Genomic DNA, 57671 nt, shown 5'->3' on the forward strand with positions numbered 1-57671 from the left:
ATATACTTCATGAGGTACCCAGTGGGTGATAATTTCTACTGCCTTTGCTTCTTTCAGCATGAGACTGGATGCAGCTCCCATCGCCCCGCAACCTATTAATGCTGACATTAATGTTACTTTTAAAAAGTTATACATAATGCTCTCCTTTTTTACCTTTTTATACCGTGATTAACATTACGCAACAATAAAACAAAGTTTTCTATAGATATAACAAACACTCCTTTTTCAGCATAAATACTTTTTTATAAACATCTTCAAAAATAACAAAAAAGTATTTCAGGCCTTATACAAAGATCTGATTTACACCTCCTTTCTATTGTCAGGGTTGAAGAAATAAACCTTTCTCGTTTAATATGTAAGGTACTAATTGCTCTCCAGCTATAATTAAGAAAGGCTTTAAGGTTACACTAAAATTGCACAATATTATACTATATCGGCAGGTTATTACTACGATAATATATATGTTAAAATACGCTATTATATAGACATAAATATTACTAATAATTATAACAATTTAAATAATAAGTATTTACATACATAATATTTTATGATAAATTATTATTAAATAATATTTGTGATAATTACTTATGTAAATACTTACCATCTATACTATTGGTATTATTAATATTCCAGACTTCATTTGATCTCGTTTGGTACTATACTTCTGCTTATAGGAATTAATGCCTGCCGGTCGTTTCTTAAGGAATTATTATGGCAATAAAAAAAAATATGAAACGTAAAAACTCCAGGCCCAGGACGATCTCTAGTCAGCTTGAGCTGGACAATAAAATTGCAAAAGTCATTTATAATAAATGGCCCCGGTTTGTAACACAAAAGGAAATTGCCAACGAATTAGATATTTCGCAATCATTAGTTTCTAAACGGTTATCGCGTTGGGAAAAAAAGAAAACTGCCCCGTTAAAGATGTTCTATGATGAGAGAAGCGCAGTACTGGAAGAGAAGCTGAAGAGCACTTACAATCTCGATGATATAGTAATCTTTAAAAATCCTGATTATTTTGTTTCCACCAGGAACTATTTCGATCAAATAGGCAAGTATGCTTCTGACGTTTTAGTAAGAAAGATAAACGATATACTTGAGAAAAAAACTGAAATGGTAAATAGCAGAACTAAAGGAACAGAGGAGATTAATAAGATAGAAGTTAAGATATCCGCATCAGGTGGAAACAGTGTTTTTGCTACCGTAATGAGTTTAGCGGATGAACTAGAGAACACGGATATAAAGGTGCTTTTCTCAGGTTGTGTAGCTTTAAGATCAAGCAGTTTAATAGAATTGACTCCACTTCATATTGTATCTCAATTATTAAACAGAAAATTAAACATTGATATTGCCCACGCATATCAACTTCCAGAAACATCTAATCTATATAGCAGGGAATCACTGTACGAAATTGTCAATCAACGTATCAGGACTCAAAAAATGCTTGGATTTAGCGATCGGATACTTCAAAGCGATATAGTTATTTTTGGCTTAGGTAGTATAAAATGGAATTTCCCTGTAACAGGATTTATGCATCATGTCTATAATCTGCGTTTACAATCATTCATAAAAAATTTTGATATTATGGGCGAGATAGCATTCGCTCCATTTAATAAAAACGGATTCTTGTTTCATCATTTAGTAACACAGGTTTTTGAGCAAGAGAATGGAAAATTTCTCTATAACGAATATGAGCAAATAGAGAGGCTAAAAAAATTTGCTCCTAACAGCATAGCAGTATCCAGACAAGATCTTATTGATGCAGCAAACTTCTTTAGTTCTATATTTACGATAAATTTTTGCGAGATTGAAAACAGTATGCAAAAACAAAGTAAAAAACCTTATATCCTCCTTGTGGTAGGAGGTGAGAGTCAAAAGGCAGTACCTCTTAAGATGATATTAGAGAAGTGGAAATATCTTAATATCGTAGATGGGCTTATTACCGGCGAGAACATAGCTCAGGGTTTATAAGCGAGGTAATTGATTATCCTCCTTTGTTCTGTACTATCAATACTCTATCTGTGTTTTTCCATGGTGAGTTGTTGCCACGGGGCTATCTTTCAGGAGTGGCCAATGCAGTGTCTCACGTAGCCGAACATAGCTCTCTGCACAGCGCCTGGCAAGGTTTCGCACCCTTCCGATATAGCCAGTGCGTTGTGTTACTCCGATAACCCCCCGTGCATCCAGCATGTTAAAGGCATGTGAGCATTTGAGAACGTAATCATACGCCGGCAGTACCAAATCTTCTTTTAAGAGCTTCTGACACTCTTTTTCATACATATCAAAAAGCTGGAAGAGCATCGCTGTATCTGCTACCTTGAAATTATATGTGGAGAACTGAATCTCATCCTGTTTGTGAATGTCTCCGTATGTGTAACCCTTGACCCATTCGAGATCAAAAACAGATTCTTTTTCCTGAATGAACATGGCAATGCGCTCAAGCCCGTATGTAAGTTCAAGCGTGATAGGCTCAAGTTCGATCCCGCCTACCTGTTGAAAATACGTAAACTGCGTAACTTCCATTCCATCCAGCCATACTTCCCAACCAAGACCGGTAGCCCCAAGAGTTGGCGATTCCCAGTCATCTTCAACAAACCGTACATCGTGTTTGATAAGATCGATACCTAAAGATCTTAAACTGTTCAGGTAGATATTCTGCGAGTCATCAGGCGCAGGTTTAACTACCACCTGAAATTGATAATAGTGTTGCAGTCTGTTTGGGTTTTCACCATATCTGCCATCAGTTGGCCGTCGCGAGGGTTCAACATAAGCACATTTCCATGGCTCCGGGCCTAATGCTTTAAGAAACGTCGCAGGATTAAAGGTGCCGGCTCCTTTTTCGATATCATAAGGTTGCCATATCACACAACCGTAATCTGCCCAATAGTTCTGTAGTTTCAGTATAATTTCTTGAAATGTCATAATAATTTGTCCCAATTTAATGTACAGGAGTTTCGTAATTACTCACAATAAGGTGCAACCCTAATCTGGAAGCTGCCGAAAAAAGGTTATTTTTTAATAGCCTCATTGCAAGCAAGTTGAATATCAGAGTAAAACAAAGGAGAAGTAATACCCCTTGATCCCCCTTTAGAAAAGGGGGAAATGTGCTGGAGTTTATCAAGATACGTTTCTTGTGTCAAGCATGAATCAGAGAGGAATTCATGAGGTCTCAACTGAGGAGAGCTGGAATTTCGATTGTATTGACAATTCCCTTTAGATTTGTTACTTTAAAAACTTACCACAGATGTTTCAGATTACTACTATTGTAATAAAAGATTTATTTAGGAGATGTGCATGAGCGAAGAAATTAAACGTGAAGAGAGTTTTGAGTTTCAAGCGGAAATCAAGAAGCTATTGAACATCCTTTCCCACTCCTTGTATACCCATAAAGAGGTATTTCTCAGAGAGCTTATCTCAAACGCATCAGATGCATTAACCAAGATGCGGTTTATTTCTCTCACGAATCAGGAACATGAAGGGAAAGACCTACCTCTTGAGATTACTATAAGTACCGATGAAAAAAAAAGAACCGTAACAATTAGCGATACCGGCGTTGGAATGACCAGGGATGAGATTATTCAAAACATCGGTACCATTGCAAAATCAGGTTCATTGGAGTTTATAGCAAATTTATCCGAGCAGGCGAAGAAGGATTCAAATATCATAGGTCAATTTGGGGTAGGATTCTATTCCGTATTTATGGTGGCAGATGAAGTCAGGGTTAGGACAAAATCCTGTAAGAAGAACGAATCCGCATTTGAATGGCATTCAGATGGCACTGGGAAATATTTCTTACATTCTATTGAAAAGGAAAATCGGGGTACCGATATTATCGTTCATCTTAAAGAGGATGAAAAAGAATATACGGAAAAATCCAGAATAGAATCCATTATTAAAAAATATTCCAATTTTGTAAGCTTTCCTATCATAGTTTGTGGTGAAAAGGCCAACCAAATTACGGCTATCTGGAAAGAACCTAAGAAAGATATTAAAGACGAACAGTACAATGAATTCTACAAGTTTATTTCAAACACTGAAGAGACGCCTCTGTTCCGGCTTCATACCTCTGCCGAAGCACCTATTCAGTTTTACAGTATATTATATTGCCCTGCTACTAATTACGAAGTCTACGGATTTAAAAAACTAGAACATGGGGTTCAACTTTACTCAAATAAGGTCCTGATTCAATCTGATTGCAAAATGCTTTTGCCTGAATATTTGAGGTTTATTCGGGGGGTAGTAGACTCCGCAGACATCCCTCTGAATATCTCAAGGGAAACGTTTCAGGATAATAGGATCATCCATAAAATTAAGGGTATTCTTAGTAAACAAATACTATTGCTTTTACAAGACATGGCGAAAAATGAGAAGGAGAAATACGAAGCCTTCTGGAGGCAATTCGGAAAAATTTTAAAAGAGGGAGTGCATCTCGATTTTGATAATCGGGATCTTTTAGCAAACCTGTTAAGATTTAATTCTTCGGTATGTACAGATTCAGACGGCCTGATTTCTCTGAAAGAATATGTGGACAGAATGAAGCCTGACCAAAAAGAGATTTACTATATAACGGCGGTAAACCGGGAAACGATAGAAAAAAGTCCTTACCTTGAGATATTCCGTAAAAAAGGTGTAGAGGTGTTGTATTTAGTGGATCCTCATGATGAATTTCTCCTTTCCGGCCTTATGGAATTTGAGAAGAAATCCATTCGTTCGGTAGACCAGGCTGATCTTGATTTACTCAAGGATACTGATAGCAAGATTATAGACATCTCGAAAGAGCCTCAAAATTATGAAGAGACATTTAAGCATCTTTTGAAAACAATGAGGGTAGTTTTGGCAGATAAGGTAATTGACGTAAAGGAATCACACAGATTGAGTGATAGTCCGTGTTGCCTGGTAAACCCAGAGGGAGGACCAAGCGTACATGTCCAAAAACTTATACAAATGGTAGATAACAAGTATAAAGCATCCAAGAAGATTATGGAGATCAACAGGAAAAATCAGATGATCCAGAATCTTGCCAGGATGAATGAGAATCCTGGTTATCAGCCGTTAGTTGAAAAAATAGTCCAACAGTTATTTGAAAACGCATTAATGCAGGACGGGGTTATCTTTGATCCTCTTTCTATGGTTCCTCGATTGAATGAGCTTATGGAAGAACTAACAAAAGCAACGCTTGGAGAAGGAAAAAGGATTATTATCTAGCACATTGTGCATTTTGGAAACCAATGAAAACAAAAAAGCCGTGAGACTCAATTTTTCACGGCTTTTTTGTTTTTAGAGAAATGACCCCATGGGGATTTGAACCCCAGTTCACAGATCGAAAATCTGTTGTCCTAGACCAGGCTAGACGATGGGGCCATACATTGGCTAATTATGAGGGCAGATGGACTCGAACCATCGACGCCCGCCTTAAAAGGGCGGTGCTCTACCAACTGAGCTATGCCCCCATTATACATCCTTTATTTTTATTTGTACATATAAAAAATATCTTTACTTAATGAATAGTGCTGCTCTGCAGTTCTATACTTTAAGTATCTCTTCTGTTTTTTTCTTAACGAAATCGTTCGCTTTTCCCTCGAACTCATGGATGATCTTTTGTATATCATCCTTAGTACGTTTGGCATCATCCTCGGTCAGAATTCCCTCTTTTTCTTCTTTCTCGGCATGCTTAATAGCCTCATGTCTTATATTCCGCAAGACTACCTTCGCAGTCTCACCGAAATCCTTTGCGTGCACAGAGAGTTTCTTTCGTCGTTCCTCGTTAAGCGGTGGAATGACGATACGTAACATCTTTCCCTCAACTGCAGGAGTTAGACCGAGATCCGATTTTAATATACCCTTTTCGATGTTTGAAATAACAGAAGGGTCGTAAGGTTTAATCACAATCGATTGGGCGTCGGGTGTTGAGATAGCCGCTAATTGTTTTAATGGCGATATATCTCCATAACATTCTATTTTTATATTTTCTACCAGTCCTGTATTGGCTCTGCCTGTCCTTAAACCCCTTAATTCCTCTTGCAGGTGTGTAATGGCTTTTTCCATTTTAACCCTTGCATCTTTACATATCGATTCTTTACCCATATTTTTTATTCCCCAATATATGTGCCAACCGATTCGCCTATAATTGCCTTTTTGATATTTTCCCGCTCATTCATGTTAAAAACGATAATTGGCAATTTATTTTCCATACTTAAGGAAATTGCTGTCAAATCCATTACGCCCAGCCGATTACTTAAAACATCCATATACGTTAACTTCTCGTATCGTTTTGCAGATGCATTCTTTATGGGATCATCGGTATATACCCCATCAACCTGTGTTGCCTTTAACATCACATCTGCGCTGATTTCAATTGCACGCAAAGCTGCTGCAGTATCTGTTGTAAAATAAGGGTTTCCTGTCCCACCCGCAAAGATAATGATATCTTTTTCTTTTAAATACTGTAAACAAGCTCGGATCTTAAAAGGTTCTGTAATATCTTTAATCTCAACAGCGCTTACGACATGAACCTTTACATTAAAACCCTCCAGAATATCCTGCAAAAATAGCGCATTAACTACGGTAGCAATCATTCCTACTTGATCCGCCTGTACTCTCGATTTTCCTACACTTCCCAACCTTGCACCGCGAAGTATATTACCACCGCCAACAACAACTGCTAGTTCTGCTCCTATCTCAGAGACCTTTTGTATTTCTTTCGCTAAAGTGATAAACCGCCCTGTCTCAATACCTCTCCCATTTTCATTACCAAAACCTTCGCCGCTTACCTTTAATAATGCCCGTTTATATTTAATATTGCTTTGCATTGAAATGGATGTATAAGAACGTCTTTTCGTAAGTTAACCTTCACCTACTTCGAACCGAGCAAAACGATTTATTTTAATATTTTCACCTATTTTTGCGATATTTGCAATCAATAAATCCTTAATAGTTTTCGTAGTGTCTTTTATAAATGTCTGTTCCAAAAGACATTTTTCTTTATAGAAATTTTCTATCTTTCCGAGGGTAATCTTCTCAGCAATATTCGCGGGTTTTTCCTTTGCCTCTTCCATAAATATCTTTTTTTGTTCTTCTATAATATGGGCAGGAATATCTTCCCTTTTGACGGCAATGGGTTTGGTTGCAGCCACCTGCATGCAGAGATCTTTCAGGAATTGCTGGAAGACATCATTCTTTGCCACAAAATCCGTTTCGCAATTCAATTCTACAAGCACACCTAATTTCCCGTTCGTATGGATATATGAGCCAATTCTGCCTTCGGCAGTTGCCCGTTGCTCTTTTTTCGCAGCTTTAGCAAACCCCTTCTTTTTGATAATATCGAGAGCTTTTTCGAAATCTCCTTTTACTTCATCCAGGGCGCCTTTACATTCCAATATGCCGGCGCCAGTCAGCTCCCTTAATTTTGTAATACTCGATATATCCGCCATGAACATCCTCCGTTAATATAATAAAAACTGCTATTGTTTCCCTATACCAAAATACCATTCTCCGGAGAGAAACATTCAAGATTGGAAATCCCTATGAAATGCTCTTTGAAGGCAGTAGTCAGACTTGCTAACTATTTATTATAGGTAAATATACTCTGTCTTTTATAGAAAATGGCAGGGTCTTATTCTGAATATTCGATATCCTTATTAAACTTTCGCTATCGTGGTCGCCATCTCTTTGCCAACCAAGATAGCGTCTGCTGTCTTAGTTAAAAAGAGATTAATAGATCGTATAGCATCATCGTTCCCAGGTACACAAACATCTATCATATCAGGATCGCAATCTGTATCAGCAAGGCATACTGTTGGAATTCCCAATTTTCTTGCTTCGCTCACGGCATTATGCTCGTGTCTTGGATCAACTATTATAAGAGCACTGGGAAGCGAGGTCATTTTGCGAATACCTTCCAGGTTCGATAGTATTTTTTTACGTTCTCTGTTAAGAGAAGAAATTGCCTTTTTGCTAAATTGATTAATAGCTCCCGTTTGTTCCATACTCTCTAATTCATCCAGCCGTTCTAACCGTTTCCGAATGGTATCGAAATTTGTTAGTGTACCACCTAACCAACGTTCGCTTACATAGTGCATTCCGGAGCGTTGGGCTTCGCGTATAACGATGTCACGTGCCTGCCATTTGGTGCCTACAAATAATATATCTTTGTTTGTCTGGGCAAGATTTGTTAAAAACTTCTGTGCTATAACAAGCCCTCTTACTGTTTCACGTAAATTAATAATATGGATCAAATTTCGCTTGCCATAAATATACGGTTTCATTTTTGGATTCCACCTGCTCGTCCGATGACCAAAATGAAATCCTGCATCAATCAATTCCTGAACACTCACAATAGACAAATATCTCCTCTCCTATAAAATTAGGTTAAGATACGAAGGTTTAAAAGATTCAAATTATATTATTTTAGCAAGAAAAGTCAAGTATATTTTATGTATCGCAGGTTAATATAAAAAGTTATATATCTTTTTTGTTTGATCTTTTCCTGAATCGCCCTATATTTAAATAAAAAGAGATGTTCGCCTTAGCATCTATGTACGGGATAATTTTGCCTTCGGCGGATGTAAGTAATGTTGTTACTCCCGGGCCATGCCCTGCAGTTACGCAATTACTGTGTACAATTACCCCTATACTTATTGCTCCGGTTTTATAGATTCTTCCATACGTATGGTCAGCGTCCATGATTGCTACTATATCACCGAAACGCAGTGTTTGAAGATGATACTTTTCTCTATGTTCTTTATCAAAGAGTTGTATATCATAATCTCCACGGCAACAGTGTTGAGATCCCAAACCTGAACCCATAATGGCAGCAGGAATAGCATGTGTTACGGGAATATGGAGTATACCGCTTGTTTTATCCTGACGAATGGGTAACACCTTGAGAAGATTTGGAGATATATTGATCGGTTTAATATGTGGATATTCTATAAAAGATAAACCTAATCCAACGCTGCGAATAAGTATTTTATCCCCAATAGTGAGCTTTTCCAGAATTTTATCTTCAAAATCAACCAATACGTTCTCAATACCACCGTGTTTTCCTGTTACAATACCTATGCTCCCTTTTGCATCACCCGTTATAACTTTGGCAGTATTTCCAATACAGGATAGTAAATTAAGCGCCCCGTTCTCATCCCGGTCCTTATTTTTAACAGATACACAAGGTTCTACATGATCTGCCTCCCACTGAATGGCGCTATCGCCTACCTTCACATTGTAGGTAATTCCACCTACGCTTGGGAGTATAACAGGTTTTCCCTCGGGCGTTACGCTATAAGGTTGCGAGCCGACAATCGGGCTTGTGATTTCGCCTACGACAGATATTTCTACTAAATTCTTTTCGTTCGTTTCCACAGTAACGGTATTCCAAAGTTTTCTCTCTAAAATTAGTCTAAATCGGTGTTTAGTCTATCATAGTAAACCTTCCATTGCCAACAGAAAAAGCGTGTAATATGTTTTTCTTATTTTGTAAAAAGATTTACGGGCACAAAAAGCCTGAGCGGCATATCACTTATAGCTGTTTTACGGTTCTTCAAAGGCATGCGCCCGATGTTTGACAACTTTTGCTTTAACAATATACACCACCTCTTCGGCAATATTGGTAGAGTGATCGGCAATTCTTTCGAGATGACGGGAAATCAGCATTAAGTGAACGGCGCGTGTTATATTTGCAGGATCTTGTATCATGTAGGTTAATAATTCACGGAAAATCTGATCATTCAGGGCATCTACCGTAGAATCCCGCTCGTATACCGATCGCGCTAGTTCTGTATCCCGGTTTACAAAGGCATCGATACTATCCTTAACCATCGTTTGAGTAATAGTAGCCATCCTTGGAATATCGATGAGCGGTTTTAATTGTGGTTCCTGGTTGAGAGGAATTACGCGTTCTGCAATATTGACAGCAAGATCGCCCATACGTTCGAGGTTATTGGTAATCTTAATTGATGAGGTAATAAACCGGAGATCAATAGCCAGAGGCTGCCGCAATGCAAGTAAATCCACACATTGTTTATCAATCTCTAATTCTAAGATATCTACCTGTTCATCGTTCTGCACAACAAGGCTAGCCAGCTCGCTATTCCTTTCAATCAGGGATTTCACGGCGTTGGCAATAGCAGTCTCCACGCAGGATGCCATCTGAATGAGGTTCTTTCTCAATGCCCCTAATTGTTGATCGAAATGTCTTTCCATATAAATATGTGCAAAAATTCACTACAGAGAGCATAGAGAACTCCGAGTTACAGAAAAAATAGTAATTTTTACATTGAATGATATATTATCCGAATCTTCCCGTGATATAGTCTTCAGTGGCCCTCTTGTCAGGGTTGGTAAATATTTCAGTGGTTATATTATACTCTATTAATTGTCCTTGCAATAAAAATCCTGTATAATCAGATATACGTGCGGCCTGTTGCATGCTATGGGTAACGATTACTATGGTATAGAACTTTTTTAAATCCTCAATAAGTTCTTCAATCCTTGCTGTTGCTATTGGATCAAGAGCGGAACACGGTTCATCCATTAACAAGACTTCCGGATCAACTGCCAACGCCCGTGCAATGCATAGTCGTTGCTGTTGTCCTCCGGAAAGTCCAATTGCACTCTGATTGAGCCGGTCTTTAACTTCATTCCAAAGGGCTGCCTTGGTCAAACTATATTCTACAATCTCATGTAACTGTTTCCTATTGCTTATTCCACGAAGCCTCGGACCAAAGGCCACATTATCGTAAATAGATTTAGGAAAAGGATTAGGCCTCTGGAATACCATGCCAACACGCCGCCTCAGATCTACGAGATCAACATCCCTGTCATAAACATTTTTATGGTCTAACAAGACCTTTCCTTCGATTTTTACCTTAGTAGTAATTTCGGAAATACGATTGACCGATTTAATTAAGGTTGATTTTCCACACCCCGAAGGTCCTATAATGGCGGTGACCTTGCGCTCAAAAAAATCCATGGAGATAGCATCTATCACCTGGGATTCCCCATAGTAAAAGGATACGTTTTCCAGCTTTATCTTCGTTTTTTGCTGTCCTTTTATATCTATATCGTATTCCATACTTATGAGAAAATAAACCCCTATGGATGGACTTTTATAAACTTTTGCCTTACATGATTTGTGTAATGTATATCATAGAATTGTTAAGAATATGTTAAGATTGTATTAAGATTTTGTTAAGACTTTAAATAAGATCACGTCAGAAGATTTGGCTCCGATTACAACATTATCTCCTATCATTAAGTTCAAGTGGTGTACTTCTTCCGTATCTACGAGGGCCTTAAAATACTGGTCTCCATGGAGAATAGTAACAGCAGCGATGATAGGGTCGGATTCTATACCAACTACCTTTCCTGCGATCTGGATACGGGTGCTTAGCCTCTTTCCCATAAATATCTCTTCCGGCGTTCCCTGTTTAACCACCCTGCCTGATTCCAGCACGATTACATAGTCGGCTAGTTTATATACCTCCGTTACATCGTGAGTTACAAACAGTGTCGTTGTATGAAATTGTTGAATAATCCGCTTTAAATCTTCCTGCAATCGTAATCGCGTCTCCAGATCCAAAGCAGAAAGTGGTTCATCCAGGAGAAGGATTTTGGGTTTTCTTGCCAAGGCCCTGATCAGGGCAATCCTCTGTTTTTGCCCCCCGGATAGCTGGCCGGGATAATAACGTTCGTAGCCGGATAGACCTACCAGCGATATGAGTTCTTTTACTTCTCTTAGTCTTTCTTTCCCTCTTATTCCATATGCTACGTTCTTTTCCACGGTCATATGAGGAAATAAGGCATAGTCCTGAAATAAAAACCCTATAGAACGCTGCTGCAGGGGTATGTTAATCCTTTTTATTTTATGAAACCATATTTCTTCTCCATATGTGATTGTTCCGTCGTCGGCCATTTCCAAACCTGAAATAAAACGCAAGGTACTTGTCTTACCTGACCCTGAAGGACCAAATAAGGCTGTTACTTTTTCATGAGGGATCTCAAAATCTACCTTGAGTTTGAATTCTCTCCATGTTTTCTCAATACAAATTTTTAGCAAAACAAGACCTCCGCGGTATAAGTATAAAAGCTATTGTAGCTGACAACCAAACGAATACTCTGGTTTCCCTCTGTTTGCTTTTGCTCAAATTAAGATCATTACGTAGTGTGTGGAATACTCTTAGAACATGCGCATAAAAAAACGTCTATTGATAAAATATACTACCGCGAGTATTACAAATGAAAATGCCAGCAAAATGGCTGCATAGATATTTGCAGTTCCGTAATTCAGCGCCTGTACTTCATCGTAGATAGCTACCGATGCAACTCTGGTAATTCCCGGGATGTTTCCTCCGATCATAAGAACAACCCCAAATTCACCCACACAGTGCGCAAAGGAGAGTATGCAGCCTGTTATAACACCTTGCCGGGAGAGTGGAAAGATAATGAAGAGGAAGGTATATAATTTAGACCTGCCCAGACTCCATGAAGCTTCAAGTAATTTTTTATCCACTCCTGTAAAAGCCAATTGAAATGGCCGTATTGCAAAGGGCAGATTATACATGAATGAACCTATAACAAGTCCTTGAAAGGAGAAGGCGAGTGTCTTATTAAAAATACCTTCGTACCAATACCCAATAAAACTATTTCTTCCAATGGCCATAAGGAGATAAAAGCCCAAAACTGTGGGTGGAAGGACAAGAGGTAAAGCTATTACAGATTCCACAATAAACTTTAATCGTAACGTTGAGAAGGCAAGCCAGTAGGCAAGAGGGATACCTATAATAAATAATAAAACCATGGTAACGATGGAAAGCTTTAGAGTCAAAAGGAGTGGTGTTATAAAATTCATTGTTCTTTCCTTCTCAATAATCTGATAGCTGAAAACAACAATATTACTCCAAGAAATACATGCAAAACGGACCCGGGCGCATAGCTTAAAAGACGACTTCCGATCAACGCTCCTGCGATAGAGCCTAGTAATAGGAAGGAAATAAGAGGAAATTGCTGCCGTTCAAAAGTTGTTGATTTTTGTATTTTACAAGTCCCATTATAATTGTTGGAATGCTAATGGCAAGACTTAAGCTGCCGGCAAGCTCAATATCAACAGAAAACAGCAATATGATAGTTGGAATAATTAATTCTCCTCCGGCAACATCAAGCATACTGCTGAACACGCCAACGCCTATTCCCGCCATAAATCCAAGAACAATTTTAAATAGGTATTGTTAATTTACTTCGGAAGTGAATAGCCGTGTTGAGAAAGTATTTTTTCTCCTTTTTTCCCTTGCACAAATTCCAGGAATTTCCTGACACCGGGCTTATCTTTGCCTCTTTGCAGGACAACATAAGCTTGCCCAAGTTTATTATATGATTCAGTGGATATGACCCAATAGTCTCCATCGCTTTCCATTTTTGGTGAAATTGCCTGAGACAGGGCAATAATTCCAGCGTCTGCTGCACCTGACTGGACGAATTGTGCTGTTTGTGAGATACTTTCCCCGAAGACCAGTTTATCCTGAACCTTCTCCCATAATCCATAGTATCGAAGCGCCTCCTCGGCTGCCATGCCATAGGGCGCTAGTCTTTGATTTGCAATGGCCAGCTTTTTCACTTTCTGGTCTAAAACGACAGGTAATCCCTTCCGGGGATTTAATGCAGAATTCTTCGGTATCCAAAGCACGATACTTCCAAAGGCGTAAATTTTTCCCTCCCCCTTTACCGCCAAACCCTCCTCTTCCAGACGCGCCGGATAGGTTGTATCGGCTGAGAAAAATATATCAAAAGGCGCCCCCTGTTTAATTTGAGCAAAAAAATTACCGGAAGAACCATATGATACTTTTACATCGATAGTGGGGTATGCCTTCTCAAATCCTTTACAAATCTCATCCATAACAGGGTTCAGATTGGCTGCTGCCGCAATAAGGATTTTTTCATCTGCGCAAACATTATGGTGGAAAGCTATCAATAAAAACATGAACCAGGTTGTACATACTATCGGGATAAAACTCGTAACCCACTTTTCAGGCCCTCTCAAAACCATTGCGCCCTCCTCTAAAATATTAACTGATATTGTAATCTAAATCTGTTTTCGTTTTTGTCCGTGTCTTTGGTATCTGTTACAAAGCGGGCTATATCCGCCTGTATCTTTGAACGATGGCCACGGAGGTAATAATTGATGCCAGCTGAATACTCCTTTTGAACATCATCTGGCAAATCGTTGTCAGGGTCAAGCATAGAGTAACGGGCTGCCAGTTCCAGTTTTTTGGGCAACACAAAATATCCTGCCTGAGTATAAAAACCGTCCGAAGTTATTGAATCACCATCGTCTTCAGGGTCATTTTCCCTTATGTAATATTCACTATCCCAGGTAAACCCCCGGTACCTCATACCCAGATCAATATTACCAATGATAGAATTGGTATCCGCCAGCTTCCTGTCTCTCTCCTTCCCATTATAGACCACCGATGCGCCAATTACGGCCTTAAAATTCTCTTCGTATTTCAGATCAGTCTCCTCCCAACCCGTTGCTAAATTATAGGAGTTGTACCATCCAAAGGGATAATATCGTGTGGTAAATACATACAGGAGTTCATTGTCGATATTTTCATCCTTTCCCAGCGCCTTTGAGGGATTCTGGCCGGCGCCGCGAAAAACTGCTGCATGGTATTCCAGGTGGCCATCAAACGGTTTTCCGAAAATATCCAGACCATAATCACGATCCTGTTTAAAGGCATCGCTGGCAATGGACCTATCCTGGAGCAAGAGTTTAAAACCTGATGAATTCCATTGTCGGTTGGCGGGTACCTTAAAATAACCCGTCTTTATATTTAATTCCTCGCGGGGCGACCACCAGACATAATAATCCCTCAGATTTACCTCAAAGCTGTCTCCATCGATTTCCACGTAATAATTTACATCCTTGTTATAGATATTGCCGCCAAAACAAAGCCTTGCCCTGCGCACATCAATATCGGTTTTATCAGGTTCTTCAAAATCATCATCGTTGTCCTTATAGGTCAATCGCGTCTGCATTCTGAACCCAACGTTTAAAGAATAGTTTCCGTCTCTTGTTTGAAAACCTATAGAGGCCTTTTCCTTGTCGGGCAGATAATAGCCGTTAACAGGTTCATATTTGCCAGGTAAGCCCAAACCCAATTTCTCCCGCGCCCCGTTCGATGCGAGGTAGTTTTCTACTTCCTGTTTCACTTCTTCTTTTATTTCTTCCTGTGTAGTTGGTGCAGGTTTTTCACTGATATGCTCGATACGATTTTGCATTTCTTTGATTTGCTCTTGTTGGCTTAACGCTAATGCCTCCATCTGCTTCATCATTTTCTGCTGTACTAAAAGCGCTTCTTCCATTTGTTTTAATTGTCTTTCCAAATCACCTACTTCACTTTCGGAAGTCTCACGGGTCTGTACAATATCCTGAGCAAATATACCCCGCGTCATACCGCCAGCATGTATAACGCAAAATACCGCAGCCAGAGATGCGCCACATTGAAACCATTTATTTCGCATGTATTCTCCCTTTTATTGTTATGCCAATAAAGACATAACGAATATAAATAAAAACAGCTCCGTTACCCTTGGTTGTGTATCTCTCTGCATTTTTCTCATAACTAAATTTCCTTCGATAATATTAGTTCCGTTGATTTTACAATAGCTGTTACTTCATCCTCCTTCTGAAGATTCATTTCTCTGAGAGAAGCATTGGTAATAATGGCATGGAGCATATCACCCTGAGACTCTACAAAAACCTTTGATAACACATCCCCCTGAATAATCTGTCTTACAATTCCCCTTGCCTTATTCCTTGCGCTGAGCATTCCTGATAATGCTTTTGCAAGCATAATATCCGTGCCCTTGATAAGCACAGAAATAGTATCACCCACCGAAAGGCGCATATCCTCACAGGAAGCCCTTGTAATGATAACGCTGAGTGGTATGTCCTTCCATAGGATTTGAACGTGGGCATGGATCTGCCCCTGTACTATATTTACAATTGTTCCGTAAAGTCTATTCGCCATGTGCCATTATCACAGAATTTTAAAATCGAATAGTTACGATTTTTTGTTTCCAAAAATACGTTTGAATTCCTTTTCCATCAATGAAGTCATCCTTTCTGTGTACTTTTTATATTTCAGAATCAGTTCCTCTGCCTCTGATGTCAGGATAGCCCCGCCCCCGCCTTTTCCCCCGGTAGTAACCTCCAATAATTTTACACCCAACACCTTCTCTGTGGCCTTGATCTTTCCCCATGCCGCCCGGTACGACATGCCGAGTTCTTTCGCTGCTGCATGTAATGATCCCAGGCGATTTACAGCCTCCAGAAGCATCCTTCGTCCTTCAGCAAAGGCTACTCCGTCCTTCTCTTCTAACCATATCTTGCATTTTACTTTCATAAAATATTTTACCATTATGCCTTATGTGATATAGCGGTGTCAAATAAAAACCCGATGAGGTCAAGATTTATCAATCTTCTTTATGGATCTTTTTTTCTTCAGACTTCCGATAGAAAATTGATTTGATCTTAGTATTGAACAGCAAAACGAGCCAGGTAGATATTACAAAAGGCGAGGTGAGGCTAATAATGCCTGAATTTATTATTCCATAGCTTATTAATAACCCAACAAAAAAAATTTTTAAGGTTCATAAGTTTATGTTTGTATAATAGTTTTAGCAATAAATAATTTTTCCATCTTTGCCATAACCGATACCTGATGGTTCTTTCCTTTATCGTTCACCCTGTTTCCTCTGTCTTGATTTTCGGTTGCTTTCTTGTCTCTTTTTGTGGTATATTCTCCATCGAAAAGGTAAAATTCCTTGAAATTGTTTTCAATTCTCAAATCCTCTGGAAATTCTACCTTTTCTGTCTGGTCCTATAATGAAACTTTAGCTTGTTTGCAGGATTTAGGCAATATTGAATCAAGAGTAATTCTTACTCATTATACTTTCTTGCTTGTACACATGCCTAACAGTTTTGAACAATCTGATATAACACTGGAAATATCCGCCAAAGGGGGGACTATTTCTGAAATCGAGAAAGATTTCATACTGAAAAGTATGTTATCTGAGATAAAGAAGGTAGTTACTGCACAGCAGTTTGATATATGGTTTTCCTGTCTTAAGATACATACTGTTACAGATAACAGTATTACGTTTATTGCGCCGAATGATTTTATCAGGGAGTGGTTATATAGTAATTATACGGATTTATTTTCAGGCGCTATCTATAAAGTGCTGAATTCCCTGAGAGAAGTGATTTTTTCTACAGAAAATGAAATTTATGGGAGGACATTAGCCTTTCCTTATAATGAAAATTCTACTTTGTCAATTGCTGCTGTCTCTGAACAGTATTGCGCTATACCGCTCAATAAGTATTACAGTTTTGAGAATTTTGTTGTAGGATCGTGTAACAGGTTGGCACATGCGGCAGCTATTGCTGTCTCCGAATCCCCGGGGCATGCTTATAATCCCCTTTTTATACATGGGATGTCAGGTCTCGGTAAGACACATCTTTTGCATGCAATAAATAATGTGTTGCTGTCGAAGCGCACGTTAAAGACGCTTTACCTGTCTTGTGAACATTTTGTAAATCATTACATTTCTACGATACGTTCGAATAGCTGGGACTCGTTTAGAAGATTGTACAGGAACGTGGATGTGCTCTTAATTGATGATATACATTTTTTCGAGAATTCCCAGGGATGCAGGGAGGAATTTTTTCATACATTTAATGCGCTTTATAATGCGAGAAAGCAGATTGTTATTACGAGCGATTGTCCCCCGGAGTCTATAAACTCTTTAGAGGACAGACTTGTTTCCCGATTTAAATGGGGGCTTTTGTGCGGCATAGACAATCCGGCTATAGAAACACGAACTGCTATCGTTGAAAAAAAGGCGTTCTTGTGGGGTATCAGTTTATCTCATGAATCCGCCCTGTATCTTGCGGAAAATATACCTGGTAATATCAGAGAACTTGAGGGCGCAATAGCGAGACTTAGCAAGGAATCGAAGATAACAAAGAATTGTATTACGTTAGATCTGGTTAAAAAGATTTCCCGGGAAATATTAGGGGATAAGAAAACAGTTAATATTGAGATTGTTCTTAAGGCCGTTTCGAATAGATTTAATGTAAGTGTATCACAGCTTCAGTCTAAGTGTAGAGCAAGGAATCTTACGTTACCGCGTCAGATAGCAATGTATTTATCGAGAAAACTAACGAGTATGTCGTTAAAGGAGATTGGAGGATATATCGGCGGAAGGGATCATTCAACGGTAATTCATGCAGACGAGAAGATAGTAAAAATGTCGAAAAAGGATAAAAACCTCCTTTTTATCCTGCAAAAGCTGGAAAGTGAATTACAAAAGTGAATGTTTATTTTATGTAAAATATCTTTGTTCATGGACAGGCCTTTTGGGCAGACCGGTAAGATATCCCTTATTTTTTAGAATAGCTATCTACATGTTTTTTACATTGTTTTATCTAACGTATCATGAGTTGTTATAGCCATTTATACTTTTTATTATGGTTTATCTTCATAGAGTAATACGACTGATTAAAAATTTATTTAATATATAAAGATAGGAATGACAAATGAATTTAAATTTTGTTGGTGTTGATTTATACAGGGGTTTTAATCTGGTAACCAGTATAGTTCCGTCTTCAACTGTAAAAAATGTGTTGCAGGGAGTGAGATTAGAGGTTAGGGATGGGAAAGCGGAATTGACATCGACCGATCTGGAGGTGTTGGTCAGATACACATTGCCGGTAAAAGATTATACAGGTGAGGGCGGTATCGTTTTGCCAGCGGTCCGTGTTAATAATATTCTCAGAGAATGGTCTGGTAATGATGAGATATCCATAGTGGTAGAAGGGAGTAACTGTACAATAAAATCAAAGGGTGGATATTTTAAGGTAGTAGGAGAAGATTTTGGGCAATTTCCTGAAATTTACGCAAATGATATTAAGGGTTTTATTGAGATAGATGGTGAAGTTTTTGCTGATATGGTAGGAAAGGTTGCTCATGCAGTGTCAACGGTAAGGGCAAGAAGCACCCTTTGTGGTATTTTTATCAGAATAGGTAAAGATGATATTACTATGGCTGCAGCAGATGGAAATAGGTTGTCTACAGTAAAACGTAAAGTGAGCAATCCTGATGGAATCCCGATGGAGGGGATAGTTACCGTGAAATGTCTGACATTTTTACAGCGTTTCACGTCAGAATGTAAAGGGGCTTTAAAGGTTGGGATAGGCGAGTCGCAGATAAGATTTAAAGGTGAAAGCGGTGAGGTAATATCTCAACTGATAGATGGTCAATATCCAAAGTACGAAGAAGTTATTCCTAAAGAGAATGATAAGAGGGTTGAAATAAATAGAGATGAATTACTATCTACCGTAAGAATGGCATCGTTTATGACAAGTGAGGGGTACCGTGTTGTGAAATTTGTTTACCGGAAAGATAAGTTAATACTCCTGTCAAAGGCTATGGATATTGGAGAAACTGAACTAGAGATTGCTGCTAGCTATGACGGACCAGAGTTAGAGATAAGTTTCAATCCTGATTATGTTTTAGATGTCTTAAAGGTTTCTGATAATGATGTAGTTACTATGGAATTAAAAAACGCGAGTGATGCTGCAATATTTAAGACTGGCTATGAGCAGTTAAATGTTATTATGCCCGTTGAGTTAAAGTAGCCGGGAGATCTTATATGAAGGAAGAATTACCTGAAAGGTATTTTTTTGGCAAGAATAAGGTTATGAGAATTGGCCAGATATTAAAAGATGCGTTTCCAAAAAAATACAATGATAGAACTTATCAGAGTATAAAAAATGCATGGGGCAATATCGTGGGTAATGAGGTTTGCCAAATTACTAAAATTACAGGCTTTAAGAATGGTGTGTTATATGTAATTGTAGAATCATCCGTTATGATTCATCATTTGACTAATTTTGAGAAAAATGCTATAATTGACAGAATTAATACCATATTAAAGACTCGGTATATAGAGGACATTCATTTTAAAGTAGGGATCTTAAATGACGTCGGAAAAAAGTAATTTAGCGATAAACCAAGACACGTATGATGCGACATCTATAAAAGTACTTGGGGGTATAGAAGCGGTTAGAAAAAGGCCTGCCATGTACATAGGTGATACTACAATCAAGGGATTGCATCATCTGGTAGAAGAGGTCGTTTGCAATAGTGTGGATGAAGCTGTTGCAGGCTTCTGCGAAAATATACAGGTGAAAATAAATATTGATGGAAGCCTGGCAGTTGTGGATGATGGCAGAGGTATTCCCGTTGATGTACATAAAGAGACAAATAAGTCTGCACTAGAAGTAGTTATGACGATGTTACACGCTGGAGGCAAGTTCGAACATAAGAGTTATAAGGTATCCGGCGGTTTGCATGGCGTTGGGGTGTCTGTTGTGAATGCCTTAAGCGAGTGGATGGAGGTCGAGGTAAAAAGGGATGGACATGTATATTTTCAACGCTATGAGAAAGGCGAAGTAAAGTCGAAAGTAGAGGTAAGAGGGGTTACTAAAAAAAGAGGCACGAAGGTTATTTTTAAGCCGGATCCTGAAATCTTTGAGGATAGAAACTTCTGCTTCGAGACGATAGCAAAAAGATTAAGAGAATATGCCTTCTTAAACAAAGGAATAAAGATAACCTTATCAGATGAAAGAACCGATAAAATTGAAACATTTAAATATGAAGGCGGGACAAAGGCGTTTATAAAAGAATTAAATGAAGGAAAAGAGGTAATCCACAAAGATATAATTTATATTGAAAAAGAAATAGATGGAACCATCATAGAAGTGGCCTTGCAATATAATGATAGCTATAGTGAGAACGTGTATTCTTTCGCAAATAATATCAATACGGTAGAAGGCGGCACTCACCTGAGTGGTTTTAGAGCAGCTCTTACAAGAACCCTGAATAACTACGCAAAGAATAAAGGGCTTTTGAATGAGGAGAAAGCGCCCACAGGCGATGACTATAGAGAAGGACTTACAGCGGTTGTAAGTATTAAGCTGCCTGACCCGCAATTTGAGGGACAGACAAAGACAAAACTCGGCAATCGTGAAATACAGGGTCTTGTAGAGGCAGTAATAAATGAGCAGCTTGGGATCTATTGCGAAGAGACACCATCGACAGCGAAAGCCATTATCAACAAGGGAATTGAAGCTGCCAGGGCAAGAGAAGCCGCCCGCAAAGCCAGAGATTTGACAAGGAGAAAAGGAGCATTAAGCAGCTCAAGCCTTCCTGGAAAATTAGCAGACTGTTCATCCCGGGATTTTGAGACCTCTGAACTGTTTCTCGTTGAAGGTATCTCTGCAGGTGGCACAGCAAAGCAGGGAAGAGACCGGACATTCCAGGCTATTCTGCCATTGAAAGGTGTTATTATAAACGTCGAAAAGGCCCGCATCGATAAGATGTTAGGCAATGAAGAAATTCGAACATTAATATCTGCCATGGGGACAGGCATAGGAGCGGACGAGTTTAATTTAAGTAATCTGCGGTATGCTAAGATAATTATTATGACGGATGCCGATATTGACGGGGCGCATATCAGGACGCTCCTGTTGACTTTTTTCTTCCGCCAAATGATAGAATTAATAGAAAAAGGACATATCTACATCGCTCAGCCACCTCTGTACAAAGTAAAAAAACATAAGAAGCAGGAATATATCTATGATGACAGGGAGCTGCAGAAGACCTTGATTACTCTGGGGGCTGAAGAAACTGTTATGGAGATGGAAAACGGGAAAAAAGAGAAATTGGATAATTCAAAGCTGAAGAAATTATTACAGCTCTTAATACAGATAGAAGAATATGTAAAAACCTTGAGAAAAAAGGGTATATCTCTGGATAAATTTTTAAAACTCAGGAACAAAGAGAGTGGAAGCTTCCCTTTATACAAAGTATCATACAGGAAGGGAATATCGTATCTTTATTCCGAAGAAGAGTTGGAAAGGTTTATAAAAGAAAAGCAGCAGGCAGAAGGGAAAGAGCTGGAGATTGTTGAAGAGAACGATACAGGAGAGGCAAAACGGGAAAGGGAAGAAGGAGCAATAGGTGTGCTGGAATATCACGAAAGCAAAGAAATTGAGAAAACAGTAAAGATGATAGAAAATTATGTCTTTTCAATAGACGAATACTTCGGAGAGGGCGCGAGCGAGAAACCCAGATACAAATTAATCTCAGATGATACGGAAATATATGCTCATTCTCTGAATGACGTCTTATCAAAAATACGGGAAATAGGAAGAAAAGGTTTGGAAATACAGCGTTACAAAGGCTTAGGCGAGATGAATGCAGAAGAACTTGCTGAAACAACGATGAGTATCAACACAAGGACATTATTGAAAGTAAAGGTAGAAGACGCTGCCAAAGCAGATGCTATTTTCAGTACCTTAGCAGGAAAAGATGTTCAGAGAAGAAAAGAGTTCATTGAAAAACATGCCTTAGAAGTTAAGAATTTGGATATTTAGTCTCTTATAATGGGAGTTACAGTGATTTCATGCAAAAGAAAGAATTAAAACAAATGGAAAATATTCTTTTGAACAAAAAGAATATTTTATTACGGGAAGTTGAAGAGCGTTTCAAGAAGTATCGGGATGCAAATAATGGAAAATTAACGGATATTGCGGAAATTGCTTCTAGTGTTCTCAATGGCGATCTGGAAATGCTGGTTGCGGTGGAAGATGTTAGAGAGTTGAAACAGATTGAAGATGCCCTTGCCCGAATCAGAGCAGGTCATTATGGAGTATGTGAACAGTGCGGTCAGCCGATAAAGAAAGCGCGTTTAAAAGCTATTCCGTTCGCAACCCTTTGCGTAAGCTGTAAAGAGGAAGAGGAGAGGGAATATTATAATGAGAAAACAACGCAGGTTAAGTACGAATGGGAAGAAAATATGGGAAGTTCTGAAACCAGTGAATTAGACGATATCGATAAGAGAAAGCTGGGAAATAAAATCATGGAATTTGAATATGATGATAACAAAAATTAATATCCGAAAGGTGGAAAATATACAAGGACGCCAGATTGATAACACTCGTCGAAACCTTTCTTAATACCTGTAAAAAACACGCCGGGGCAACAGCCGTTATTGATCAAACTGGGTCTGCTACATATGATACTATTTATCAGGAGGCCAGAGAGATTGCGGCGCAATTATTAGCAGAAGATACAGGCAATACTATCGGAATTCTTCTTCCTGCTGGTAAAAGATTTGTAACAACGTTCTATGGAATCTTGATGGCAGGAAAGACCCCGGTTCCTTTAAATTACCTGCTTTCATCATCCCAGCTATTATTTGTAAGCCAGAATGCGGGTATAGAAACTGTCTTCACCAATAGTCTGTTTAAACCACTCCTGGGAAATCACATAAGACGTATCTTTTCTTGTGAAGAAAAAATTCCTCATGCATTGATAGGAGAAGAAAAAATAAAACGTGGAGATGCAGAGGATTTGGCTGCCATATTATATACATCGGGTACTGATGCCAATCCAAAAGGGGTTATGTTAACACATAAAAATTTCCTGAGTAACCTTGATGGCTGTATACATGCATTTAAATTCACGGATAAGGATATACTATTAGGTATACTTCCGCTTTTTCATACCTACGCATTGACTACTACATTGATATTACCAACCTGTGTGGGCGCAACAGTAGTTTATCTTGAACGGTTTTCAGGGCCGAAAGTTCTTGAAGTGATTGAGAAATATAAGATTACCTGTATAAGCGCTATTCCATCCATGTATAGGATGCTCGTGCGAGCCGTGACGTCAACAAAACATAATGTAAGCTCTTTAAGACTTTGTACATCAGGAGGAGAGCATTTACCCGGAGAGATACTGGCAGCATTTAATAAGGCATTTCCTGTCCGGTTAATGGAAGGATATGGACTAACAGAAGCAACAGCCGTTGTCTCTGTAAATACCCCTGAAAAGTATAAGCCAAATAGCATTGGCGCTCCATTGGATAACCTTGAAGTGAAAATCGCAGGTGAAAGTGGACAATGTCTGCCAGCAAATAAAGAAGGTGAAATTTGGGTGAAGGGACCGAATATCATGAAGGGATATTATAAACTCCCAAACGAAACCGAAAAAACAATCACATCCGACAATTGGCTTAAAACAGGAGATTATGGCAAAGTAGATACAGAAGGATTTTTATGGATTACCGGCAGAAAAAAAGACCTGATTATTATCAGCGGAGAGAATGTATCTCCTCGGGAAATTGAACAGGTTATCGGTGAACACGAAAAGGTATTTGAGGTTGCTGTTGTTGGTGTGCCTGATAAAGTCCGGGGTGAAGTTCCCAAGGCCTGCATAGTATTGCATGAGCATGCGATGTGCAGCGAGGAGGAAATCAGAGACCATTGTATGCAACGATTACCAAACTATAAAGTTCCTAAATATTTTGAATTTCTTAAAGAGCTGCCACATAGTCCCACAGGTAAGATATTAAAAAGGGTTCTGAGGCAATAAATTTTTTGCTCGTCCCCGTTTTCTGAGAAAAAATTTTTTACATCTATCTTTAAACATACCGAGTCCAACCTACCGTTACTATGTCTTTACCATTTTTCTTGCCTCTTTTAATTACCGGTGTAACAGGCGTACCCGGCTACAGCGTCTTTAAATATCTCCATGCAAAATACCCAAAACACGTTACAGCCATCCGCCCTGTTCGTTACTGGCCATTACGTGATGAGGGTATTATTCCTTTAGATATAGAAGACCGCAAAGGACTGGTAAGGTTAATGAAGCAGAAGAATTTCAAGTCTGTTCTGAATGGGGCAGGGTCATGCGCCTTGAAGTCCTGCGAGATGAACTCTGTGCTAGCCTATCGTGTGAATGTGCAATCGGTTCTGAATGTGCTTGAAATGATGGGAGACCAGGAGATCAGGCTCATTCACCTTTCTACAGATCTCGTGTTTCCGGGAAAACCGTCGGGCCTGTATACAGAAGAAAGCCCACTATCTCCCGTTACTATGTATGGCAAGACTATGGCTTTGGCGGAAGAAATTATTATGCTCCGCTATCCTTCTGCAGCAATTTTTCGCATATCGCTCCCCATGGGAATCAGCGTAAATGGACATGCGGGCGCCATTGACTGGATATTATCCCGCTTTAAAAAAAATAATCCGGCCACACTATACTTCGATGAATTGAGATCGCCTTTCTACTGCGAGGACTTCAATAAGATTGTAGAACTTACCCTGGGGGAAAAGATACGGGGTATTTATCATCTTGGCTCACATCGGCACCTCAGTCTTTACCAGATAGGGCAGATCGTAAATAAGGTAGGAGGTTACGCCCCCCATCTATTGAAAGGGTGCATGCGTAAAGAGGCAGGGCCAATGCCCCCCCGGGCAGGTAACGTTACTATGAGTAATAGGAAACTTATCGAGGCGTTGGGGGTAGATCCCTTTCGTAAATGGCCTTATCTGGATTATCACGTCCCTGACGGAGACCAATGGCATTATGACCGTCCTGATCATATGGTCTTTCATCCAGAAATGATTCACAAGTATCTTTACAACATTCCTGTCAAATGTCAGTAGTATGGCTGTGTTTACACCTATCCGCCTGGATGTCCTTGAAAACAGATGGTTTTTCGCTTTTAAATTCTACAGAAAATTGTAATATACTATTATTAGGTAATAAAGAGAAAGAAATCTATGGATCAGTGCAGAAGAGTGATTAATCTCAGAAATTCGATAATACAAAAAAAGAATGGGAAAAAAATTTGAATAGAGATAATGAATTGCCGGAAAAACATACAATCCTTCCTACAGAAGCGGGTCTAACAAAGAGTGACGAAGAATCTCATAGAAAAGCTTCCGACGACATCCAGATGGAGGATGAGCTTCGTAAATTATCCCATGCCATAGAGCAAAGCCCAAGCGCGGTTATGATTACCAATAGTAAGGGCAGTATTGAATATGTCAACCCCAAGTTTACTCAGGTAACAGGCTACACCCCTGAAGAAGTCCTGGGGAAAAACCCACGCATCTTAAAATCCGATACGATACCATCGGAAGAATACCGTCAGTTATGGGAAACGATTACCTCCGGAGGAGAATGGCGGGGGGAGTTCTGTAACAAGAGAAAGGACGGCGGTTGCTATTGGGAGTACGCCTCTATCTCAGGGGTAAGAAACCATAAAGGCGACATCACCCATTTCATCGCCGTTAAGGAAGACATCACAGAACGTAAACGGGCAGAGGACGAGAGGAATAAGCACATTAAGGAGTTAGAGAATCTCATGTCTTATTCTACTATTATGAACGACGAGGTGCACGAAGAAACGTTACTGAGGCACATGAGTTCGGCTATACAGGAACATTTTAACCCGGATATTATGGCAATAATAATGCTGGACAGGGAGAGAAACATGCTTTACGTACCCCTTATAGAACCTTCCATGCCAGTAAGTGAGTTTATAAAAAATGAGGTTATCCTTGACCCTTTGTTGTGCAATGTAATAAAAACGCGCCGGGAATGTATCGTAATGATATGGCGAGGCAAAACAAACACTGTGGGAAATTGCAATAACTGGCTTCGTTTTGCGGTTTGACTGTACCAACCATTGTTTGATACAGTCAAACAGGATTTTGGCACTTGTATTGCTGTAGCTCAAATGAATGTATTACACAACAAGGAAAGTTGCTACTCAATCAATAGTTCTATCGTCAGTGATTCCCTTTCGGTCATCACCGGGGCCGACTGGATATCATCACTGTTAATGATGCGAGCTGTGTATGTGGAGCCGTCTGTGTCGGTGAAGGTAAAATTATACTTTGATCCTATCACAATTCCCAGGAAGGTTAAGAAGTTCGTGTAGTCTGTTTTTGGTATGTTGCGGAAGTGGAGGGTAATAGTTGTCTTTGCTGCAATGCCTTTGTCGTATATATACACATCTCCGGCATCACTATAATCTTTCGGTTGTAAGTATTTCCTGGAACGGCTATAATCGCCCACACCACTTGCAGGATTCCGGCTAAACTCCACGGAACCCGTTGGGGCCGATATTCGCTCAAATTTTATTTTTGCCATACCTAACCTCCATATTTCTTATAGAAATCCATAGCATTCCTGAAGTCACTGCGCACCATAAATGCAACCAAATCTATACCACTGTTTTTAAGGGTATTCAGATAATCATACATAGTTAATATGCTTTGGCTATGATGGTTATACGATCATTCCTTATATCCCTGCCGCTACCGGGATAGAAATTAACCTTCTGAACCTCAGTAAGTAAACTACTTTGTGGGACGATGGTTAGATCATCAGCAAACTCTACCTCGGCATTGTCCAGGAATACTTCCATCTCCAGCACCTTCTTGCGATCCTTGTAGCGGGTCAGGTAGAAATCCCGCACATGATCGGCCATGGCCTCAAGCGTAACGAAGTCAAAATAAAAGAGGTCTGGTCGTTCTTTTTCCCCATAGCGGGTAATACTAGTGCTGTTCGATGTGCCCGATACTGCTTTATAAGCATCTGTACCGGATTTAAGCCAGTCTCTCTGGTAATAGAGTCTGATTTTGTTGATCAGTTCCTCAACAGGCGATCTCCTTACTCTAAGCGTGGTCTTTGCATCGTCCTGCATGCGTATCATATTCGCTGTGATGCTTTTCTGTGACGAGAGGCTGTCTGGCCGAAGGGTAAGGACGGCCTTGCCTGCTGAAAATCGGAAATAACACCGGCACTGCCAGGCCATTAAAGCCAGCCATTCCTTTGCCCGTTTCCGCTCATTAATCAAGATTGAAAACTCATAACTATTCGTGGAGAAAAACGAGCCAACATCGGTTGAAAAGTCCGCATTTGCTATACCCAGATAGGTGTTGAGGAAATGCTTGAATATATGGTTCGGCCTCTTGATGAGCGAGTTAGCGGTTCCCGTGAATGTCCCGCTTGCATCGTCCTGATACCCGTCCACGTTAACGGTAACTACCTGGCCTATAACAGTATCAGCTGATGAATTCGAAGAGCTGGCCAGCCCAACCCCCGTAGCCGCAGAGGAGCCTGTTGAAGTTGTGTGTATCTCAAGCCACACCTCAAATACCTCACACGTAAGCCCGTTATCGCCGTTTGCAAACATATTTACCGTGCTGCTTGAAGGCACAGAGGCGCCGATGTTAAATTTCTGGGTAACCGTAACGCCAGAGGTATTGATGTTCGTCCCGTGAAATTGTACATATGCAGGGGCATTTACTACGGTCTTGTGGGTAATACAAGCATACACGACCGAAGGCGTAGGGCCTGTATAGCTCGGGTAGTATGCATTTATGGAACCTGTCCCGGAATTGCCATTGCTTGCCTGTTTGTATGAAGTTACATCAGACTGGTCGCGGATATTACTGATTGATCCGGTTTCTACCCAGCCAGACGGCAGGCTATCAGTAGAATTGTTCGGGTAATAATTCTTTGTGGTGCTTGCTGTATGGCTATGGCTTCCTGTATCGATGTCGATATTTACCTGTTTTTTGATAACTGCCTTTGCCGAAAAAGCCACTACCGCCTTGCCTGGATAGCTTGCATGCTCGTCTCCCGACTGTCCCGTGTATGCAGTAAATCCGCTCGTTTGCCGTACCTCATCCACGTAAACACTACCAAGTGTTTTTACCGGATGATCGGCAATTAAATAGACGTATTCCGTGAGCACCTGAAAGCACGATGCCCCTTTATTGTGAGCCATCGCCGTTGTACTGTTATAGCCTCTTGCCCCTGAAGCGGCAAGGGTGAGGGAATTCCCCGATCTCGATGCTATCCTTATCTGCTCATCATCAATCTGCACCGTAAACGCCCCGGAGGAAGGAAATTCTGAGGCGTCAGATAAATTCAATGTTCCCCCGTTTCCCGGGCTTGATGCGGTAATATTAGCTACCATGCTGTCAACTGCCCCTGCCTTGACAGCATGGCATCTCACCCTCTTTGTCGGCCCGTATGCGATATTGCCGATCTTCCCAACTTCATCGGGATCTGCGTTCGGATAGCTACTGGCATCTATTACCGTGCCAATATACTTATCAAGCCGTACCGACTGATCAACAAACCTCACACTATAGATAAGCTCATCAACTTTTTCAAAGTCTACAATATTCCCCATCCATACTTTTTGAGGCGCATCAGTTGAATCATCAAGACCCTTGAACCATAAATACAGCTCACAATCCGTTGTTTCGATATTATTTGCCGCAGTCCAGAGGATGGTGTCCATGTTCGGGCTGGCGTTAGGGTCATTTATCAGGTCTAGCGCAAAGTCGGACACCTGTGAGATTGCCAGCTCGTTCGATATGCTTTCGTCAATTGCCCCCCAGCTTTTTACCCATGCAAGGGTCGTTATTCCTCCGTTCCAGGCAGGCAAGGAAAAGGCCTGATCTGACAGGTATTTTGTGCCTGAAGACGGGAACGGGCATTTCAATATCCACACGGGGCTGGCCCCGGTTTTTTTGTTTTTTTCAGTAGTAAAATTTGTGGGAAATGTCTTCATTATTGGAGATTTTTTAGCCTTCTGAGTTCTTCCTGGAGCGGTTTTACAATCTTTCTTGCAAGCATTGCCGGGCTGTCGGTTTCCCGCGCGGTGATTTCGATTTTTGGGATGTTGATGGTGATGTTTCTACCCGGCACAGATACAGGGTTTTGGGGCTGTGCCTGGGGTAGAGACGCACGGCCGTGCGTCTCTACGTTCTGGATGCGGTTGGGCCGGATTGGCTCTGTACGGACAACGGTATCGGGTCTGTAGAGGTTTTCTACGCGATACTGCACGCTCTGGCTCGTTTCGTTTACCATATTGTTTTTATGAACATTTTCAGTATTGATAGCCCTGGTTTGCGATATATTTTCTGTGTTTTTAACGATGTTTTTTGTATTCTCAAAGATGTGGTTTTGATAGATGTTCTGTCTGCTCACCTCGGCAGGAGGAGGTGCAGGATTTTGTATTTCTACCTGACTATTCCCAGGATTTCCGACATTATTTTCCCTATCCCTAAAGGTGTTCTGGACGATATTCTTTACCTCCTCGAAGGTATGATTCTGGTAGATATTGTACCTGGCAGGTACCACGGCCTCGCCTTTGTGCAGCTCTGCTATCCTATCATCATCTATATACCGTGATCCTACGAAATACGATGGCAAGGCGCTTGTCCCTGAAAACGGCTGAAAACCATTTCCTCCCGGTGCAGCTCCGGTCTGTACTGTCTGTATGAGAATGGTCTTACGCGTGACATCAGGTATGGAATTCATGAGCGATTTCACATCGTTCAGGGCTGTTAGTGCCTGCGATACGTCGATTATCAACACTAGTGATCGCAGGATATTTTGCAGATTCTCAGCGTCGGTCTTTATCATGCTGAGCTGGTTGAGCACCTGAGAGGCATCCGCGCTGAGCCTCATGGTCTGCATGGCAGCGCCGAGCGAGAGTATTTCGCTTCTTACGAGCGATGCTGTAGAGGCTATCTGCATCAGGGACGCATTCAAGGAAGAGACAATCTCTTGCGACTGTCTGAGCTTTGATGTACCGATGTCGAATTGCGGCTTTGAGAGTTGGAACGGCTCTAGTTTGAAGTCTGGTAATTGAAAATTTGAGAACATGGACTGCATGTCCTGTGTGACGCTGGATTTCATCTGCGATATTTGTTCGGACAAGGGCGTGAAATTGGCCACAATATTTGGCCTTTCATCGCCGATAGAACCTATCATTTCCCTGATATCCTGTACCTTCTCCGAAATAGGCTTGATTTCAGAGCCTTCCCCATAGAACCTTACCACCAAGGGCGTCTCAATCTCCCGCTTAATCGCCTGTATTGCCCCCATTGCCTGTGTGGTATCGATGGTAAGTTTCAGAGACGTCATCCTATCGCCAAGGTCTATAATCTCTGCCTTGTAGGATCCCAGCACCGCTTTTGCCTCAGCAATAGCATCTCGCAGGGTGGCTGCCCACGTCTGTGTTTGCTCGATCTCCTGCTGTTTTGCGGCTATCATTTTTTCTTGCTCCGTCACGATTTCCGACTGTGCAAGTTTGACCTGATCCAAGGCAGTCCGTGATGCATTTTGCAGGCTGATGTATTCTTTGCCGTCCTCTACCACGGCATTGGCCGCACTCGCAGCGGCTTGCTGGTATTTCGCAAGGGCATCGATACGCGCCTGGCCGTTCAGAAGTAGGGCAGACTGGTATTGTCCCTCTAGCGATCTTTGTGTGTCATAATATTTTTGCACCTCGGACTTGTTTTGATTGAATATCTTATCCTTGAGAGATTTTTCCAGGTCGGCATACCCCTGCCTTTGCTGGGATATCTGCGTCTCAAGGGCTAAAAGCTCCTGCGTCTTCCGCTTCTGCTCATCGATAGCGCTGGTATGGAGCGCGGTAAGGGTGTCGTAGTATTGCTGCCAGGCATCCAGTCTCGTGGATATCTGTGTTTTCTCTGCCGTAAGGACCGCTATTGCCTGGTTTTTCATATCTTCGGGAGATGCGCCGGTGGCTTTCATCTGCTCGAAGATCGCCCGCTGGGCATTGGCTTGCTTTTTGTAGACCTCATCAACCGTTTCAAGGTACCCAGTTAGTACGGTTTTCAGGTTTGCTATCGTATTTTTCTGTGCCTCTTCGTACTGCCTTACGGCGATACGGTTCTTTTCCCATACTCCTGAGAAGTCAAATCCCTCTTTATCCCCTGCACCCTGCATTATGCCCTGTATCTCTTCCATGGATTTTTTCATCTCGTCCAGGTCCCGTGCGGGTATTTTCAAGTTCAGGGCAAACTCCGTCCCGGCAAATTTCAGGACGTCAATGCCAACCGATTCCACAACCTTGGAGTATTCTTGTAGTAATTTCACATTCTTTTCAATCGCCTTCCCCTTTTCCGCCTCGGCTTGCGCTGCCCTATCCGTGGCGCTTACAGCGTTTGTCTGCGCGGCCATCAATTCTTCCGAGCTTGCCGTTATGGCAGACATATTTTCCCAGGCTTGCTTGCCAAGGTCTTTCGTTGCCTCCCATGTCGTCATCATGGCCATTTTGAGTTCGTCGTATGCGCCGCTCGTGATGTGTACTGCATCGGTGACCCAGGTGAGCGCCATACCTATCCCCATAAACCCTGTCCCCACAAGCGCAATTGCACTGGCAAGTCCCTGGAAGAGTCCGTACAAGGCCAAGCCGCCCTTTACGATGAACGCCCCTACTTCTAGTCTGAGGTTGGCTACCGATGCGGTGAGTTGCTCCATCCGCTCTTTTGCCGTGAGCACGGAAAGATCATGCCGCTCCAGAGATTCCCTTCCCGCCTCAATCGTTGCATTGAGGACTGCCATTTTTTGTTCTTGTGAGGTTAGCTCGCTTGCAGATTTTCCCAGGCTCTGCGCCATCTTCCCATTTGCTTCTTCAAGCTTAATCACAATTCCCAGATTGTCCAGGAATAGAGGGCTTGCCCTGCCTATCCCAAGGGCAATACTATCAAACGCATCCTTAGCCGTTATCCCCATATCCCTGCTCTTTGCCCTGGCAATTGCCATGAGATCGCCCAGTTTTTCCACGGGAATGCCGAGCGAAATAGCCCGGTTTGTAGCCTCCACCAGGCTTTTGTTGTCAATAATCCCCCCGGAGAGTTCTTTTATACGGCTAAAGACCTGCTCCGCATCGTGCCCCATAGAGTTAACCATGGAGCGGAATGCGCTCATGGATTGCTGGAATGATGCCGTTTGCTGGGCCATATCCCACGCCTTTGATATAGCAAGCCATGCCCCGGTGATAGCGGCTGATACGGATAGCCAGTGGGTTTTAATGAAGTTAAAGCCGGAGGTGATGTTTGTTTTCAGGGTATCAAATGCGGATGCTACAGCACTGCCGGTGCTTTTTCCTGAGTTTGCTATACCGCTGAACGCCGATTTCGCCGATTCCTGGACGGCGCTGAATGCCTGTTTTGTGGCGTCCACGGCGGTTATCAGTAATTTGACTTCTGTTGCCATCTTTTGGTAATCCCCCTTGGCCCCCCTTTGGAAAAGGGGGAAATAATGAGGTTCGTCTAATTTTCATTCTTTGGTTGATTTTTTCTTACTTCAGCTTCAACGATAGCAAGGTATTCAATGTCTTCTTTCTGTGCCTCACACATGCTGAGTATGGTGCCGGGATCTACCAGATCATGCAAGGATTTCAGCAGGGTGTGCATTTCCATAACCTTCTGACCTCGTTGGGTCAGTGCAGGTATCAGGCATCCTTTGCCTTCTACCTCGCAGTCCGGGGTGGCATCGTCCACCGTCTGCATGTCCCGGCATGCCTCGCAACTCACACCAGGGTAGTCTAGCTTTGCCCTGATGTGGTCGAGGAGTTTTTTGCGGTCTTCTCCTTTTCTTGCTGCATGAGGGTTTCGAGGTCTACACATGCTTCGTTGACGAACCGGCTGAAGGCGTTCCATTTAGTCATCATAAGGTCAATGTTTTCCGGGGTGCAGGGGAACGGCTGCCCGTCCATGGTGAAGCCTTTCCAGTCCTTCACCGCTGCACGGCCTAGTAGTTTGTCGGCCTCTACGGAATCGAATTCCTCAGCTTTTTGATGGTTCTTGTAGGTGATTCTTTTGGCTTTTGTGTATATTTTTTGCAGCTCTTCTCTGCTGATATACTGAATGAGTACTTCGGTATCTTCGCTGAATGGTACCCAGACTTGTAATGCATCTTTTTTTAGTGCGCTGATATCCATGATTTCTCCTTATCGTATTTGCTATTTTTAATCCCCCCTGCCCCCTTTAGAAAAGGGGGAGATTCATCGCAGGGACACGGTACTCCGTGTCCCTGCAAGGGGGTTTATCACATTCCTGCTAAACCAAAGGATCGGTGTTTCTGCGATTCGTTCCACTGATCCAGAATGGATCGGTAATTCCCATCCCCAATGGCGTATCAGATGTTGCTTGCACCAGGAATTCAAGCGGTTCTTTAATAATGCCTGGCTCTTCTGTGATATTATCGTTCTTTAGTTGGAGGTGAGGGAACTGCAGCTTGAATGAACGGTATGAAGCCCCCTCTATCAAGGCCCCCGTAAATGTAATATCCATCTTTTTACGTGTGTCGTTGATCAGTGTTGTTAAGTAAGTTGTACTTGTGTGGCGGGGGAATGTGAGAGTCAGAGACACTTCCGGCATACCTGCGTTTTGTGGTTCGTCAATCAATTCCTGTTTCGCCGTACCGGTTTGATCTAAATATTGCCCGGTGTACACGCCTTCCAGCTTCCGCATAACTTTTAATTCGAATGCGGAGGGGTAAACCTTATCCCCAGCCGCAAACCCCGCGCCAGATTTATCGTTTATCCGAAATACACCTTCAGAGAAGCGGACCCGGTTCGATTTCTCAACATACGTAACATTATTAAACGTAGTAGTGGTATTAACAATACTGGCGTATTCCTTATTATTAGCTATGACATGGAAGATGATCTGTAACGGGTTACCTACGTCTCCTTTTAGCGTGAAGCCGACGACTTTTACCGATACTGCCTCCTCTATGTAATCCTTCATGTTTAAGCAAAAAGTACAGAACAACCCATCGATGATCTTATTCCACTTATAGATGTAATTGTACGCCGGGACACCCGTAGTCGTTTTCCTGCACACAATGGTACCGGTGGCTGGAGTTGTCGGTGAGCCGGTGACGGTGTAAGTAAAGGAGTTAGTGTCGATTACTGTGATCGTAAAGGTGCCGTTGTATTGCGATTGCGTAGCGCCTGCGATGGTAACAACGTCACCTGTGGTGTATCCATGGGATGATACCGTTGCCGTTGCAGTAGTACTAGTACGGGTTATGCTGGTTACACTCTTCGTTGTACCGTCCAGGGTAGGCACACCGGCAATGCCCATGAATAGGGCAAGAAGCAGCCCTGTGTTCCCGTCATACCGCAAGTAACACGGTATATCGCCAGACACTTTTACGGCGCCCGGTGTGCCGTCTTCGGTGAAGAAATTGCCCAGTGAGTCGTCAAGATCAATCTCTGCTTCGCGTTTCAGAGTGGTCGGCAAGAGTAAGATGCCGTCGTTTGCGCCACAGGTAACGGCAGTATTCCAAGTAGCAGCTTTTTTCACCGCGCCTTTTACTTCGACGCCTGCTAAACCCATTGTTTATTTCCTCCAAAAAAATTCTTTTATTAGGTTAGATATAGAGCAAACTCTTTGGGGTTGCCTGGTAGAGAGACGCACAGCCGTGCGTCTCTACGGTTCGCCGCCGCCAGGTGGCGGTGGTTCAGGTACCAAATCGAATAGCTGATCGCCGAATTTGGTTTCATCGATTTCATATTCCCGACCAACAACCAACAGGCCCAGATCGGGGTGATAGGTGTTACCGATTTTTGCTATGACTTTTATTCTCACAAAAACCCTCCTTTTCTTGCTAAAGTTTTTTTAATCCCCCTGCCCCCGTAGGGACACGGCGCACCGTGTCCATAAAAAGGACACGGCGCACCGTGTCCCTACAAAAGGGGGAAATTACGTGTATACGGTATCAAAATTTGTCTGGAATCCGATCCCGTAGACGGTGATCGTCTGCGAGGTAAATACGAACTGCACTTCAGTGAGTTGCATACGTTCTATATCAAGCCCGAAGTTCTGGTTTGTGATATACTTTGTTACGTCCTTTATCAGCTTATAGACTCCACCCGCCCCGTCCTTCCGTACGGCCTCCTGGCCTTTCAGGTTCTTGTTTGCGGCAAGGATGTTGAAGACGGCTACCTCGTTGTAGTTTGCTTCGTTGTCGATCCAGTCGAATTGAGATCCCGCATAGGTGACGTAGAGCGCAGGATACTGGATGGGCAGCTCCTCGATTTTCGCCTCGAGCTGGCCGGCGTAGGTTTCTACAGTACGGGCGTAGGTGATTCTTGTTTTGAGCTCTGTGATGATCTTGTCTTCTATTTGTTCGAAATCCATAATCCCCCCTGCCCCCCTTTAAAAAAGGGGGATGATGTTAGAACCCTGACATTGATTTTGAGGTAAATATTCTGTCGTCCAGTGTCTTTGTTGATTGTACGCCGCCTTCGCCTGGCGAGGCAGGTTCGGGTTGTTCGCCGATTGAGATTTTGCCTTCAGCAATTTTTGTAAGCAGGGCGATGGCGTCCTTGTAGCGGTCGCGCCGCGTTTCCGGCATTTGTTCTACTCTGCGGGAGTAAAGGTTGTAGATTGCTATATCTACCGATGCCTTTTTCACGATGTCCGGGACGGTTGTAAAGGGCACGGTAAAAACCTGTCCGCAGTAGGTGTCGATCTCGGCATCGGCTTGCGCAATTGCCTCGTCAACCCTTGTCTGGTTTACGGCTCCTGTATTCTCGTCATCGGTCAGTTGTGTGACCGATGCCTCAGAGATGAGCTTTTTTATGTCGTTCAGTGTTGAATATGCCATATCATTTACCGTTATTTATTTTCAAAGGGTTTCTGCAAGACCTTAAATCCCATCGCGCCAAGGAAGAGGATAATGAGCTGTATGTCCGGCTTCCAGGCGCCTGCGGTGAACACGGCATGCATCCAGTCTGTTGCCATGCAGCACATGATTACGAACGGGAATAGCCTCGATGCGCTGAGGCCGCCGTCATTTTCCTGGAGAAATTCCAAGAGTTTCATTTTTTTGTCCTTTCTTTAATCCCCCCTAGCCCCCCTTTAGAAAAGGGGGGAAATTCACCCCTAGCCCCATTTAAAAAAGGGGGATAGACTGTTTCCCCCTTTTCTAAAGGGGGACTAAGGGGGATTATTCGTTCTATGGTTTTGTGTTGGTTGCGTTCCGGACATACACCGTATGTCCGAGCGTAAGCCCTGGCGCCGTTGTTAGCCCTACCGTGTTCCCCTTCAGCACATTGCCGTACAATAACACCGGTTCTTCCATGTGCGACCCCTGATAGTTCTCCCGGGTGTTGCCGTCAGCCATACAGCCAATGCCGGCCATGGCGTTATCGCTGATGTAATTTCCGCTTATTACGAACTCCCTGGGTGAGGCATCCGGGTAATCAATGAGCTGGATTCCATCCTCTTCACACCCGGCAATAACATTTTCTTTTATTGCGTACACCATAGCCTCTTGCGTGGGTTTTAACCGTATCTCTATGCCGTCATCACCGCACTGGAGAATTTTATTTTTCCGGATGGTGATGTTTCCTGTTTCGCTATCTATGTCTATCCCGTCATCGCCCGCATCTTGTATGATGCAGTACTCCACCGTTCCGGAACCTTCAGCCTCGAAGCTGATAACGTCGCTTTTATTATCATAAAACACGTTTGTGCATTCGTAATGTCCAGCCCGATAAGCCGCGCCGCGCCGGTGATGGTGAATACCGTCTTTTCGCTTCCGTCAATCGTCACCCGTGCGGCAGACTTTGTGCCGGTTTTTGAGCGAATGGCAATATCCTTGTCTACTACGATCCCGTTTTCCGTGTATGCGCCTGGCGCTATCTCTACCTCATCGCCGTCCTGCGCAAGGGCGATCGCATCCTTAATCGCGCCTGCATCGCCAGGAACGGTAATAATCCCGGCAGTAACAACAGGACACAGGGCAAATAAGAGCGCAGCGCATAACAACCCTGTACACTTCATAATCCATCTCATATCCATTTCCATGTTTCATTCCTTTCTTTTTCCTTGATCGCTAGTAAAAGGGGCAAGGCTAAAACCTCGCCCTACGTTGCATCTATTTTGGCCTCAGGGCGCCGCGGTAAATACCGCCGTCCACGCCTGGCCAACCTTTCGGGGTGAGGTCAAGAGCGCCTTTCATTCCGAATGCAGTCGTTGGCCGGTAATTGCTATCCAGCCCCGGGTTGCCTTCAACGCCAGAGCTTTCCCATCCGGGCGCATAATAAGATTTCGTTGCGTTAAAATCTCCTGATGCCAGGAAGCCATTCAAGGAGTTGGTGTCTGTGCTCGTTGCGCCATTTAATGTCCTGAATGCGTAATCCGTTCGTGTGCCAGGAAACGAATTGTAGTAGCAATTACCGTCATAGATAGACTCCGACACGGTGTTATTAATCTGCCACTCACGCATATACCGGTAATCGCATATTTGAACTATGATGTTGTTGTAGACCTCTTGATACACCCCTGCGGTAGTGGTTCCAAACCGGTACTCAAGTCCGGCGCCGTAGTTACTGAGTTCGCGGCCGAAAAGTATGGTATTGTTGTAGACCTTCCAGGGGCATTTCGTTGTCCCCTCCTCAGAACTGTGATCGCCAAATGGCCGCGCCCATACCATGCCATCGTAAACCGGGGGATTGCCGACCCCAGGCCCTGCATACTCATCGCCGAAGGTGTCGAAATCTAATTTATCCCCAAACCCCACGCCATCGTTGTTTTTTGCTCTGCCTCCCAGTTTTTTCTTCGTGCAATCGATAATGTTATGGTGCACATAGATTTTTCCCAGATCTGCATCAGCAGCGTTCCCGGACCAATTCGTTGAGAATCCCTTCGAACAGGCAATTATCTTGTTGTTATACATAGTAAGATCATGGCATTCGGTGCCGATTTGCATACAATCATCCCGAACACCCATAAATGTATTGTCGTGAACCGACACGTTATAGGCAGCATCAATGGGGTTGACGCCGTCGAAAACATTTTCGAAATAGCAGTATGCTACTTCAATATCGTGGCAGATGCCGTCTAGCTGCGCGGCTGCGCCCTGGTAGTTTCCCGCGATCTGAGATTGATCAGATCTCTTACCCTTGATGTCTGTCCATGAGATCCAATCAGGCACTCTGCCAATAAACTTACAATTCTCAATGAGAATGTTATAAACGGTTGTTCTGATAAGCAGGGGAGTGCGCCCTCCGATTATTGTACAATTGCGTATATTAATGTCGTGTGCACCCTCTGTGAACTCAATGGCATTCAACTGATACCTGACTTCAATTCCCTCAAAATTAATGTACGATGCAGTTGCGCCAAACTTCACCGTTTCAGCGTCCCCAAAAATAAATAGAGACGTTTCCCGCGGGTCAGAACTCAACGGATAACGCAAATTCATAGTATCCGCTATATCGCTTACAACTAACCTGCAGTATATTTTGTCGGTACCCGTGTCGTAATAAAGACCCGGGCCGCAGTAAGTCCCGGTTGCTGTACCCATAGTGGCGTTCTGATTTTCCGACATCAGATCTACCATCCTGTCATACGCATTTAACGCATATCCGCCATTTTCTGGCCCAAGATACCCGTATGCGCTGCCTATGCCCGATGGATACGTGTTTGTGGTGACATAGGTACTCGTGCTCGTGCCGTACATTGTCCAAAGGGTGTTCGGCGCCTTTCTCAGCGCCTTACACTCACTACCCCCGTCAATAATGGGAGACTCCCCGGGGTATGATCGTATCGTGATGCGATTAGATGCGGCGCCACTTACGATGATGGTAAATCTTTCGTAGTAAATTCCACCCCTCAGGATGAGAATATCGCCAGGCAACAGGGTGTTAATTTTAGCTGCTAACGTTTTCCAGGGACTTGCCTTTGTGCCTGAATTTCCGTCATTACCCGTGTTTGGGTCGACATAATAGGTGGCCGGGTATACCTTGCTTGCAAGGGAAATGAACCATAAAAATGCAGTAACTATACACCACACCCTAAATATTTTTTTCATGATATTACAGCGCCTCCACGGCCGCGCCGCGCAGATATGCGGTATCCGAACCGTTCGCAAGGGTAATCTGAAATTCCAGCGCTAAATCGGTATCGGTATTTACCGCTCCATTTACCGCCGTTGACGTAGAACCGCTTGCCCATGAACCCTGGCCTACCGATTGCCCTGTTGCCCATTGCGCTGTGGTGGTACCTATGTTCAGCACGTCTAATTGATGTTTTCTGGTAAGAGAAGAGCTATCGCTGAAATTCATAAAGGAGCTACCCCCTAACCGTATCCTTACTGTCTTAGAATCAGTCGCGTCACTAAACTCCCAGTATGTTACGATACGAAGGATCCCATTTGCACCCATCGTGCCGCCTGGCAGTGTCCACGATAAAACCGTTGTTTCGTTTGTGTCCCCTGTATGGCTCGCAGTTCCCGCCGTGTACTTGTAAACAATCCTTTGTATCGCTACCGTTGCCGTGCCCTGGTTCAGCACGCTGCCGCCCGTTACCCATGCGTCAACTTTACCGTTAGCGTCCAGAGGGGCAAGGCCATTTGCGGCGCCTTTACTCGATATAAAGGCATCAACCTGAACAGGGGTATTAATTCCAATATCTTGCAGATCGTTATAACTTCTGTTCGCTATCTGTGTTATATTTGTTATTCCACCAGGCGTTACCCATCCATCCAGCTTCCCATTTACATCTGCAATTGGGATCTTACTCGCTGTTGGAGTTGCCGTTGCGTTTACAGGATTCTGAACTACCAGGCTTGATGCGTTGAGGGATGCGTACCCGCTTGCGGCGCCTTTGTTTGCTGCGTTTTCCGGGGTAAAACCAAGCGCGCTCTGTTTGGTATTGAAGGTTGTCCAATCTGTGCTACTCAGGTAACCGCTTTGTGTGCCGGTTGATTGGGTAATAGATAACGTCCTGTCTACGCTCAGGTCTCCGCCGCCGGCGAGCGGGGCTGTGGTGCTGATAGTGCGGTTTGTCGGCACTCCGCCGCCGCCTCCGCCTGTGCTGGCGGTGGTCTGGCTGGTGCCATCGGCGAAGCGGATGTATTTCCAGTCGCCGTTATCCGTAAGGCTTTTCTTGAGCGCCTCATTGATCTTTGTGCTAAAGGCGTTTGCTCCCAGGATCGCTACTGCGATGATTGAGAGTATTACCATTGAATATTTTTTCATGCCTTAATTCCTCAGTTCTGCAAGGCCGTACAGGTAGATCACGCTTGCGTTCGTGGTCGAATAGTTCAACCCCACGCGGATCTTCCTGACCTGCTCGGAGATCATGATAATTTCATCGATTGTCGTTGCGGCTGTGTAGACTTTTGATACGATCTCGCACGGCCGGGTGTCTTTCCCTGTGATGCCTTCCACCCTCACAGTGTACGTGCCGGGCGACATGCTATCGATTCCAACCTGCAGGCTTATTGCCACCGCGTCAGGGATTGATACCCATCCATCGTTGATGCCGTTCAGGTTAGGCGCATCGTAGACGTACCCGGTCGTGGTGCCGTATGACGCCCCGATATTGTAGTTTTCGAAGAACGTCATTTTGCGAAGATAATGCAACCCGGTCCGTTCGTCTGTGTAGGTTGCGGCGTGGAGAGACGCACGGCTGTGCGTCTCTACGGTGGCGCACCATGCTGCTAACAGCATAAGGACGATTGATAGATATCTGTTTTTCATTACCAATTCCTTTTTTGTTTTTAATCCCCCTTGATCCCCCTTTAGAAAAGGGGGAAATTCATTCCTCCCCCTTCTAAATTGAGAAAAATCATCTCCCCCTTTTTTAAAGGGGGGCAGGGGGGATTATGTTAGGTTAATAAGGTATCTACCCATAAAAAGCCCAGGTCAGCCCCGGTTACCACAATATCGCACTCCTCTGCCACCTCGTACACGTCCTGATGCTCTGCATTTTCCCTCCACGTTGTGGTCCTGCGCGGCTGGCCGTTTTCGTAGTTTACCCGCGCCTGGTAGCCGGCGCTGGGGGTTTTCAGACCTGGAGCGGACGGACGGTGGAAGAGGAACCCGGCGCCTTTCCCCGCATTCTTTTCCCAGATATTTGATGCGGTAAAGTCTGTGCCGTCCTTCTTTTCCTTCGCCGTTGAGTAGATCGCCTCGCCGATAATGACTTCATCAAGCTCTAAAATAGCGGCAAGCAGCTCTTTTGTCAGCACGCCGCGCTCGGTGTACTTGATCTTATCGAGCACCGTGGCCTCTTCTTTCAGCGAATTGTACGTGCCAAAGTCCATCATAAGCACGTTCGGTTTCAGGCCGGTGTTGCTGCGTATCGTTTCCACCCGTGCGCGCACATCGGCCAGGAAGGTATTGCCTGAGCCTGCAGCCCATAATCCGCCGGCATCCTCGCCGCCGGAAACGCCAGACCATGTGGTGGTTAATATTTTACTTGCGATAATGCGCTCTTTTTTCAGATCGATTTTTTCCGAACAGAATTCTATAGCGTCCTGGTCGGGCTTGAGAGGCGGCTCTCCCATCGCCGGGTTGCCGGAGAACCTGCGGTCCTCATCGGTCACCTCCTTCGCAAACGCATACTCAACGGTTGATATCGAGAGGTAATCAACCGGATATCCGCCCCGTCCGGCGCGTGAACCAGGCCCGCGTATCACGGCCTCATCACGGAACCAGGCGCCCTTCTGGTATCGCGCAATCTTTGCTTTAGGCGATACGTTCGGTATGACAGGAAACACCCTGTCCCCGATATAACTTTTGTTCCGGTACGCAATACTGACGTTTGCCAGTGGTCCGGCAACGATTAATTCTCTTACATTTGGTGGCATGGCTATCTCCTATAAAAAAACCTGTTGTCAGATTAACGTTGAAATGGTGAATGGTGAATGGTAAATGGTGAATGGTGACTCACAACTCACCATTCACAACTCACCATTCACCATTCACAACTTTCAACTTATTTATGACGCTGCGTTTACCTGATGAACTGCCCCGCTCAGGAGCACCTCTCCCAGCTCGTCCTCAGCTCCTCCAACGAGGCATCTGCCGATGGCGAGGTCAAGGGCGCCGTCTGCGTCCATCCCTTTGCCCGCATCCGCCGCGCTTACATACTCAAGTTTTACCCATTCGTTCTCAGCCACGGTTTCACCGAGCTGGATTTTACTCACCCCTATCAGCCTTACTACCGCAGCTTCGCCTGCGGCAGGGGCATTCTGAAGCACCCCAAGGGGGATGTCGGTCGATGCGTCCGGCCTGCGCACCTTGCCGGATGCAAGGACAACGATGCGGTACTGATCGTTGCTGAGGTCCTCGGCTGCCTCATATGATAGATCTAAGATTTTGTTTTCTAGCGCCATGTTTTCCTTAAACCTCCTTTGTTAAAAAAGAAAATTTCCCCCCTTTTCTAAAGGGGGGCAGGGGGGATTACGTTACCCGCCAATTTCCAACGCATATTCCCGCGCCAGCGCCGGGTTTTCAACCTGCGCCTCAGAAAACGCCTGGCTGTAGGAAAGGTTTTTATTGTCCTTCATCTTTTGCTGTGTCAGGGTTGCAAGCTTTTCGCCAGCATTTCCGCCTGCCGTGATATCCTTATCGCTCCCGGCCACTTCGCTAAACTCGATCTGCTTTTTGAAGCTGGAGAGGAACGAACGGAAGTATTCAAGCGGCGTTTGTTTTACCTTCTTGTCGCCTTCCGCGAACTCAATCGTATCCTGGACGGTCGATATCTTCTCCATAAAGGTCTGTATACCCATGCCGTATTTCATCTGTGCCGGGGTAAGCTTGCCTTCCTTCAACAGGCCTTCACAGAATGAGGATATGTGCCGTTTCTGTGCCTCTGCCTCCTGTGCTTTCAGGGCGTCTTCGCGTGACTTGAGCTCGGCATCCTTCTTTTTCTGCGCCTCAGAAAACTCCTGCTCTTTTGCCTGTACCCGTTTCTGGACCTCGGTCTCAATCTCCAATTTCCGCAGGTCTGCATCACTGAATGACGGTGATGGATTTTGCGGGATATCCTCAATCTCCACGCCTTCGTCTTTTGCCTTCTTTTTCATCCATTCGAAAAATTTCATACTTCGTGCCTCCTTTCTGTTTTGATCAATTCCCCCCTTTTCTCTCTGATCAATTCCCCCCTTTTCCAAAGGGGGGCAGGGGGGATTACCTTCCTCAAATTCGATTGTCACTCCTTCCTTTTCTTTCTCCTGAAATGCAACATTCGCCAGCCCTCTTACGGCCGGTGGGTTAGCGCCCAGCCAACCAATATGTACGAGAGACAGGTCTGGATTCAACTTAATTGACCGCTTTCTGAATAGCCCCTTACGTACCATTTCTACGAATTCAGGGACAAAGTCCTTGCTCTGTGCGTACAATACCTGCCCTTCCCGTTTCAGCGCTTCCACCCAGCCCCATGCCGGGGAATCATGCTCAGGGTGGCCAATCACGTGTGGGGCTTCATACTCGGCAGGATTATACTTTGCAACAATCGTATCAAGGTCCTTCTCCGTCCATTCCCTCGTGACGCCCGATGCTGAGGTATGGGTGCCGGTTTTAAAAATTGGTATCCATGGTATAGTATTCGTCATGATAGTATTCGTCATGTATGTAACTCCTTTTATTCGCTACAGTAATCCCCCTTAGTCCCCCTTTAGAAAAGGGGGAAAATTATCTCCCCCTTTTCTAAAGGGGGGCAGGGGGGATTCATGTATTCCCCTTCGTGATATACTTCTCGATCGCCCTGTGCATCTTTCCCCAGTCCTCGTCCTGTACCATGAGGAATGGCCGTGGCGGCAAACCGGGATGGTTTACTTTTTTTATCGGATGCCGTGCTCCCTTCCAAAACAGGGCTTTTTTATGTCTTGGTACAATGGTATAGGGTTTAGTGCCAAACTGATGATAAGCTGCATACTTTACGTTCGTCCCCACCTCCACGCGGTCAGGGTATCCCTTTACCGTAAACAATCCCCGCAACCTTCCGGTGTCAGAGAGCGTCTGGCCGCCTTTTTCTTTTACTCGCTTCGATTCCTTCCACGCCTCTGGCCTGCCGGGTGGTTTTGCCGCAAAATTTTGCTCGATAGATCGCCTTACGATTTCTCCGATATTCCGCATCACCGGGCTGAGGTCTTGCATCCTTGCCCGGAGTTGCGCAAAAAGGTCTCTTACCGGGGCAACGTCGACATTGATCGTAATGAGCATCTTGCAATATCCTTTTTTTGTGATACAATTACGCTAGGAGATGTATGGTGCGGCGGGGCTACCCAGTCTAAGCGGCCATACATGGATGCGATGTAGACCGTCCCATCCATTACTCCTTTATCCCCTATGTGTCCTTAAAAATAAGGACCCCATTTCTTAGTTTATTTGCATATTCAAAATCGTCCGGCTGAAAAGCAGTTACACCCGTCCACCCATCACTACCATATTCAAAAGCTGTAAACCCTGTCATTTTGTTATCAGGCCCGGTAGAAAATCCCCTGATATATCGTCTTCTTAATACAATACGCCCGGACTTGTTTTCCATCATTGGCACGAGCCAAATTTCATACGGGTTTTGTATTGTACGCGCTAAGAGTTTCACATATTGTTCGCGCCCCTTTTTTTTGATCTTTAACTTACCGCGAATATCGGTAAATAAATCCAGGGAGATAACAAGAGTCTCGCCTGCCTTATCATGATAGATACCCTGTTTTACTGTTTCCGGGCTGAATTCACTGATAAATTTCTTGTAGTAGTCCATCTCTGCTAATCCTTGCGGCACAATATCCTCGTTGCCGTACCTGAAATAATCCTTTTTTCGCAAATTTTCCATTTTGCGCTGTCCATAGTCGGTATAGGTGTTTATTCCTTTATCAGTAAAACCACTCTTGCTTTCTTTAGGAACTATTCCACCCCATATTGATTTGCCCGGATTATGATCAAATCCCTGGTCCGGGACAAGCGACCTTGCTGGTAGTTTATTGCCCGTTACAGGATCTATGGGTTCTACTAAACCACCCGTAGGGTCTTCGGTCTCTACCGGTAAGTTTTCACTATCAATATCATCTTGCGACAGGGTTACCACACCGCACCGGCAATTGAACCCATTTGGCGGATACCAGGTATTCCAGAAAGGGTGGCCATAGGGGAATATCTTCCCGTTCATTTCCCAGTGTGTTGGTCGTGTGCGGCTGTCATTAACCGCGCTGTACTGCCAATAGGGTCTATCTTTCGCAACGGCCATCATCTCTTTATATCTGCCGACCGAGTATGCCGTCTGGACATTTGTCCTGAAAATAGTTTCTAGCCTCCATGCTGCCTTACCCGTCCAGCCCCTGCGTTCGAATACTGCCCTTGCATCCCTCTTAAAATCTTCAAAGGTGGTTCCCTTTTCGAGCGCTCGTTGCAGTGCATTAAAAACGGTTTCCAGTTCCTCTCCCTTTGCAATTCCCGATACGGCAAACGCCCTGATCTTTGCCTCATCGGAAAGCTGCGCATACTCGCCTGGCGAAAGCAGATACTTATCCAGCCAGAATTGTATTGCGCTTTCCATCGGGAGTGGTTCGAGGTTAATCACGTTCGTTCTCCCTTACGGTATACCTTCCGAAAACATCGGCTTGAAAAATCGATCGCTCAAGGAATTCTCTGAGTTTCCCGGTATCTATCTCCGGATAGAGTTCTAACAACCTGGCCATTGCCTCCTCATAACTTGAAGAAGAGAGCACAGCATCCAATATCTTCTTTTCATTCCCTTCTAATGCTTTTGATGCCTCCGGTATAGTTTTACTTACGAGCGATTCAATCGCCCTTTGTTCCGGCGTAAATTCTTCTGCATCGGCAAAGCAGTGTTGGCACCGTTTCGCATATTCAGCAAACTTCATGTTCTCCCCCTGTTGTCCCCCGCTGGCGGGGGTAGGGGGTGGAAAAACAGCAGATGAGGGAATCTCTACAAGTTCATCGCCTTCCTCGGGTTGCGGGATCCCGTACGTTTCATAGAAATATTTCTTGCTGACTGGCAACCCGATTTCCCTCACAAGGATCCTGTCGCGCTCGGCAAGCGGCTTCAGGTCCTGTTCCTGTTCTGTACGGATCCATACCTTCGGATATACCGTCACGCCAGGAAAATTATAGTCCACAATCCACCGGATCAGGCTGTTGTTCTGACATTCGCAGAGTGCGTCCGCATCGGCCTTGATGTACTCCTGCCGAACATCATTATGCGTTTCTGATGCGGCATACGACCCCTTATCTCCAACCTCTGTTGTCAGCGTCTGACCGAGAATAATTTTACTGATCTCGCTGTTAAGATGCTTGTAAAGTGACTCATACGTATTAATCGTCCCCGACCTCTCTGCCTCTAAAAATTCAACCATCATCGTGTCAGGTATCGTAACACAAGACTCTTGCTGAATCGTTTCCAGGGTTTCAAGGAGTTTTGTCTGCTTGTCGCCCGGTGTGCCGCCAGGGTATTTCCCTATGGCCGTTGGTGATCCGAACTTTTCAGCAAATATCAACCAGAACTTTACGGCGTTCTTCTTAAACCACACAGGCCAGTAAAGCGAAGAGCCAAGCCCATCGCCGTAGTAACTCCCGTTTGCCGACACGTTCCTGAAGACAACAAACTTCCGCTCCGGCACCGCCTCGCCTTCGATCATATTCTGAAGTGTCAGTAGCCTGAGCTTGCCATCCAGGTCAAACACAAACCGCCGTGGCGCCTTCCCGATAATATCCTTAACCCAGACGTCACCCTCTGAATATTCCCACATAACCTCAGCAGGCTTATAACCCAGCACGATACCGGACAGCAGTGCATGGCGGGCAGCATCGTAGTTGAAACCCAGGAGTACCTCTTTTACGAACTCTGCAATCTTTATATCCTGTGCATTGTCTGATGCAGGAATAATCTCCCATTCCCTGCCGATTACAGCCAACTTCCTCGTCTGTAAGGTTGAACGCACCTGGGGATCGCGCAGCAGGTCATCATACAGCTCGATCCCTTTTCCTCCTGATTCAGACTTCAGTACCTTATCAGGGTTCAGAACGACATTTCCTATATAGTCGTAGAAGATATCGTTTCTGACCGATGCAATCTCGTCCGTCACCAAAACCTGTTTTTTTATTGTCTTTGTCATAGATTACGAATTCTTTCTATAAGCCCTTTTAAGCCCTTCCAACTTTCAGACGTCCCTAACTACGTCCCAGCGTGCCAGTCACATGCCTTGCTGTTTATAAACACATAGGATTTAAATACAGCCGTTCAGTCGTTATTCAATGCAAATGCAAAATTTTTTTCTCCGCGTCCTTTGCGATCTCTGCGGTGAAGTTTTTATCTGTTTAATTCTGCATATACCGCCTTATCGCCCCGCCTGTCGATTCCCTCTTAATACCAGTTGACTGGTATTCGATAATTCCCGATCCTTTCTCAGCCATGTCGACTGCACCCTCGAGTGCATCCGGCCCGTCATCGTTCATAGTAGAAGAGGGGAAATAGATGAGTTGTTCTACTAATACATCCTGATCTGAGTGTCCCTTGCGAAAGCGGAGTATCCCGCGTTCCACGTGCGGAGATATACGGCCAATCCTTGCCTCTTTTGCTACGCTGTGTTTTACGCCGCTCATGGGCAAGATGTACCCCTTATCCCGCGCCACAAGCTGAAAAGGGCTCTGGGCAAACTCGCCCAGGGCATTTTCTTCCATGCTCATCGCCAGAGGGTGAAACTCCTCGTACCGGATATAAGCTACTTTAGCCATCTCGTTAGGAGATACCCGCCTGATGAAGGCATCCAGTACGTAGATGATGCCGTCCGTATCGATCCCTATGGTTACAATTGCCTTATAGTCGTTACTTGCCCCGGATTCGCTTGAGGGGTCAATAAACGTATATACCCGCAATACCTTCCTTAAAATCTCTTCAGGATAGTAATACCTGATCCACTCTTCTCTGAATAACCCTTCATCGTCCCGTGGGTCATTCATCATCTCCTGATTAAACCGCACGCTCCCCATTTGTGCCTTGCGCTTCCTGAGCCGTTCCATACTCCACGCCTCCGGCCACAAGGGAAGGTTAAACTCAGTAATAGCCTTATAAATCTTCGAGAAATAACGGGGCTTTTCAGGGTCATCCTCTGCCTTCATGTTCATCATCTCCGCCAAAACACTCTTTCTCGAAAGCAGCGTCCCGATCATCAGAAACGAGTAATCTTCAGCAAGACTTCCCAGCACAGCAGTAAGCAGCCAATCGATTGTCTCTTTCACCAGGCGCGGGTTTCGCACGTTCTTATCGTTTTCCAGGTCGTCAATAATAACCCTGTCGGGCCGATATTGCCGGTTCCGCAAACCCCTGATCCTTTGCCCCCTTCCCCTTGCCTTTATCCGCGCGCCATTTTTTGTAATAAAATCCTCTGCTTTCCAGAAACCCTGTTTTACGAGGTCGCCAAAATCTCCTCTTAGCCGCTCATTGCTCTCCAGCTCCATCTGTATGAATTGACAGAAGTCGGATGCCAGGTCTTCGGTGTCGGATACAATGATGATGAAGCGTTTTTTCTCAAACAGGATATCATAGAGCGGTATTGCCAGCGTGCAGAGGGTGGACTTTGCGTGCTCCCTGGGCGCCGCTATCAATATCGGCTCCCCCCCGATATCAGCAAAATCAACCAACTCTTTATGAAAATCCGCAGGCGGTTTCGTGAAATAGTGGGGGAGATAGGTCTGAAAGAAGTAAAACCTGTCGGCCTTCGCCCGTGTGATCCGTTTTGCCTTTTCTTCCTCAGAGTCCTCAAACGGCCTGGCATCGGCGCTCATCCGTTCAAGGATTTCCTGCGCCCGCTTTTCAAATTTTTTGTCTGAAAATTTCTTTTTCATTTTTTTATAAGTTCTTGATTTCCTCAAAGAAGGCATGGGTATGCTTCTTGAGCCGCTCGATAAATTCCTGATCCGGTTCCTTCTGACGAATAAACGTGGCAAAGCGGTCCATTACGTCAATTACCGCGCCTTTAACGTCGTAACCTTCCATCTTCTCGATCAGAAGCTTGATCTTATACATCTCGTCCGTTTTCTTTGCATCGATGTCGTCAGTGTCTTCTAAAAGTTTTGCAAACCGCATCTTGAGCTTTTCAACTGGCCCGGTTCTTGTAGAGACAAGGTATTCTTTCCGCTTCCTCACCCAATCTCCTTTTACCGACCAGAGCGAAACTGTCTTCTCGGAAATACCAAGAAGCTCAGAGATTTCCCTTTGAGTTTTCCCCTCTTTGACGTATAGCCGTTCGGCCTCGTCATAATATGCCTCGAATTTGCTCATGGTTTACCCTCTGTTAGTTGTGAATGGTGAATGGTGAATTGAAACTTTCAACTCACAACTCACAATTTACCATTCACCATTCACAACTCATTTTCAATCCTCTTAATCTCTTCCGTAACCCTCTTGTATTCCTCAACCACCTGCGTTAATTCCTCAAACGCCTGTTTTGCATGCTCAAACTCCATACCTTTGATACCGTCTGAGGAAAAGAGGTAGATGTTTACGTCTTTCCTGCAGCGGTCGGCCTGGATTTCTAGCTTGCTCATTGACTGCTTTTTTTCTGCAAGGAGTCCTTGCTTGATGTACCTTGTGTTCTTATCCACCGTGCCCTCCCAGTACTCGTGTGATAAATGCGGTAACTGCCGCTGTGATTGCCGATACGCCTCCGGATGCATACCAGACTTTTTTTTCTACTGCCGCGATACGCGCATCCTGCTTCTCCAGTATTTTTTCATACCTGTCGCAGAAGGCTTCCTGCTGCGCCTTGAGCGACTTCATAATCTCTGTTCCTGAGCTCAATTGACTCTTGATGTCGCCGTGTATCTCTTCAAGTTTCAGGGCGACCTCGCAATATTTCGGGCTTGGGCAGATGTTTTCTGACATTCTTTTTCTCCGTTACTCCCTCTTAATCCCCCTTGATCCCCCTTTAGGAAAGGGGGAGATGATTTCCCCCCTTTTCTAAAGGGGGGCTAGGGGGGATTACATTTTGGATACTACCTTCTGCACCTGCTTGTCCAGGAATGTTGCATTGCCGAACAGTTTTGAGACATCTTCAATTACTTCTTTTACTGAGTTAAACTGTTCAAACTTCGCCTTGATGACATCCTGTATGTTTTGCTGACCTTCGAATACTTTCATGATCGCCTCTTTCACGGCGTCATATTCCGCCGCGCCGATCTCTACGCCCTTAATCACCGTATTGAGTGCGCTCTTGTTTTTCCGTGATACGACGACGCTCGTGATGCTGTGCCCCACAAGGCCCAGGAGTGCGGCGATCCCGGCGCCGATGGCGCCGTAGCCGGGCACGAAGCCGGCGGTATCTTTAACAATATCGCCTGCCACATCCAAGGTTTTTTCAATTTTCGTGTGAGGTTTGCCGTCTTTGCCGAAGACGAGGTCTAATGCATCGCATCCGCAGACGGAGAGGAAAAGAAGGATAATGCCTATACTGTAGTACTGTGTGCCGTGTTTCATTCTATAATCTCCTTACGTAGAGACGACTTTCTTGATCCCTTGTGTCCCCTGTGGGGGCGGGTTTTGTACGGGGGATTATGATGGGGGGTAGATAGGGACACGGCGCGCCGTGTCCCTACTGGAATAGTAATTTCTGGTTGACCTTGTTGAGCGCTTTTTGGTCTCTGAGGATCTCGTATACCCATGCGAGGCTGTAACCCGTGACGCGGGCTAGCTCGTGGTGGTTATTGCCGGTGAAGTTTTTTATGATGTATTGCTTTTTTTTCTCACGAATGAAGCCGTCCAGGCTAATGAAGTAGAACGGCATCTTGCCGAAATGCTCGATGAGCTTGATGGTGTTCTCTATGCCTATAAGGCGCACCATCTCCTGATAATGGCGTGGTAGTTCGCTGACGTCAATTTCATCTAACCACTTCATACGTTCCTCCTATTGGGTTGTTGCGAGAAAGAGACAGGATAAACAGGGTAAGGATACACCATGATGTGGGGTTTGTCAATGTTTGTGGTAGTGCGCCGTGTTCCCGCCGTAGGGGCAGGTTTGAAACCTGCCCCTACAAACGGGCGTTTTGCCTTAGTTTAACCGATTCTTGAAATGTTCTGCATATCCCTGTAACTTTGGCAGATCCTTTGGCGGCATAAGCAACCCGCATGATTCCATCCTGCGGACATGTTTCCTCACCGTAGATTTTTCCAGATGGACAAGCAGGGCAATTTCCCTGTTGTTCAGCCCAATATCCTTATACCTGAGTATCTTCCTCCAGAGGGGCGACCTATCAAGCAATTCGCTCCGCATGTTATTGAACATCCACTCCTGTCTGTCCTGTTTCAGGTTTGGCTTCACCGTGATCCTGCCTGCCTTGATCTCTTCCATGAGAAACGAGTATGCGCAAAATCCTTCCACCACTGCTATGGCATGCTCTATCGCCTCATCCGTGCTCAGGATTGTGGAAAACATATAGGCACCTCTTTTGGTGTAGGCATAAGGCGAATGACCACCTTTCCAGTCGATATCACAAATTGTGATATCATCTTTAGTGAGTTGAAAGTAATCTACACCTTCCATAAACTTTTTAGGATTCCTTACCCGTGCCTGATTTAACTCCATCGTCTCAACCCCATAAACCCTCGCCAGATCTCTATCGAGCATGCAGGGCGGTTTCCCTGGCAATTCAATTACCCTGTCTTCAATCCTCATTACCTGTTCCATAATCATTCATCCCTCCAATAAAAAAGTTATAAAAATTTACTCAAACCCCCGGGTTTAAAATTCCATCTCACCCTCCAAAAGAGCCAATGTCTTTTCAAGAAGTGCGATGTATTTATTCTGTAATTCATGATCATTATCAATAATAACAGCGTTTTTGTCTTTCACGATTTCATCACAAATGAGCCGATATGCATTCATTGCATAATTTGAGTTGCTTTTGAAGGCAACTCCCATAAGGCTAAATGCATGGAAATTAAATACAGCTTCTTTTCCTTCCCATAGTACAGAATATAATTTTTCGCTCATCTCTCATCTCCCATTAAGAATTTTTGTGAATACAAGACATGTCAGGGTACCCTGTTTACTCTATCTGTGTAATCGGTGAAATCTGTGGTTTCAAAGGATCTTCTTTTTGTAATTCGATAAGCCTTTTTTTCAATTCCTTCAAGCCCGCTATGCGCATCTTCCGGTACCCATCGCTTTCGCCGAACCGGGCGCAGAGGTTGTTGAGCGGGACGATAAAGTCGGCGCCGTACCGGGCACGGGCAAGGTCGGCGATTTCTTCGAGGAGGCCGGTGCGGCTGGATTCGTAACGTTTTCTAATCTCCCTTTGCCCCCTTGTAGGGACACGGAGCGCCGTGTCCCTACTTGCGTCTCTACAATCGGTGATGTGGGTGATGACCCGGAATACCTCTTTCGATGTGGCTTCGCTGAGCCGTTTGCCTCCAAGGATTTCCGGGGCGATGTACTCGCGGAGGGTTTCGGCCGACAGGCCGACTTTTTTGGCCTCGGCAAAGAGGACGGCAAGGAGTTTGTGTTTGCCGTTTTTATTCATCGAAATGGCCTCTTGCTATGGAAAAGAAAGCTAAAATTAATGCGGTGATGAACATGCCTGCTACGATTCCGATTATGAGTTGCATAGGTTTTGCCTCCTCCTTTTTTTGTGTGAAAGAAATGTGCCCGGCGGGGGCGGGTTTGAAACCCGCCCCTACGTTAACGTTATTCTGCATCAACGCCATATGCGTCATTATTCATATCGTCATCATCCTCGTGACCGCATGGCGGTAGTTCATACCTCGTTACGGGTGAAGGGCTGTGGCTTGCGGCAAATTGCATGGCGAGTTCACGGGTCGTTGGGGTCATGCAATAGACCGCTTCGGGGTTGTAGAACTGCGTTGCTATACAGTTGCCATGCTTGTCCGGTACATCGATCCTGATAAATGATGCAGAACCGATTGTCTGTTCTTTTACCAATCCCGCCATTTTCCTGTGCCCCATAAGCTCCAGGATCGCCCACTCTTCGAATGATTTGTTTTCCATGTTTCCTCCTCTTATTTAATGATAGATAACAGCCGTACTTCATGTGCGTATTTCGCCAAAAGCGCATTGAGCTTAGCGCTGTTGTTTTTCCGCTCTAGCTCAATATCCTGCGGTGTTGCGCGGATGTACCAACTGATGAAGTTTATGCGTTCCAGGTTTGGTTCTGTTTCGTGAGATAGTCTCATGGTGTTTTATTTCCCCCGGCATCTCTCCGCTGAAGCCATTCGAGTATTTGTGCCTGATACGCTGCGTCAAGCTCCCGGTATGCGCATAAGAAATATACGAATATTACAACGCCCGCAAAGAACCCGCCCACGGCTAGCCCTGCGAGAAAAGACGCCGCGCTTATTTCTATTCCGAACATTATTCACCCCTCCTTTCTAAATAACGGTTTAAATACCAGACGGCCTTTTTAATATCCTCGGCCGGGTCTGCCGTCTTTCTGCCAGCCCGGAGGATGTACTTCACAGCGTTGCCCAGGTGGAACCCAAGACCGAAGGCTTCTATAACTTCTACAACTTCCATACTTCCTGCTTTATAGTGTGCCGGGTGGTTTACATTGTCTGCCATACGTTCCCTCAAATTATTTTTTTACGGGGATAATCCCCCCTGCCCCCCTTTAGAAAAGGGGGGAATTAACGAAAGGGGGGATGATTCACGCTACCTTGAGTTTCTTTGCCGCCTCGTCAAGGTCTTTTGAGGCTGCGGTTTCTAGCCAGAACTCGTCTTTTTGCTCAACGGACAGGCCACATTGGGAGAGTATGTTCTTATCCAGTGTGCCCTGGCTTTCAGCCGCGATGACCTTCTCTTTGTCGATTTCGTACGATTTGCGCACAAAGTCTGGCAGGTACAACATCGCAAGCTCTGCGGCATCTTTAAAGTTTTTTGCTACCCGCTTGAGGAGTGTGACGGCCGGTGTGGATACCCGGAAACCGAGGCGCCCGAACGGTGTTTCCAGGGTGCGCTTTCCCCACGTCGCCGATGCCTCTTCGGCCCATGCCTCAAGCTCTTTGATAAGCAGGGCTTTCTCCGCCTCAAGCCCTGTGCGACCGGCCTTTTTCTGGTTTTTGTCGTGTTCCTCACGGACGAGCGCTATATCGTGCGCCTCTTCCAGGGTCCACTGCGCAAGCCGGGTGTCGATCTGGTTGAGCCGGGACATGGCCGCCTCCATGTCGCTCACCGTTCTAATGCTGTTTTTTGGCTTTACCCTTGCCATACTTCCTCCTTATTGCCTGAACCTGATTATCCAGTCTTCTCAATGCTTTTACGTATTCGCCATATCTCTTGTCGCTGATCTCCTTTCTGCTGAAGGTGAAACTGTCTAATATGGTCGGGGGTGTGTAGATTCTTGCCCCATAGGCGCTCGCCCACCGCTTTTCATCGTTACGGTTTTTTTGTTTTAGTTGAAGTGGTCTCATAATGCTCCTGTTTATTATTTTCTGTAGGGCGACCCTTTAGGGTTGCCCGGCAAGGCTGAAGCCTTGCCCTGCATTTCTTTTCATTGCCAAAGCAACAACTTGAACTTGTTATAATCCTTTGTTTTTCCATATTTTTCAGTCATTTCATCCATTTTATCTATCTCCTTATTATGCCCTGTTAAGCCGTCTCCACGGTGAACCATTACGCCCCGGCAACCTGCCTGAGCGCGCCTGCCTTGCCTTCCATTTTTTTCCGTATCACCTCGGCAATGGCCTCTCTGGTTTTCGAAGCGGTGTCGTCGGTGAGCTTGTCCATCCGGTCGTTTGCTACAAGCGAAAGGGTGGCTTTGGAGATGCCCGTCTCGTCGGCGATTTCCGAAAGGGAGATATCCGTTAATTTAATAAGCTCTTTCAGTCCGCCGCCGTAGAGGTCAAAGACCTCAAACGCCGTGACCTTCTTGTGCCCGCAGGCAAGGGCGCGCTCCATAAGGGCGATGAGCATTTCCTGAAGCTCGAGAAAGTTGCGCGCCGTGCGGAGCCGGGAGAGCGTTGCGCGGGTGTAGTCCTTGACCTCGTTTTGCGTAAGCCCCTTCATATATACCGTGTCCGTCCGCAGCCGCACCTCATCCACGCCAGGCTTGCGCATGGGGTCGTACTGGCCCAGCATGATCACGGTGAAGAGCGGGCTTTGCCCCATCCATTCCATTTCCCGCAAGGTTTTTAACGACCTGAGGGTTTGGCCGTGCAGCCGGTGGGCCTCTTCGAGGATGAGGACGATTTCCTGCCGGCGTGACGCCTCGCCCATGATTCTCCTGAGCTGCCGGGCGCGTATCTCGCGGGTTCGCTTGATCTCTTCCTGCGAGAGGTCGGCGATGAGGGCGCGCTCGATATCGCCCACAAGGACCTTTTCCTTATCTGAGGTGAAAAGGCTTATCACTTTGACGTCCATGTCCCTGAGCGTGCTATCCACAGCGCGGCTCTTGCCGTTGCCGCGTTCGGCAATAATAGAGACCATTGCCCGTGATTCTACCGCCATGCCGATAATTCTCTTTACCCGCGTGATATCTGCCGTTTCCAGGTGCATGCCCCGGAACGGGTCCTTCCGGTAACCGTATTCTGCCAGTACTGCCAATCTGCTCATCTTTCATCCCCTCCTTTATAAATTGTTAATCCCCCTTGCTCCCCCTTTAGAAAAGGGGGAGATGATTCCCTATTATGAGGGGGTTATTCCCTTGAATGCCGTGCAAACCGGCTTTCCTGCCGCATCGTACGTCCATTCTGCGGGATATTCTGCTTCGTCAACATCATAGAACAGTGTCCTTACATTGATATCGCAGCAGGAATCTGCGTAATCGCCCTTCTCGCATACATCACAAAAATTTACCTCAAACAGAATGCCCTCTGCGCCGTTTGCCGGCCGGTATTTTTCTGCCATACGTTTCCTCTCCTTCCCTTATAAATTGTTAATCCCCCTTGATCCCCCTTTACAAAAGGGGGAAAAATCATCTCTTTCTTTCCTTGGTAAGTTGTTAGTGTCAGTGTCAGTGTCAGTGTTTTCACTCACACTCACACTCACACTCACACTCATGCTCTCCCCCTTTTTCTACTTACAGCTCTCCCCCTTTTTTAAAGGGGGGCAGGGGGGATTAGGAATTATCCTGCTGCCGTTGCCTTCTTGCAGCTTGCCTTGTGTAGCTCAAGCGCAAGGTCTGTCACATACTGCTTCCTGAGTCCATTCTCTTGTATGAGTCCCTCGATTGCCTCCCTCTGTGATGGCTCGATGTATACCCCAACGATTTCACAGAATTCCCGCATCGCCTCCTGAAGAGAGGGGTGCGTGTCGATATCGAACACATCGAACACCTCCCGCGTCTCTTTTGTCTGAGCGGGCAGGGGAACGACCTTTGTCTCTTCCCTCCTTTCGTAAATGCCCCGGAATTCACCGGGCTTCATCTGCTTTTTTAACTCCTGTGCCTCTTCCCTGATCTTTACGCCTTCAAGCTTCTTGTCAGCCCGGATGGCATCCAGGGCGGGCATTTCAAACGGGGTAGCCTCGTACCGTTGATGTGTTATAACGTCTTCCACCACGATTGATTTTTCCAGCAGACCACGGTATACCCACACCCAGGCATCCAGCAGCCCCTTCACAAAATACCGCTCGTTCTCAAGCCGCATGATGCCATCTTTGCCCACCAGCCTTTTGAGCCGCGTGAATGCGCGGCCGAAGGCGCTTTCATCGATGTCGATTACCCCGCCGTGCTGCATCACGGCCATCCATGCCTGTGTGCGGGTGCACATGAGGTTTGGGTGCTTTTTGTTATTCACCTCTACCGTGTAATTCATAAGCCGGTCTTTCAATTCCGAAAGCCGGTATTCCCGCTTCTCCCAGTGCGGGTCCATGAGGAACTCGGCTGCCTCGAAGCCGCTCCAGAGGTGACGCCATCGGATCTCTATCTTTCCCGTGTCAGACGGGCTTTCCGGCTCATGGGTCTTGATCTCCACGCCAAGCTGCCGCTCGAAAAAGTTCCGGGTGGCTTCGGCCTTTGCCAGGGGGCCGTTATCCATGTAGACCCTGCCGGGCAGGCCGCGGAAGACGATCCGCTCGTCCTGCTTGCGCGCAAAGGCCCATTTGCAGAATTTCACGGCGTCCACGGACGATTCGCCGGGCGCCACAAACGGCATGGCAAGCCAGTACCGGGAGTGATCATCAACCATACCGTGG

Annotated in this window: 66 protein-coding genes and 2 tRNA genes (1 of these 68 running past the window's edge); 10 read left to right on the forward strand and 58 right to left on the reverse strand. The window is 44.6% G+C overall.

Annotated elements, in window-relative coordinates; translation table 11 throughout:
• Positions 1–711: 711 nt before the first annotated feature.
• Positions 712–1971, forward strand: a complete 1260-nt coding sequence (locus FBQ94_RS12770; RefSeq protein ID WP_007220713.1) for a sugar-binding transcriptional regulator — start codon at positions 712–714, stop codon at positions 1969–1971.
• Between the two features lie 36 nt (positions 1972–2007).
• Here FBQ94_RS12770 and FBQ94_RS12775 read toward each other — a convergent pair whose 3' ends face one another.
• The gene (locus FBQ94_RS12775) at positions 2008–2922 is read right to left on the reverse strand and encodes a glycine--tRNA ligase subunit alpha (RefSeq protein ID WP_007220712.1); all 915 of its coding nucleotides are present in this window, start codon (positions 2920–2922) and stop codon (positions 2008–2010) included.
• Positions 2923–3294: 372 nt separating this feature from the next.
• Between FBQ94_RS12775 and htpG the strand changes: the two genes are divergently transcribed.
• Positions 3295–5205, forward strand: coding sequence for a molecular chaperone HtpG (gene htpG / locus FBQ94_RS12780; RefSeq protein ID WP_007220711.1), 1911 nt, complete (start codon positions 3295–3297; stop codon positions 5203–5205).
• Positions 5206–5286: 81 nt separating this feature from the next.
• Here htpG and FBQ94_RS12785 read toward each other — a convergent pair.
• The 18 genes from FBQ94_RS12785 to FBQ94_RS12865 all read right to left on the reverse strand — a co-directional run bounded on the left by FBQ94_RS12785 (position 5287) and on the right by FBQ94_RS12865 (position 16841).
• Positions 5287–5361: transfer RNA gene (locus FBQ94_RS12785), tRNA-Glu, on the reverse strand.
• Positions 5362–5377: 16 nt separating this feature from the next.
• Positions 5378–5450, reverse strand: a tRNA-Lys gene (locus FBQ94_RS12790).
• A 73-nt stretch (positions 5451–5523) separates the two neighbouring features.
• Positions 5524–6084, reverse strand: coding sequence for a ribosome recycling factor (gene frr / locus FBQ94_RS12795; protein WP_007220710.1), 561 nt, complete (start codon positions 6082–6084; stop codon positions 5524–5526).
• Positions 6085–6089: 5 nt separating this feature from the next.
• Positions 6090–6809, reverse strand: coding sequence for a UMP kinase (pyrH, locus tag FBQ94_RS12800; protein WP_007220709.1), 720 nt, complete (start codon positions 6807–6809; stop codon positions 6090–6092).
• Between the two features lie 33 nt (positions 6810–6842).
• The gene (locus tag FBQ94_RS12805; protein ID WP_007220708.1) at positions 6843–7430 is read right to left on the reverse strand and encodes a translation elongation factor Ts; all 588 of its coding nucleotides are present in this window, start codon (positions 7428–7430) and stop codon (positions 6843–6845) included.
• 207 nt (positions 7431–7637) lie between these two features.
• Positions 7638–8333, reverse strand: coding sequence for a 30S ribosomal protein S2 (rpsB, locus tag FBQ94_RS12810; RefSeq protein WP_007220707.1), 696 nt, complete (start codon positions 8331–8333; stop codon positions 7638–7640).
• 124 nt (positions 8334–8457) lie between these two features.
• Positions 8458–9357: a DUF4438 domain-containing protein gene (locus FBQ94_RS12815; protein ID WP_007220706.1), complete on the reverse strand. Its 900-nt coding sequence runs from the start codon at positions 9355–9357 to the stop codon at positions 8458–8460.
• Between the two features lie 168 nt (positions 9358–9525).
• Positions 9526–10197 carry a phosphate signaling complex protein PhoU gene (phoU, locus tag FBQ94_RS12820; RefSeq protein WP_007220705.1) on the reverse strand — a complete coding sequence of 224 codons (672 nt, stop codon included), beginning with the start codon at positions 10195–10197 and terminating at the stop codon, positions 9526–9528.
• 85 nt (positions 10198–10282) lie between these two features.
• Positions 10283–11068 carry a phosphate ABC transporter ATP-binding protein PstB gene (pstB, locus tag FBQ94_RS12825; RefSeq protein WP_007220704.1) on the reverse strand — a complete coding sequence of 262 codons (786 nt, stop codon included), beginning with the start codon at positions 11066–11068 and terminating at the stop codon, positions 10283–10285.
• Between the two features lie 105 nt (positions 11069–11173).
• Entirely contained in the window at positions 11174–12052 is an 879-nt protein-coding gene (locus FBQ94_RS12830) for an ATP-binding cassette domain-containing protein (protein WP_007220703.1), read from the reverse strand.
• A 120-nt stretch (positions 12053–12172) separates the two neighbouring features.
• On the reverse strand, positions 12173–12844 hold the full coding sequence (modB, locus tag FBQ94_RS12835) for a molybdate ABC transporter permease subunit (protein WP_007220702.1): 672 nt from the start codon (positions 12842–12844) through the stop codon (positions 12173–12175).
• Positions 12841–12951, reverse strand: a complete 111-nt coding sequence (locus FBQ94_RS17510; RefSeq protein WP_352246775.1) for a hypothetical protein — start codon at positions 12949–12951, stop codon at positions 12841–12843. Before FBQ94_RS17510 ends, modB begins: the two co-directional genes overlap by 4 nt.
• A 17-nt stretch (positions 12952–12968) precedes the next feature.
• Positions 12969–13190: a hypothetical protein gene (locus FBQ94_RS12840; RefSeq protein WP_051006140.1), complete on the reverse strand. Its 222-nt coding sequence runs from the start codon at positions 13188–13190 to the stop codon at positions 12969–12971.
• A 35-nt stretch (positions 13191–13225) separates the two neighbouring features.
• On the reverse strand, positions 13226–14035 hold the full coding sequence (modA, locus tag FBQ94_RS12845) for a molybdate ABC transporter substrate-binding protein (protein WP_007220700.1): 810 nt from the start codon (positions 14033–14035) through the stop codon (positions 13226–13228).
• Between the two features lie 11 nt (positions 14036–14046).
• A complete protein-coding gene (locus FBQ94_RS12850; RefSeq protein ID WP_007220699.1) occupies positions 14047–15513 on the reverse strand; it encodes a putative porin in 1467 nt (488 codons plus the stop codon).
• A 101-nt stretch (positions 15514–15614) separates the two neighbouring features.
• Complete coding sequence (locus FBQ94_RS12855; protein ID WP_051006139.1) at positions 15615–16022, reverse strand: TOBE domain-containing protein; 408 nt, start codon at positions 16020–16022, stop codon at positions 15615–15617.
• Between the two features lie 33 nt (positions 16023–16055).
• Positions 16056–16397: a winged helix-turn-helix domain-containing protein gene (locus FBQ94_RS12860; RefSeq protein WP_007220697.1), complete on the reverse strand. Its 342-nt coding sequence runs from the start codon at positions 16395–16397 to the stop codon at positions 16056–16058.
• A 255-nt stretch (positions 16398–16652) separates the two neighbouring features.
• Positions 16653–16841, reverse strand: coding sequence for a hypothetical protein (locus FBQ94_RS12865; protein ID WP_007220696.1), 189 nt, complete (start codon positions 16839–16841; stop codon positions 16653–16655).
• 121 nt (positions 16842–16962) lie between these two features.
• Here FBQ94_RS12865 and dnaA point away from each other — a divergent pair, with 121 nt between their 5' ends.
• From dnaA to FBQ94_RS12905, 8 genes are all read left to right on the forward strand, one after another.
• Entirely contained in the window at positions 16963–18369 is a 1407-nt protein-coding gene (dnaA, locus tag FBQ94_RS12870) for a chromosomal replication initiator protein DnaA (RefSeq protein WP_051006149.1), read from the forward strand.
• Between the two features lie 223 nt (positions 18370–18592).
• Positions 18593–19693 carry a DNA polymerase III subunit beta gene (gene dnaN, locus FBQ94_RS12875; protein ID WP_007220694.1) on the forward strand — a complete coding sequence of 367 codons (1101 nt, stop codon included), beginning with the start codon at positions 18593–18595 and terminating at the stop codon, positions 19691–19693.
• A gap of 14 nt (positions 19694–19707) precedes the next feature.
• Complete coding sequence (locus FBQ94_RS12880) at positions 19708–20055, forward strand: DciA family protein (protein WP_007220693.1); 348 nt, start codon at positions 19708–19710, stop codon at positions 20053–20055.
• Positions 20036–22495, forward strand: coding sequence for a DNA topoisomerase (ATP-hydrolyzing) subunit B (gene gyrB, locus FBQ94_RS12885; RefSeq protein WP_007220692.1), 2460 nt, complete (start codon positions 20036–20038; stop codon positions 22493–22495). The genes FBQ94_RS12880 and gyrB overlap by 20 nt, the downstream gene beginning before the upstream one ends.
• A gap of 29 nt (positions 22496–22524) precedes the next feature.
• Positions 22525–23013: a TraR/DksA family transcriptional regulator gene (locus FBQ94_RS12890; RefSeq protein ID WP_007220691.1), complete on the forward strand. Its 489-nt coding sequence runs from the start codon at positions 22525–22527 to the stop codon at positions 23011–23013.
• A gap of 35 nt (positions 23014–23048) precedes the next feature.
• Entirely contained in the window at positions 23049–24500 is a 1452-nt protein-coding gene (locus FBQ94_RS12895; RefSeq protein WP_007220690.1) for a class I adenylate-forming enzyme family protein, read from the forward strand.
• A gap of 80 nt (positions 24501–24580) precedes the next feature.
• Positions 24581–25576, forward strand: coding sequence for an SDR family oxidoreductase (locus FBQ94_RS12900; protein WP_007220689.1), 996 nt, complete (start codon positions 24581–24583; stop codon positions 25574–25576).
• Between the two features lie 185 nt (positions 25577–25761).
• On the forward strand, positions 25762–26592 hold the full coding sequence (locus FBQ94_RS12905; RefSeq protein ID WP_285442175.1) for a PAS domain-containing protein: 831 nt from the start codon (positions 25762–25764) through the stop codon (positions 26590–26592).
• Positions 26593–26684: 92 nt separating this feature from the next.
• On the opposite strand, the gene FBQ94_RS12910 is transcribed toward FBQ94_RS12905, so the two are convergent.
• The 39 genes from FBQ94_RS12910 to FBQ94_RS13100 form a co-directional block, all read right to left on the reverse strand.
• Positions 26685–27071 carry a hypothetical protein gene (locus tag FBQ94_RS12910; protein WP_007221747.1) on the reverse strand — a complete coding sequence of 129 codons (387 nt, stop codon included), beginning with the start codon at positions 27069–27071 and terminating at the stop codon, positions 26685–26687.
• 115 nt (positions 27072–27186) lie between these two features.
• Positions 27187–29511, reverse strand: a complete 2325-nt coding sequence (locus tag FBQ94_RS12915; RefSeq protein ID WP_007221748.1) for a hypothetical protein — start codon at positions 29509–29511, stop codon at positions 27187–27189.
• Complete coding sequence (locus tag FBQ94_RS12920; protein WP_007221749.1) at positions 29511–32972, reverse strand: hypothetical protein; 3462 nt, start codon at positions 32970–32972, stop codon at positions 29511–29513. The genes FBQ94_RS12915 and FBQ94_RS12920 overlap by 1 nt, the downstream gene beginning before the upstream one ends.
• A 56-nt stretch (positions 32973–33028) precedes the next feature.
• A complete protein-coding gene (locus FBQ94_RS12925) occupies positions 33029–33268 on the reverse strand; it encodes a hypothetical protein (RefSeq protein WP_040543691.1) in 240 nt (79 codons plus the stop codon).
• 35 nt (positions 33269–33303) lie between these two features.
• Complete coding sequence (locus FBQ94_RS12930) at positions 33304–33699, reverse strand: phage-derived protein YdaY family protein (protein ID WP_007221750.1); 396 nt, start codon at positions 33697–33699, stop codon at positions 33304–33306.
• A 118-nt stretch (positions 33700–33817) separates the two neighbouring features.
• A complete protein-coding gene (locus FBQ94_RS12935; RefSeq protein WP_007221751.1) occupies positions 33818–35104 on the reverse strand; it encodes a phage tail tube protein in 1287 nt (428 codons plus the stop codon).
• A gap of 93 nt (positions 35105–35197) precedes the next feature.
• Entirely contained in the window at positions 35198–35356 is a 159-nt protein-coding gene (locus FBQ94_RS12940; RefSeq protein WP_007221752.1) for a hypothetical protein, read from the reverse strand.
• Positions 35357–35470: 114 nt separating this feature from the next.
• Entirely contained in the window at positions 35471–35908 is a 438-nt protein-coding gene (locus FBQ94_RS12945; protein ID WP_007221753.1) for a phage protein Gp37, read from the reverse strand.
• A 37-nt stretch (positions 35909–35945) separates the two neighbouring features.
• Positions 35946–36377 carry a gp436 family protein gene (locus FBQ94_RS12950; RefSeq protein WP_007221754.1) on the reverse strand — a complete coding sequence of 144 codons (432 nt, stop codon included), beginning with the start codon at positions 36375–36377 and terminating at the stop codon, positions 35946–35948.
• A gap of 11 nt (positions 36378–36388) precedes the next feature.
• Complete coding sequence (locus tag FBQ94_RS12955) at positions 36389–36595, reverse strand: hypothetical protein (RefSeq protein WP_007221755.1); 207 nt, start codon at positions 36593–36595, stop codon at positions 36389–36391.
• A 133-nt stretch (positions 36596–36728) separates the two neighbouring features.
• On the reverse strand, positions 36729–37241 hold the full coding sequence (locus tag FBQ94_RS12960; RefSeq protein WP_285442177.1) for a right-handed parallel beta-helix repeat-containing protein: 513 nt from the start codon (positions 37239–37241) through the stop codon (positions 36729–36731).
• Positions 37142–37582, reverse strand: coding sequence for a right-handed parallel beta-helix repeat-containing protein (locus FBQ94_RS12965; RefSeq protein ID WP_285442178.1), 441 nt, complete (start codon positions 37580–37582; stop codon positions 37142–37144). The genes FBQ94_RS12960 and FBQ94_RS12965 overlap by 100 nt, the downstream gene beginning before the upstream one ends.
• A 70-nt stretch (positions 37583–37652) precedes the next feature.
• Positions 37653–39590, reverse strand: a complete 1938-nt coding sequence (locus FBQ94_RS12970; protein WP_007221757.1) for a right-handed parallel beta-helix repeat-containing protein — start codon at positions 39588–39590, stop codon at positions 37653–37655.
• Between the two features lie 4 nt (positions 39591–39594).
• Positions 39595–40758, reverse strand: a complete 1164-nt coding sequence (locus FBQ94_RS12975) for a hypothetical protein (RefSeq protein WP_007221758.1) — start codon at positions 40756–40758, stop codon at positions 39595–39597.
• Between the two features lie 3 nt (positions 40759–40761).
• Positions 40762–41262, reverse strand: coding sequence for a hypothetical protein (locus FBQ94_RS12980; RefSeq protein ID WP_007221759.1), 501 nt, complete (start codon positions 41260–41262; stop codon positions 40762–40764).
• A gap of 128 nt (positions 41263–41390) precedes the next feature.
• Positions 41391–42374 carry a hypothetical protein gene (locus FBQ94_RS12985; RefSeq protein ID WP_007221760.1) on the reverse strand — a complete coding sequence of 328 codons (984 nt, stop codon included), beginning with the start codon at positions 42372–42374 and terminating at the stop codon, positions 41391–41393.
• A 132-nt stretch (positions 42375–42506) separates the two neighbouring features.
• Positions 42507–42902, reverse strand: coding sequence for a hypothetical protein (locus FBQ94_RS12990; RefSeq protein ID WP_007221761.1), 396 nt, complete (start codon positions 42900–42902; stop codon positions 42507–42509).
• Positions 42903–42974: 72 nt separating this feature from the next.
• Positions 42975–44138: a hypothetical protein gene (locus FBQ94_RS12995; RefSeq protein ID WP_007221762.1), complete on the reverse strand. Its 1164-nt coding sequence runs from the start codon at positions 44136–44138 to the stop codon at positions 42975–42977.
• A gap of 100 nt (positions 44139–44238) precedes the next feature.
• The gene (locus FBQ94_RS13000; protein ID WP_007221763.1) at positions 44239–44733 is read right to left on the reverse strand and encodes a phage virion morphogenesis protein; all 495 of its coding nucleotides are present in this window, start codon (positions 44731–44733) and stop codon (positions 44239–44241) included.
• A 124-nt stretch (positions 44734–44857) separates the two neighbouring features.
• On the reverse strand, positions 44858–46090 hold the full coding sequence (locus tag FBQ94_RS13005; RefSeq protein WP_007221764.1) for a PBECR2 nuclease fold domain-containing protein: 1233 nt from the start codon (positions 46088–46090) through the stop codon (positions 44858–44860).
• The gene (locus FBQ94_RS13010; protein ID WP_285442179.1) at positions 46083–47645 is read right to left on the reverse strand and encodes a DUF935 domain-containing protein; all 1563 of its coding nucleotides are present in this window, start codon (positions 47643–47645) and stop codon (positions 46083–46085) included. Before FBQ94_RS13010 ends, FBQ94_RS13005 begins: the two co-directional genes overlap by 8 nt.
• A gap of 202 nt (positions 47646–47847) precedes the next feature.
• Entirely contained in the window at positions 47848–49374 is a 1527-nt protein-coding gene (gene terL / locus FBQ94_RS13015; RefSeq protein WP_007221766.1) for a phage terminase large subunit, read from the reverse strand.
• Positions 49375–49378: 4 nt separating this feature from the next.
• Positions 49379–49810, reverse strand: a complete 432-nt coding sequence (locus tag FBQ94_RS13020) for a hypothetical protein (RefSeq protein ID WP_007221767.1) — start codon at positions 49808–49810, stop codon at positions 49379–49381.
• 80 nt (positions 49811–49890) lie between these two features.
• Complete coding sequence (locus FBQ94_RS13025) at positions 49891–50133, reverse strand: hypothetical protein (RefSeq protein WP_007221768.1); 243 nt, start codon at positions 50131–50133, stop codon at positions 49891–49893.
• On the reverse strand, positions 50126–50413 hold the full coding sequence (locus tag FBQ94_RS13030; RefSeq protein WP_007221769.1) for a hypothetical protein: 288 nt from the start codon (positions 50411–50413) through the stop codon (positions 50126–50128). The genes FBQ94_RS13025 and FBQ94_RS13030 overlap by 8 nt, the downstream gene beginning before the upstream one ends.
• A gap of 96 nt (positions 50414–50509) precedes the next feature.
• Complete coding sequence (locus FBQ94_RS13035; protein WP_007221770.1) at positions 50510–51004, reverse strand: hypothetical protein; 495 nt, start codon at positions 51002–51004, stop codon at positions 50510–50512.
• A 115-nt stretch (positions 51005–51119) separates the two neighbouring features.
• Complete coding sequence (locus FBQ94_RS13040; protein ID WP_040543693.1) at positions 51120–51422, reverse strand: Mor transcription activator family protein; 303 nt, start codon at positions 51420–51422, stop codon at positions 51120–51122.
• Between the two features lie 153 nt (positions 51423–51575).
• Positions 51576–52211: an ORF6N domain-containing protein gene (locus tag FBQ94_RS13045; RefSeq protein WP_285442180.1), complete on the reverse strand. Its 636-nt coding sequence runs from the start codon at positions 52209–52211 to the stop codon at positions 51576–51578.
• Between the two features lie 54 nt (positions 52212–52265).
• Positions 52266–52517 carry a hypothetical protein gene (locus tag FBQ94_RS13050; RefSeq protein WP_007221773.1) on the reverse strand — a complete coding sequence of 84 codons (252 nt, stop codon included), beginning with the start codon at positions 52515–52517 and terminating at the stop codon, positions 52266–52268.
• A 55-nt stretch (positions 52518–52572) separates the two neighbouring features.
• A complete protein-coding gene (locus tag FBQ94_RS13055) occupies positions 52573–53046 on the reverse strand; it encodes a hypothetical protein (RefSeq protein WP_007221774.1) in 474 nt (157 codons plus the stop codon).
• A 164-nt stretch (positions 53047–53210) separates the two neighbouring features.
• Positions 53211–53489, reverse strand: coding sequence for a hypothetical protein (locus FBQ94_RS13060; protein WP_285442181.1), 279 nt, complete (start codon positions 53487–53489; stop codon positions 53211–53213).
• A 53-nt stretch (positions 53490–53542) separates the two neighbouring features.
• A complete protein-coding gene (locus FBQ94_RS13065; RefSeq protein ID WP_007221777.1) occupies positions 53543–53716 on the reverse strand; it encodes a hypothetical protein in 174 nt (57 codons plus the stop codon).
• Positions 53713–53895, reverse strand: a complete 183-nt coding sequence (locus FBQ94_RS13070; RefSeq protein ID WP_007221778.1) for a hypothetical protein — start codon at positions 53893–53895, stop codon at positions 53713–53715. The genes FBQ94_RS13065 and FBQ94_RS13070 overlap by 4 nt, the downstream gene beginning before the upstream one ends.
• The gene (locus tag FBQ94_RS13075) at positions 53895–54101 is read right to left on the reverse strand and encodes a DUF3310 domain-containing protein (protein WP_007221779.1); all 207 of its coding nucleotides are present in this window, start codon (positions 54099–54101) and stop codon (positions 53895–53897) included. The genes FBQ94_RS13070 and FBQ94_RS13075 overlap by 1 nt, the downstream gene beginning before the upstream one ends.
• Before the next feature lie 85 nt (positions 54102–54186).
• Entirely contained in the window at positions 54187–54747 is a 561-nt protein-coding gene (locus tag FBQ94_RS13080) for a host-nuclease inhibitor Gam family protein (RefSeq protein WP_007221780.1), read from the reverse strand.
• Positions 54716–54949, reverse strand: a complete 234-nt coding sequence (locus tag FBQ94_RS13085) for a hypothetical protein (RefSeq protein WP_007221781.1) — start codon at positions 54947–54949, stop codon at positions 54716–54718. Before FBQ94_RS13085 ends, FBQ94_RS13080 begins: the two co-directional genes overlap by 32 nt.
• 202 nt (positions 54950–55151) lie before the next feature.
• Positions 55152–56090 carry an AAA family ATPase gene (locus FBQ94_RS13090; protein WP_285442182.1) on the reverse strand — a complete coding sequence of 313 codons (939 nt, stop codon included), beginning with the start codon at positions 56088–56090 and terminating at the stop codon, positions 55152–55154.
• Positions 56091–56162: 72 nt separating this feature from the next.
• Positions 56163–56384 (reverse strand): hypothetical protein, encoded by a 222-nt coding sequence (locus tag FBQ94_RS13095; RefSeq protein WP_007221784.1) that lies wholly within the window; start codon positions 56382–56384, stop codon positions 56163–56165.
• 218 nt (positions 56385–56602) lie between these two features.
• Positions 56603–57671, reverse strand: partial view of a DDE-type integrase/transposase/recombinase gene (locus FBQ94_RS13100; protein ID WP_007221785.1) — the 3' portion only. Its footprint extends 569 nt past the window's final position; 1069 of the gene's 1638 nt are visible here — the last part of the coding sequence; its start codon lies beyond the right edge, outside the window; its stop codon occupies positions 56603–56605.

Origin of the sequence: Candidatus Jettenia sp. AMX1 (assembly GCF_030263775.1) — a bacterium.
GTDB classification, from domain to species: Bacteria; Planctomycetota; Brocadiia; order Brocadiales; family Brocadiaceae; genus Jettenia; species Jettenia caeni.

Coding starts and splice junctions, on each gene's coding strand:
- FBQ94_RS12925 (WP_040543691.1), bottom strand. CDS start 33,268: ATGCAGACGGTGGACGATGCCACCCCGGACTGCGAGGTAGAAGGCAAA.
- FBQ94_RS13035 (WP_007221770.1), bottom strand. CDS start 51,004: ATGAAACACGGCACACAGTACTACAGTATAGGCATTATCCTTCTTTTC.
- FBQ94_RS13095 (WP_007221784.1), bottom strand. CDS start 56,384: ATGGCAGAAAAATACCGGCCGGCAAACGGCGCAGAGGGCATTCTGTTT.
- FBQ94_RS13060 (WP_285442181.1), bottom strand. CDS start 53,489: ATGGGGCACAGGAAAATGGCGGGATTGGTAAAAGAACAGACAATCGGT.
- FBQ94_RS12985 (WP_007221760.1), bottom strand. CDS start 42,374: ATGCCACCAAATGTAAGAGAATTAATCGTTGCCGGACCACTGGCAAAC.
- FBQ94_RS13030 (WP_007221769.1), bottom strand. CDS start 50,413: ATGTCAGAAAACATCTGCCCAAGCCCGAAATATTGCGAGGTCGCCCTG.
- gyrB (WP_007220692.1), top strand. CDS start 20,036: ATGACGTCGGAAAAAAGTAATTTAGCGATAAACCAAGACACGTATGAT.
- FBQ94_RS12850 (WP_007220699.1), bottom strand. CDS start 15,513: ATGCGAAATAAATGGTTTCAATGTGGCGCATCTCTGGCTGCGGTATTT.
- FBQ94_RS12950 (WP_007221754.1), bottom strand. CDS start 36,377: ATGGCATATTCAACACTGAACGACATAAAAAAGCTCATCTCTGAGGCA.
- frr (WP_007220710.1), bottom strand. CDS start 6,084: ATGGGTAAAGAATCGATATGTAAAGATGCAAGGGTTAAAATGGAAAAA.
- FBQ94_RS12890 (WP_007220691.1), top strand. CDS start 22,525: ATGCAAAAGAAAGAATTAAAACAAATGGAAAATATTCTTTTGAACAAA.
- pyrH (WP_007220709.1), bottom strand. CDS start 6,809: ATGCAAAGCAATATTAAATATAAACGGGCATTATTAAAGGTAAGCGGC.
- FBQ94_RS12860 (WP_007220697.1), bottom strand. CDS start 16,397: ATGAAAGTAAAATGCAAGATATGGTTAGAAGAGAAGGACGGAGTAGCC.
- FBQ94_RS12970 (WP_007221757.1), bottom strand. CDS start 39,590: ATGAAAAAAATATTTAGGGTGTGGTGTATAGTTACTGCATTTTTATGG.
- FBQ94_RS13085 (WP_007221781.1), bottom strand. CDS start 54,949: ATGAGACCACTTCAACTAAAACAAAAAAACCGTAACGATGAAAAGCGG.
- dnaN (WP_007220694.1), top strand. CDS start 18,593: ATGAATTTAAATTTTGTTGGTGTTGATTTATACAGGGGTTTTAATCTG.
- FBQ94_RS13075 (WP_007221779.1), bottom strand. CDS start 54,101: ATGGCAGACAATGTAAACCACCCGGCACACTATAAAGCAGGAAGTATG.
- FBQ94_RS12900 (WP_007220689.1), top strand. CDS start 24,581: ATGTCTTTACCATTTTTCTTGCCTCTTTTAATTACCGGTGTAACAGGC.
- FBQ94_RS12995 (WP_007221762.1), bottom strand. CDS start 44,138: ATGACGAATACTATCATGACGAATACTATACCATGGATACCAATTTTT.
- FBQ94_RS12915 (WP_007221748.1), bottom strand. CDS start 29,511: ATGAAGACATTTCCCACAAATTTTACTACTGAAAAAAACAAAAAAACC.
- FBQ94_RS13050 (WP_007221773.1), bottom strand. CDS start 52,517: ATGAGCGAAAAATTATATTCTGTACTATGGGAAGGAAAAGAAGCTGTA.
- FBQ94_RS12955 (WP_007221755.1), bottom strand. CDS start 36,595: ATGAAACTCTTGGAATTTCTCCAGGAAAATGACGGCGGCCTCAGCGCA.
- FBQ94_RS13040 (WP_040543693.1), bottom strand. CDS start 51,422: ATGAAGTGGTTAGATGAAATTGACGTCAGCGAACTACCACGCCATTAT.
- FBQ94_RS13010 (WP_285442179.1), bottom strand. CDS start 47,645: ATGACAAAGACAATAAAAAAACAGGTTTTGGTGACGGACGAGATTGCA.
- FBQ94_RS12930 (WP_007221750.1), bottom strand. CDS start 33,699: ATGGATATCAGCGCACTAAAAAAAGATGCATTACAAGTCTGGGTACCA.
- FBQ94_RS13045 (WP_285442180.1), bottom strand. CDS start 52,211: ATGGAACAGGTAATGAGGATTGAAGACAGGGTAATTGAATTGCCAGGG.
- FBQ94_RS13080 (WP_007221780.1), bottom strand. CDS start 54,747: ATGGCAAGGGTAAAGCCAAAAAACAGCATTAGAACGGTGAGCGACATG.
- FBQ94_RS12840 (WP_051006140.1), bottom strand. CDS start 13,190: ATGGCGGGAATAGGCGTTGGCGTGTTCAGCAGTATGCTTGATGTTGCC.
- FBQ94_RS12775 (WP_007220712.1), bottom strand. CDS start 2,922: ATGACATTTCAAGAAATTATACTGAAACTACAGAACTATTGGGCAGAT.
- FBQ94_RS12965 (WP_285442178.1), bottom strand. CDS start 37,582: ATGGAAATGGATATGAGATGGATTATGAAGTGTACAGGGTTGTTATGC.
- FBQ94_RS13000 (WP_007221763.1), bottom strand. CDS start 44,733: ATGCTCATTACGATCAATGTCGACGTTGCCCCGGTAAGAGACCTTTTT.
- FBQ94_RS13065 (WP_007221777.1), bottom strand. CDS start 53,716: ATGAGACTATCTCACGAAACAGAACCAAACCTGGAACGCATAAACTTC.
- terL (WP_007221766.1), bottom strand. CDS start 49,374: ATGAAAAAGAAATTTTCAGACAAAAAATTTGAAAAGCGGGCGCAGGAA.
- FBQ94_RS12855 (WP_051006139.1), bottom strand. CDS start 16,022: ATGGCGAATAGACTTTACGGAACAATTGTAAATATAGTACAGGGGCAG.
- phoU (WP_007220705.1), bottom strand. CDS start 10,197: ATGGAAAGACATTTCGATCAACAATTAGGGGCATTGAGAAAGAACCTC.
- FBQ94_RS12990 (WP_007221761.1), bottom strand. CDS start 42,902: ATGGCGCTAGAAAACAAAATCTTAGATCTATCATATGAGGCAGCCGAG.
- modA (WP_007220700.1), bottom strand. CDS start 14,035: ATGGTTTTGAGAGGGCCTGAAAAGTGGGTTACGAGTTTTATCCCGATA.
- FBQ94_RS13020 (WP_007221767.1), bottom strand. CDS start 49,810: ATGAGCAAATTCGAGGCATATTATGACGAGGCCGAACGGCTATACGTC.
- htpG (WP_007220711.1), top strand. CDS start 3,295: ATGAGCGAAGAAATTAAACGTGAAGAGAGTTTTGAGTTTCAAGCGGAA.
- FBQ94_RS12770 (WP_007220713.1), top strand. CDS start 712: ATGGCAATAAAAAAAAATATGAAACGTAAAAACTCCAGGCCCAGGACG.
- FBQ94_RS12880 (WP_007220693.1), top strand. CDS start 19,708: ATGAAGGAAGAATTACCTGAAAGGTATTTTTTTGGCAAGAATAAGGTT.
- FBQ94_RS12980 (WP_007221759.1), bottom strand. CDS start 41,262: ATGAAAAACAGATATCTATCAATCGTCCTTATGCTGTTAGCAGCATGG.
- FBQ94_RS13055 (WP_007221774.1), bottom strand. CDS start 53,046: ATGAATAAAAACGGCAAACACAAACTCCTTGCCGTCCTCTTTGCCGAG.
- pstB (WP_007220704.1), bottom strand. CDS start 11,068: ATGGAATACGATATAGATATAAAAGGACAGCAAAAAACGAAGATAAAG.
- FBQ94_RS13090 (WP_285442182.1), bottom strand. CDS start 56,090: ATGAGCAGATTGGCAGTACTGGCAGAATACGGTTACCGGAAGGACCCG.
- FBQ94_RS12910 (WP_007221747.1), bottom strand. CDS start 27,071: ATGGCAAAAATAAAATTTGAGCGAATATCGGCCCCAACGGGTTCCGTG.
- FBQ94_RS12805 (WP_007220708.1), bottom strand. CDS start 7,430: ATGGCGGATATATCGAGTATTACAAAATTAAGGGAGCTGACTGGCGCC.
- FBQ94_RS12945 (WP_007221753.1), bottom strand. CDS start 35,908: ATGGATTTCGAACAAATAGAAGACAAGATCATCACAGAGCTCAAAACA.
- FBQ94_RS12920 (WP_007221749.1), bottom strand. CDS start 32,972: ATGGCAACAGAAGTCAAATTACTGATAACCGCCGTGGACGCCACAAAA.
- FBQ94_RS12975 (WP_007221758.1), bottom strand. CDS start 40,758: ATGAAAAAATATTCAATGGTAATACTCTCAATCATCGCAGTAGCGATC.
- FBQ94_RS13070 (WP_007221778.1), bottom strand. CDS start 53,895: ATGTTCGGAATAGAAATAAGCGCGGCGTCTTTTCTCGCAGGGCTAGCC.
- FBQ94_RS12935 (WP_007221751.1), bottom strand. CDS start 35,104: ATGGGTTTAGCAGGCGTCGAAGTAAAAGGCGCGGTGAAAAAAGCTGCT.
- dnaA (WP_051006149.1), top strand. CDS start 16,963: ATGCCTAACAGTTTTGAACAATCTGATATAACACTGGAAATATCCGCC.
- modB (WP_007220702.1), bottom strand. CDS start 12,844: ATGAATTTTATAACACCACTCCTTTTGACTCTAAAGCTTTCCATCGTT.